The sequence below is a fragment of the Pasteurellaceae bacterium RH1A genome, from assembly GCA_012221805.1.
GTDB lineage: Bacteria > Pseudomonadota > Gammaproteobacteria > Enterobacterales > Pasteurellaceae > RH1A.
Map to the genome: position 1 here is coordinate 2,129,732 of CP015195.1, position 57,671 is coordinate 2,187,402.

Consider the following 57,671-nt stretch of genomic DNA (forward strand, 5'->3'; position numbering starts at 1 on the left):
TTCCACTTCTGCCGTGCCGCCTACATAGTTGGGGCCGTTGCTGTCCTTAATGCCTTTGAAAGTAAAAGTGTAGTCATGGATTTGGGTGCTGTCGCCCACATTCATCCGTACATCTTTTTCCACACTAAAGTTTTGGCTAAAGGCAATACCAAAGACCGTCATGGCCACGCCCAAGTGTGCCAGCACCATCCCCCAGTGGGAGCGGGAGAGCTTGAAAATACCAGCCAAGAAGCTGTGGCGGTGGGTGGCCCGTTGGTGGAGTTCATAGAGGCTGAGCAGGACGATAATCACGCTCATCATGGTCCCTAGCACTACGCTCACAGTCAGGGTATTGCTAAAGAGATAAGGCAAAGCAAAACCTGCAAGCACCATGATCAGAAGGGAAATGAGCACCGGCTTACGAATGGCAGAGACCTGATCCCGCCGCCATTTAACCAAGGGGCCGATACCCAAGATAAAGGAGAAAGGCACCATAAGGATGAGGAACATCTGATCAAAGAAAGGTGCACCAATGGAGATGGAACCCAGGCCCAACTGCTTGTGCACCAGTGGCAGGAGTGTGCCTAAAAAGACCACTGATAAAAAGGCCATGAGCATAATGTTGTTAATCAGCAACATGGTCTCACGGGAGTAACGCTCAGCATTATCCAGGCTCTTAATCTTGCTGCCCTGGTAGGCATAGAGCAGGAGGGAGCCGCCGATCACCACCACCAAGTAGGCCAAGATATAGAGGCCACGGGTTGGGTCGGAGGCGAAGGCGTGCACTGAAACCAAGATACCCGAACGCACCAAGAAGGTGCCCAGCAAGCAGAGGGAGAAGGCCATGATAGCCAAAAGCACCGTCCAGGCCTTGAAGGAGCCACGTTTTTCTGTTACCGCCAGGGAGTGAATTAAGGCTGTGCCAGCAATCCAAGGCATAAAGGAAGCGTTTTCCACCGGATCCCAGAACCACCAGCCGCCCCAGCCCAGTTCATAGTAGGCCCACCAAGAGCCTAGCACAATTCCGAGGGTTAAAAAGACCCAGGCAGCCATGGTCCAGGGGCGAGACCATCTGGCCCAGGCGGTATCTAGGCGGCCTGTCATGAGTGAAGCAATAGCAAAAGCAAAGGCCACCGAGAAGCCCACATAGCCCATATAGAGCAGGGGCGGGTGGAAGATCAGGCCCACATCTTGTAGAAGCGGGTTGAGTTCCTTGCCGTCTGCTGGGAAGTTGGGGAAGGTGCGGTCAAAGGGATTGGAGGTAAAAATAATGAAAATAAGGAAGCCAATACTGATAATCCCCATCACACTTAAGACCCGTGCCACGGACTCGGCCGGCATTTGGCGGCTAAAAGAAGCCACGGCCACACTCCAAAGGGAAAGGAGCCAGATCCACAATAAAAGCGAACCTTCGTGCGAACCCCATACGGCCGATAAGCGATATTGCAACGGCAGGGTACTGTTGGAGTTATTAACGATATATTGTACGGTAAAATCATTGACCGCAAATAAGTAGAAGAGCGTGCCGAAGGATACGCTTAAAGCCAGAAACATGGCCCAGGTCATGGGCCGGGCCAGAGCTATCAGGCTTGGATTATTTTTTTCCGCCCCAACCAAGGGAAGGATAGCCAAAAGCACGGCCAGGGCCAGGCTCAGGGCTAGGGTATAGTTACCTAATTCTGCGATCATTTGGCACCTTCTTGTTGTGGAATCTGCATACGGTCACGCTCGGATTCGCCCTTGAGATCGGCCTCAGACACGCCCATAGGCTGGTGGGCCTTTTTCATCTGCTCATCTAACTCAGGCGGCATATAGTTTTCATCATGCTTGGCCAGTACTTCAGTTGCTCGCAGGCGAGTTGGCTCAACCAGCACCCCTTGGGCCACAATGCCCTGGCCTTCACGGAAGAGATCCGGCAAGATACCCTCGTATTCCACCACAATGGCCGGGCCGATATCGTTAAGGCCAAATTCAACTTTCAGGCTCTTGTCATCACGTTTCACCGAACCTTCTACCACCATACCACCAACCCGAATCCGCTGGCCCACTTCAGGCTTGGTTTTAGGGTTGTTATCCTTGCCATAGACAATTTCAGACGGCGTATAGAAAAGGTCAATATTTTGGCTTAGGGCATAAAGGGTCAGGCCAATCGCGACAGCCAGGCCAGTAAAAATAGATAAGACCACCTTGAGGCGGGATTTACGTCTAGGATTCATGAGCTCCCCACAAATACTTCAAAAATAATCGAAATTAAATAGCATCAAACTGGTACAATTTTAACAAAAAGCTAGGCAATAATCGCCTATTAGTTTGATTTTGAGCGGCTTGTTTGCGTTGGCTCAAACTAATTAACTCAAAAGGAGTAGAGGCTCATTTCGCAAGCTAGTTTCTTGCAAATTTCAGGCAAAAAAAGACCGCTTGTCTTGCAACAAGCGGCCAGTTTTATGCGATTTTCTGCAAATTAGAGCACGTTTACGCAGTTGAGATCTTCAAAAGATTGCTCTAGGCGTTTAGACATAGACTCTTCCATTTTGCGTAACCAAACACGTGGGTCGTAGTATTTTTTGTTTGGTGAATCTGGGCCTTCTGGGTTGCCTAATTGGCCTTGGAGGTAGTCTTGGTTAGCCTTGTAGAACTGGAGGATACCGTCCCAAGATGCCCATTGGGTGTCAGTGTCGATGTTCATTTTGATGGCACCGTAGCTGATGGCTTCACGGATTTCTTCACGGGATGAACCTGAACCACCGTGGAAGACGAAGTCGATAGACTTAGCTGGAAGGCCACGTTGTTGAGATACGAACTCTTGTGAAGCACCTAAGATAGATGGTTTTAATTTCACGTTACCTGGTTTGTACACACCGTGTACGTTACCGAAGGCCGCTGCCACAGTGAAGCGTTTGCTCACAGGGCTTAATTGGTCGTAAACGTAAAGCACGTCTTCTGGTTGGGTGTAGAGTTTAGACTCTTCAACATCGCTGTTGTCCACACCATCTTCTTCACCACCGGTGATACCAATTTCGATTTCAAGGGTCATACCCATCTTGTCCATACGGGCAAGGTATTCGCGGCAGATGGCCATGTTTTCTTCCATAGATTCCTCAGAGAGGTCGATCATATGAGAAGAGAAAAGCGGTTTGCCGGTTTCGGCGAAGTGTTTTTCGTTGGCATCTAATAAGCCATCGATCCAAGGCAGTAATTTTTTAGCTGCGTGGTCGGTGTGAAGAATAACTGGCACGCCGTATTCTTTGGCTAATTCGTGAACGTGTTTAGCACCGGCTACCGCACCTAACACGTCTGCACGTGCACCAGAAGCTGGTTTAATACCCTTACCTGCGTAGAATTGGGCACCGCCATTTGAGAACTGAACGATAACAGGGGCTTTCACACGGGCTGCGGTTTCTAATACTGCGTTTACAGAGTCAGAACCTACACAGTTTACCGCTGGGATGGCGAAGTTGTGTTCTTTAGCATAAGCGAATACTTTTTGAACGTCATCACCGGTTACAACGCCTGGTTTTACGATGTCTAATAATTTGGTCATTTGAGTGTCCTCGATAGGTGTAAAAATTTGGGAGTTACTCCCTCCCCCGCCTGCGAGGGAGGGTTGGGGTGGGGGCCTAACTTACAAGCGGATTAAATTTTCCAAAAATTTGCAAATTCTGCTGATTTTTGCCCCGCTTGTATCTTGAGCTTCGCTCAATCCCCCCTCCCTAGCCCTCCCCGTAAACGGGGGAGGGGATAAGTAGAGATTAACCGTTTGCACGTTTCTCAAGAATTTCAACCGCTGGTAAAACCTTGCCTTCAACAAATTCTAAGAAGGCACCGCCGCCGGTTGAGATGTAAGAGATCTTGTCTTTAATGCCGAATAAATCAATAGCCGCTAATGTATCACCGCCACCTGCGATAGAGAAGGCTTCGCTGTTGGCAATAGCGTGAGAAATCACCTCAGTCCCCTTACGGAAGTTCGGGAACTCAAACACACCAACCGGGCCGTTCCAAAGCACAGTTTTCGCATTTTTGATGATTTCGGCTAGCTGTTCAGCAGACTTATCACCGATGTCGAAGATAGACTCATCGTCTTTCACATCAGTTACTGACTTTTCAGTGGCTGGTGCTGTTTCAGAGAATTCAGTTCCCACACGCACATCAACTGGCACAGGGATATCGGTGCTGGCGGCTAATTCTTTAGCAACTGGGATGAGGTCTTCTTCATAGAGGGATTTACCTACATTGTGGCCAGCAGCAGCGATAAAGGTATTGGCGATACCACCACCGACGATGATTTGGTCAGCGATTTTTGAAAGGCTATTTAAGACTTCTAATTTGGTGGAAACCTTAGAACCACCAACAATGGCCACCATTGGGCGGGCAGGTTCTTTTAAGGCCTTGCCAAGTGCATCTAATTCAGCAGCCAATAATGGGCCGGCACAGGCAACAGGGGCAAATTCAGCCACGCCATAGGTTGAGGCTTGGGCACGGTGGGCTGTACCGAAGGCATCCATCACGAACACATCGCAAAGGGCAGCATATTTTTTGCCCAGTTCTGGGTCATTTTTCTTCTCACCCTTGTTAACACGCACGTTTTCAAGCACAACCACTTCGTTTTCATTGACTTCAACGCCGTCTAAGTAATCACGTACTAAACGCACTGGCACATCTAAGGCCTTGTTTAAATAATCAACTACTGGTTGAAGGGAGTCTTTCTCTTCAAACACGCCTTCAGTTGGGCGACCAAGGTGGGAAGTCACCATCACTTTCGCACCTTTTTGCAGGGCTAATTTCAGTGTTGGGATGGTAGCCACGATACGTGCGTCAGATGTCACCACGCCATCTTTGACAGGCACGTTAAGATCCGCACGGATAAACACACGTTTACCTGCAAGGTCAAGGTCAGTCATTTTGATTACAGACATAGGAGTTCCTCTTTTGAGTTCAAAAATAAAAACGTTTGGATTATAACAGTTTCTCTATAAAAAGAAGCAATCTAGATCAAATTGTGGTAAAAATTTTGCACACAGCCTATAGGCCACGCCCTAACTTATCAGACATAAATTTGCAAAAAAGCGGTCAATTTTGACCGCTTTTTACGCTAATAAGAAAAACCTAGTTTACTGTCGGAGCTTCTTCTTGTTGGGCTTGTTCTTGGTTGTTGAGGTAGTCCATAAACAAGGCATCGAAGTTTACTGGTGACAGGTTAAGGGCTGGGAAGGTGCCGCGGTTCACTAGGCTTGCAATCAATTCACGGGCATAAGGGTAAAGAATGCTCGGGCATTGAGCGGCAAGGCAGTGGGCAAGTTGTACGCCTTCGATACCAGTAATGGTAAAGACGCCAGCTTGTTTGACTTCACAAATAAAGGCTACGTCGCCAGACTCTTTCATGGTGGTTTGCACGTTGATGTGGAGGCAGACTTCGTAGAGGTTTTCATCTAATTGCTTGGTTTCCGTGTCTAGCTCAAAGCCTAGTTCAGGATCCCAAGGCTGTTGGAAGATGGTTGGGAGATTAGGGGCTTCAAAAGACACATCTTTAACATAGACACGTTGAATGTGAAGCTCAAAAGGCACTTTTTCTTCACTTGCTGCAACTTGATTTTCTTCAGACATAATCGTTCCTTAGTGAGAGTTAATTATTTATGTTTTTTAACCAGCGGCAAATTGCCTGTCCGCCAGGCGCTGATGCCATCTTTTAGCACAAAGACCTTGCTAAAGCCAGCCTTAACCAATAAGTTTGCATTCGATCCCGCTGTTAAGCCGTTGAGATCAACCAAGATAACAGGGCGATCCTTAAACTTATCAATAGGCTGGGTATTGTTAGACTTGATTTGGCTTGGCAGGAGGTGGTGGCTGTCGATGATATGGCCTGCACGGAACTCATCATCAGAACGGAGATCGACCACGACACCTTCTTCTTTGTTGATTAAGCGAACGGCTTCGTTGTTGTCAATCACCTTGAATTTGCTGGTCGCCCCCTTGTAGAACATCACAACCACAGCCACAAATAAACCCACCCAGGCGGCAATCATAATGGGGTGGTTGGCTGCAAATTGTTGGACTTGTTGAGTAAAGGTTAGATCCATTGGGTTTCCTTAATAGATGCAAAAATGGTGGGGTAAAAACCCCACCCTACAAACGATCTTATCTTAAGCTTGTGGCTGTTGAGCCATGATCTCATCAAAAGAAGAGGCTTTTTCAGTCACTTTGGCCTTGGCCAGTACTGCATCAACCGCTTGCTCTTCAAGTACCACATTACGGATGTTATCGGTTAATTGTGGGTTCTTCGCATAGTATTCCACGACTTCAGCTGGTTGCTCGTAGGCAGAAGCCAGTTCAGCAATGGTTTCTTTCACACGCTCTTCATCCACTTTTAACTCGTTTTGGCCAATAATGGCTGAGAAAAGAAGGCCAACTTGAACACGGCGTTTGGCTTGCTCTTCAAAGAGTTCCGCAGGAAGTTGGGCAGCCATTTCTGGTTTGCCGCCAAAGCGTTGTACGGCCTGGTTGCGTAAGACATCAATTTCTTCTGCAACGGCAGCTTTTGGCACTTCAACTTCATTTTGTGCGATTAAGCCATCAATTACTTGGTTTTTCACACGGGCAGTTACGGCATTTTTCAGCTCACGTTGCATATTTTTCTTGATTTCAGCACGCAATTCTTCAACAGACTTGCCAGCACCGAATTTTTGTACGAATTCTTCAGTCAGTTCTGGTAACACCATCACTTCTACTTTTTTCAGGGTAATAGCGAATTTAGCTGCCTTGCCCTTGAGGTTTTCAGCGTGGTAGTCTTCTGGGAAGGTGACATCAATGTCAAAGGCTTCGCCGGCTTTTTTACCCACGATGCCATCTTCAAAACCTGGGATCATACGGCCTTGGCCCATAAATAACACGAAGTCTTGAGCCTTGCCGCCTTCAAATTCTTCGCCATCTACAGAGCCTGAGAAGTCGATGGTTACACGGTCTTCGGCTTGAGCCGCTTCTTGGCTTTCAGACCAAGTGGCTTGTTGTTTGCGAAGCACGTCTAACATCTTGTCTAGGTCAGCGTCAGTGATTTCAACCACTGGTTTTTCCACTTCAATGTTTTCTAAGCCCTTTAATTCCACTTCTGGGAAGACTTCAAAAGTAGCAGAGAAAGTGAAATCTTGGCCTGGTTGGTATTGTTCTGGGGTAAAGGTTGGGCGGCCTGCTAGGTTGATCTTGTTACCAATTACCGCATCAAAGAAGGCACGTTGCATTTCATCTGAAAGCACATCTTGGCGTACGCCTAAACCAAAGCGTTGCTCTAAAATAGTGTGTGGCACTTTACCCTTACGGAAACCATCAACACGAGCCTGTTTGGCGACTTTTTTCATTTCTTCACGATAGGCCGCTTCGATTTTGTCAGCTGGCACAGTAAGAGAGACACGGCGTTCTAAGCCTTGAGTTGTTTCAATAGAAATTGACATTTAATTAACCTCAATAGGGATTTTTTGATAGAAAAATAGACCTGAATTTTAACCAGCCAAAGGCCTTCTGTCTAGAAATAAAAAGGATTTGAACGTTTTTTCAGGCTCAAATCCACTTTTTCTACGCTTTCCCCGCTACAAGCGGTGCCAAAATCTCACTTTTTTACACCGCTTGCACAAAACTACATGGCCTGAGAAGTTGGTCTAAACACAATCTCGTTGATGTCCACATTCTCTGGCTGGCTGATGCCAAAGAGTGCAGCACGGGCGTAGCTGTCGGCGGACATGGCGTGTTCTTTGGTAAAGTCTTCCACCCATTTGGCCAGATCTGGGTTGCTGATGGAGTTACCCAGTTCGGTTGCTACAGAGCCAGGGGAAAGCACGGTGGTGCGGATGTTGTAAGGTTTAACTTCTTGGCGTAGGCCTTCCATTACAATGCGTACAGCGTGTTTGGTGGCAGAATAAACCGCCATTGATGGGCCGACGATGTGGGCCGCCAGTGATGCAGTGGTCACAAATTGGCCGAATTTTTGTTCCTTCATGACAGGAAGAGCAGCGGCAATGCCGTGTAATACGCCACGGAAGTTGATGTCAACCATCTGGTTCCATTCGTCAATTTTCAGTTCTTCTAGGTTAGACAGTGGCATCACACCGGCGTTGGAAAGCATCACATCCAAACGGCCATAGAGTTTTACTGCCTGATTGACCAGGGCTTGCACGTCTTCTAATTTGGTCACATCGGTGGCGACACAGTGATCGTGAGAAATGCCCAGTTCATCAGCCAGTTGGTGCAGGCGATCTAGGCGGCGAGCGCCTAAAATCACTTTCGCCCCAGCCTTAACCAAATGACGAGCCACTTCTTGACCCATACCGCTGCTTGCGCCTGTCACTACCACGATTTTATTTTCTACGTTTTGCATAAGATTTTCCTTTTTGTTTGTTGATTGAAAGTGCGGTTATGATAGCGACTATTTTTATTGAGAAAAATAGGCTTTTGGTTTACAGTCTGTTGAGAAATTTAGAACAAAGGAAAACTTATGCCCAACTTTAACGACCTCCACACCTTTATCCAAATCGCCCAAGCTGGCTCTTTCACCCTGGCCGCCGAGAGATTGGGCGTGTCCAAATCCGCCCTGTCCCACAGCATTCGCAACCTTGAAACTGAGCTGGCCATTCGGCTCTTTAACCGCAACACCCGCCGCATTTCGCTGACCGACGCAGGTTTGCAATTATTCCAACACATTCAACCGCTCTTTACCGGCATTGTGCAGGAAGTCAATGCCTTGGGCGATTTCCACGACAATCCCAAGGGCTTGGTGCGGATCAACTGCAGCGATTTTGTCGCCCAAACCCTGCTTTACCCCAAACTCCGCCCCTTCTTGCTGGCCAATCGGCAGATTCGGGTGGATATTTTCTGTGATAACAGTCTCAGCGACATCATCGGGCAAGGCTTTGATTTTGGGGTGAGAATGGGGGAGAGTTTGAATGATGAGATGATTGCGGTGAAGATTTCCGAGCCCTTTGAAATGATAACCGTCGCCAGCCCCGACTATCTGAGCCAATTCGGCAAACCCGAAACCCTAGCAGAACTAAACAGCCACATCACGCTGGCAATGCGGTTCACGGCTGATCAAGGCAACCCCGTGGCTTGGGAATTTCAGCAGGGGGACAAGGTAGCAAGCTACCGCCCCACCCCCCAGTTTAGCCATAATTTAAATAACGATCTCTACCAAGCCGCCCTAGACGGCATCGGCATCGCCTGGCTACCAAGACTCACCGCCCAAACCGCCTTGGCAGACGGCAGCCTAGTCGAACTATTTCCCGACTGGGCAATGACCTACGAGCCTTTTTATCTCTATTACCCAAGTAGAAAGGGGAATTCAGCGGTATTTAGGTTGGTGGTGGATGCATTAAAGGTGTAGGCAAGCGGTTAGAATTTGCAAGTTTTTTGCAAAAACCAACCGCTTGTTAGTCAAGGAAAATCTAAAACTCTTGCTTCCTGCTAGTCCAATTCAATCCGCATTTTGACTGCACTTTTGAGTGCAGAGGCGACATCTTGGTCAAATTTCCCCAAATAAATCAATCCCTTGGCAGGCGCGCCTGGCTCAAAAAGAAGGCGACATCGCCCCAAGGGGCGTAGTAGGTAATATCGCCTGCCTTGGCCTGGTAGGCGGCTGGAGCTTGGGCGGTGTCTAGCTTTTGGGCGGGGTAGAAAATCTTTTCATTGTGGGAATAATCTTCTAGGTCGATTTCCAAGGGCAGGAGCTGGACAAGGCTGCGGCTGGTGGGGTTGTCTGCCAGGGTGGCTGGGTAGGTTTGGCTGTCGTTTAGAGTAATCTTGAGTTTCATGGAGTCCGCCTGTACATAAACACTGCCTAGGGCTAGGCAAAGGGCTAAAAGTCTTTTCATTCTATAAATCGCTCAACTAACTGGGGATATTGGATAATCGGTTAGGCTTATCTAACCATCTCCAAACACCCTACAAAATGGCATAACCTCAATAGTTTTTCCATCCACTATCATTTTATCTTCCTGATCAAGGCTAATGATCAGCCCCTTATCCAGTTTAAAATATGCCATTGCATCTAACAAACCATCTCGTTCACGAGCCATATTTTCGGCATTGAGTTGCCAGCACACTTGGATAAGTTGCACAGGTTGATTGTTTTGACAGACCACAAAATCACATTCTTTATTATTTTCGTTGTAATAATAAAGCTCTGAAAATTGCCGTCTAAGTTCCCAAAATACCGCATTTTCCAGTTTTCTGCCCCGATCTTGATTGAAAGAAGGGCTAATCACACGTTGTAAACCGTTGTCGATAAAATAGACCTTGCGTGGATTGGCCAATTGGGTTTTGTAGGAATAGGAAAATTTGGGTAACAGCTGAATCACATAGGCTTGTTCCAAATGGGACAGATATTCCAACACGGTGGAGGTACTTTTCACTTCAATACTCTGTTTAAGCTTGCCAGCCGTAATCAAGTTACCCACATTGCCAGCCAAAAAAAGCAGGAGACGTTTCATCGAGCGTTCATCACGAATACCGAAACGCACGATAATATCCCGATACAAAATATCGTTAATGAGACTGGTTAAAATTTCATCTTCTTGAAGTTGCAGGTATTGTGGAAAACCGCCTAGATGTAAATAGTCCGTCACAGTATCGGCATTTTTTTCCTTGTGGAGAAACTCGCAAAATTCAACAAAAGAGAAGGGGAAAAGCTCACGGCTGATGTGTCGCCCTGTTAATTTTGTGCCCAGTTCACGGCTGAGCAAAGACGCATTTGAGCCTGTCACTACCACTTGATAGCCCTGATCCAGCTTACCCCGCACATAAACTTCCCAACCTTCAATAATCTGAATTTCATCAAAGTACAGGATTTGGATTTGTGGGTTTTCTTCAATAATTTCGTCTAACAAAACAAAATCATCAAACTCAAAATTAAACAGCTGTGGGGTATCAAAGTTAAGAAAGAGGTAGGTATTTTCTGATTGTTTATCAATCAGTTGGCTTAATAAGGTGCTTTTGCCACTGCGACGAATACCTGAAACAACCAAAGCAAAATTAGGCAAGATCCTGATCTTTTCTAGCATTTTACGAGGATAGGTTTGCTGGGTAAGCAAATGTTCACCTTGGTTTAAAATCGTTTTGGCAAGGTCTGTTTTTAGGAGCATAGGTTCAACCTCTTAAAGTATTTGATAGTATCGAATGGTTTCGTTTGATACTAATGAACACTATTCTACACCTAAAAACAAAAACCGTCCATTACTAACCAACAAAACCCTTCGATACCATCAAACACTTTGCAGGCAAGCCCATGATCTGCTTCCCGCCCCTTGCAAATTTTTGTAAAATACTGCCCGCTTGTTCCCCCACCAAAGGCTTTTTATGCACAATCTCCAACTGACTGCCCAATCTTGTTCCCTTTTCGATCTGCCCTTCTTTCAATTCGCCCAGCTCAAGAAATACCAGCCTGAGGCCATTCCCCAAATCAAGGCGGATTACAAGCAGGCCTGGGAGCAGTGGAAGGCCATTCAGCTTGAGGTTTCCCGCCAACTGGGCATTCCCTTTGCCTCGCCCCATATCGAAAAATGGTGCAATGGCTGGCAGGTGCGGGCGCATTTTTTTGCCTATTTTAAGTATGAATTTAACCAAAATTCGGCTGCTATCTTATCGGTTATCCTCAACCGCCGTCGCCTGTCAGTCAGCCTAGACTGGCACTGCTATCGGGCTGACCGTTCACAATTCAAGCTTTCCCACTACAACCAATGGCTAGACAGCCTAGACCGAGAAGAATATGCCGATTTTGACATCTGGAAGGGCAGCGAAAGTGAATATGCCGACTTCCGCACTGTCCAAGAAATGGGCCAACAAGCCCTGCTCTTGGAAAATGAGGAAGACTATTGGTGCATTGGCCGAAACCTAGAAAAAGATGAGCTGGATCAAGTAGATGCGGTGGAATTTATCTACCAAACCATCCGCTCATTGCTGCCCTTATATGAAGCCTGCCATAGATTATAACTTTTTGTTATATCAAGAAGCTGCTAAACCGTTTGACCAACTCCAAAAGAAGCAATAAACTTGCGCCACTTTTTTATTTTTTCTTACTCGGAGCAAACTTATGAAAAAAACACTCGTGGCCTTAGCCCTTGTTGCAGCAACGTCTGCGCAAGCCTACACCTTTGATATCGAAGAAACTGGCACCAAAATTGACTTCTCTGGTTCAGTACGTCTTAAATGGGAAAGCACTTCAAATAAAACCACCAATCTTCAAAATGGCAATGTGACCCGCCGACACGTCAACGAAGCCGTAGATAACAACGGCTCCCGTTTTGGCTTCCGCATCACCCAAAATCTGGCCAACGATTTCTACGCCCTAGGCCGTGTGGAATGGCGTTTCCGTGGTAAAGATAATCGTGGTGTAGATGCTCGTTCTCAGCATAATTTTGATCACCTTTACACCCACCAACTTTTTGCCGGTATCGGCCATAAGCAATACGGTGAACTGACCTACGGTAACATGACCGTGATTACCGATGAGGTCAAACAAACCGACCTACCAAACACCTACAGCCTCAGCGATGGCCTCTTGGAATTTGCTGCCCGCCGTGCCGTGCAATATGTGTACAGAGGTGTTGAAGGCTTGAAAGTGGGTGGTTACTACGCTGGCGCCAGCAAGCGTGGCGACAATGGCTTAGATTTAAGCAACAAACGTAAAGACGTATGGGGTTTAGCTGCCATTTATAACTGGAAGTTAGACGATCTCCAACGTATTAAGCTTGCTTCAGGTATCAGCCGTGAACGCTTTGAGCAGCCTAACAGCACCTACAGCATCACAGCCTACGGCCTTGGCACTGCCTACACCTTCGATAAAACCACCCTAGGCTTAGACCTTGAGCGCCGTGTGACCAAGGATCAGGGTGCGGTGGGTAACAAACGCACTGAACACGAGGTGCGTACAGTGGTTTATCAAAAACTGACCAAGGACTGGAATGCCTACACTATGTATGCCTACAAGGTGAACAAGTTTGATGGCGTGACAGCAGATGATACCAAACGCACCAGACACCAATTTATGCTGGGTACGGAATACTTCGTTTATAACCGAGGCTCGCTCAAGCTCAAACCATTCGTAGAATGGCAGGCCACCCGCACCAAAGACGAAACCAATGGCGTAAAAACCAGCAAATCTCGTGACTACAAAACCCTCGTAGGCTTGCGTGCCTACTGGTAGGGCTTAATTTCCTATAGAAACGCAATCAAGCGGTGCAATTCTTGCAAAAATTTGCGAAAATTGCACCGCTTGTTTTTTTAAGATGATCCCCTATGATATCCTACCCTTGGCACCAACCAACCTACCAGCAACTGACCGCCTCTTTTAAGGCAGGCCATGGCCACCATGCCCAGCTTTTTAAAACGGAAGCGGGCTTGGGGACTTCTCTGCTTATTCAGGCCTTTGCCAACTGGCTGCTCTGCCAGGATAAACAGGGCAATCAGCCCTGCGGCCAGTGTAAGAGCTGTTTGCTGCAAGCGGCCGGCAACCACCCTGATTTTCATCTGCTGGAATCAGTGGAAGGTAAGGACATCGGCATTGACCAGATCCGTGACACCACGGCCAAGCTGCAACAATTTGCCCAGCAGGGCGGCAACAGCGTGGTTTATATCCGCCATGCCGAAAAACTCAATGAGGCCAGCAGCAATGCCCTGCTCAAGAGTTTAGAAGAACCCAAGCCCAATACCTACTTCTTGCTGGAAGTGCCCCTGCAAACCCCCATGATGGCCACCATTCAAAGCCGCTGCCAAACCTGGCTCTTGCAGGCGCCCTACCCGCTCCAGGCCCTAGAATGGCTGGAGACAGAATTTCCGCAAACCAGCTTTGAAGATCTCTCCACTGCCCTGCGTTTAAGCCGCAACCGCCCGCTTATTTGCAAGGATTGGCTGGAAAAAGACCGCTTACAGGCCCGCAAAACCTTCCTGCAAACCTTTTGGCGTTTTTATAAAAGCCGTGATCTGCTCCTCCTGTTCAAGGCCTTTGACAGCGAAAAAGAGCAGATTTTTCAACAACTTGAATGGCTGCAATCCTTTTTTGCCGATGCCCTTAAGGCCCAACTCGGCATTGGCCAAGATCACTGGCTCAACCCTGACTTAGCCAAGGGAATTATCCCCTTTAGCCAAGGCCTGAGCGCTCAAGCCCTGCTCAAGGGGCAAAACCTCTTACAGCAAACCGCAAGCCATCTCGCCCAGATCAATGCCGTCAATAGCGAGTTGATGCTGCTAGACTGCCTGAGCAAACTGATTTTTATTTTTGAAGGACAAGATGAACCAAGATAAGCACCAAATCGAAGACCTGATGGCCATTTTTAACCGCTGCTTTGGCGAAAGCCACAACACTCGGCTGGAGCGAGGCGGCGACTACCCCATCTACTTACCCGCCTTTATAGACGAAGGCAACCAGCCCAGCGCCCGGCCTTATAACGTAATTCTTTTCGCCCACGGCTACTACAGCAGCGCCCTGCACGAAATCGCCCACTGGCTGGTGGCCGGCGAAGCCCGCCGCAAGCTGGAGGATTTTGGCTACTGGTATGAACCCGACGGCCGCTCGGCTGAACGCCAGCGGGAATTTGAAAGCGTGGAAGTTAAGCCCCAAGCCCTTGAATGGGTGCTGGCCACAGCCGCCAACTTCCGCTACTTTGCCAGTGCGGATAACTTAACAGGTGATGCAGGCGATAATTCCGCCTTTAAGGCGGCTGTGTATGACCAGGTTAAGATCTATGCCGAGCGTGGCTATCTGCCCAAGCGGGCTGAACAACTCCGCCAGGCCCTGTGTGAATTTTATGGCACGGAAAATAAGATTGATTTAGAGAAGTTTGATTTAGGGAAGATATAGGAATGTGGGGCAGTTGCTCTTCATAAATGTGTCTTAAATTGACAATTTTCGTTCGCTAAAATCGCCCCCCTCCGCCTTCGGCACCTCCCCCGCAAGCGGGTGGAGGGAAGTTTTCATCACACATTATGTAGATTTCGCTCCACCCGCTTGCGGGGGACAAAACGCTTTGCGTTTTGAGCGTTGCTTGCAACGACCCGAAGGGTGAGCAAGTGAGTGAACGAGCTTGCGAATAACCTGCCCGAAGGGCTGAGGGGGGGATTTATCAACATCCCCTAAAGCCTAATAATTTCTATCCACCGACAAATAAGCCAGTGAAATCAAGGCCTGTTTATAGTCGGATTCAGGCAGAATAGCAATGGCGTCCACCGCTTTTTGAGCCTCCGCCTTGGCCATTTGCATGGCGTAATCCAGCGACTTATGCTGGGCCATAATGGCTAAAATTTCCTCCAAGGCCTCACGTTTTCCACCTTGTTCAATGGCTTCACGAATGAGTTTGGCTTGAACTTCATCTCCCTCCCGCATGGCGTGCAGGAGTGGCAGGGTTGGCTTGCCTTCAGCCAGGTCATCACCTGGGTTCTTGCCCAATTTTTCGGCTTCGGCACTGTAGTCCAAAATATCATCAATAAGCTGGAAGGCTGTGCCCAAGTAGCGGCCGTAGTCTTTCAGGGCTTCAATTTGTGCCGCATTTCCGCCTGCTAGAATGGCTGAACACTGGGTCGCCGCTTCAAAGAGGCGGGCCGTCTTGCTGTAGATAACCATCATATAAGAGGCTTCAGTGGTATTTGGGTCGTTACAGTTAATGAGCTGCTGAACCTCGCCCTCGGCCAAGACATTGGTGGCCGCCGACATGATTTTCAGCACCTCAAGATTGTTGGTGTTGGTCATCATCTGGAAGGAGCGGGTGTAGATAAAGTCTCCCACCAAAACACTGGCCGCATTACCAAAGACCGCATTGGCCGTGTCCCGCCCACGGCGTTTGTCGGACTCGTCCACCACATCATCATGCAAAAGAGTGGCTGTATGCACAAACTCAATAAAGGCCGCACAGTTGATGTGGGCTGAACCCGTGTAGCCCAAGGCTCGGGCGGCCAGCACCGCAATCATAGGCCGAATACGTTTGCCGCCACCGCTGATGATGTAATAACCCAGTTGGTTAATGAGCGGCACTTCGGAATTGAGTTGAGCCAGGATTTCTTGATTGACTGCCTGCATATCGTCTGCCGACAGGGCTTGAATTTGGTCGATGGTCAGTTGTGTTGTCATAGTTTGCGTGCTTGAAAAAAATTAGGCTGATTTTACCCTTAAATGGGCTTGGGTGCAAAATTATCCCCCTTCCCCACTTGCTGACCACCTAGCACGATCCGTGCTAGGTTTCTTATCTGAGCCACTCTGTGGCTCTAAGCCCTGGAGGGGCTTAGATTGAGAAACCCCATACGGCTCGTATGGGGTGGGATTTATTTCTCCCGCAAGCGGGCAAGATAAAGGAAATTCTTGCAAATTTACGCCGAAATCCGCCCGCTTGTTACGGTTAAAATACGGTTAAACAGCCCCTTGGTTTCTTCAATTTGGTGGGTGACCATTAAGAGGGTGAGGTTGCGGGCCTGGCAGATTTGCTCAACCAAGTCCAGTAATTCTGCCCTTCTGTCGGGATCAAGCGCCGAAAAAGGCTCATCTAGCAGCAAAATGGGCTTATCTTGCAAGAGGGTGCGGGCCAGGGCTGCCCGTTGTTTTTGTCCGCCTGAAAGCTGGTGGGCTGGGCGTTTGAGCAGATCGGCAATGCCCATCTGCTGGGCAATTTGTGCCACTTGTGCTTTTTGAGCGGTATTGAGCCTTAAACTGGAGGCTAGAGCCAGGCCGATGTTCTGCTCCACTGTTAAATGAGGAAAGAGATTATTGTCTTGAAAAAGCATGGCCACAGGCCGCTCATGGGGCTGGGTGCGGAAGTGATCCTGGCCATTGAGGAGAAGGCTGCCTCGGTTGGCCTCCTCAAAGCCAGCAATCAGGTTGAGCAGGGTACTCTTGCCCGCTCCACTTTCACCAATCACACCTATTCTTTCGCCCTGCTTGACCTGTAAATCAAAGAACATGGGCATTTCAGGGTAGTCAAATTCAAGCTTGAGGTCGATCATTTCAGGTTCTCTTTTTGTTCAATAAATAGGAAGGGCAGTAGGGCGAAGGCCATAAGCACCAGGGCCGTGACCGCCGCATCTTCGGTGCGGTAGGATCCTAGCTGCTGATAAAGCAGGTAAGGCAGGGAGCTAAAATCAGGGCTGCCGAAAAAGGCAATCACCGCAAAGCTGCCCAGGCTAAAGGACATGGCCAGGGCAAAGGCGTTGGCAAGCGGGCGAATCAGGGCCTTTTTTTCCACAATCCACCAGCGCTTGAAGCCTGTCAGCCCCAGGCTCTTGGCTAACTTATCGTGACTGACTAGGCTGTTCCACATGGCTGAGAAAATCAGGCGGTAGATAAAGGGCAACAGCGTGATGCCATTGCAGATGCCTACCAAAAAGAGGAGTTGGACCGTGGAAAGTTCAACCTCCATCAAGAGCATAAAAAGCCCCACAGCCAAGAGGAAGATGGGCAAGATGAGCGGGTAAGTGACCACGCCAGCCAAGATACTCTGCTTGAGTTTCTGCCCCTTAAAGGCTAATTGGCGGGCCTCAAGGGCGATGAGATAGACCATTAAAATAACGCTAAAAGAGGCGATTAAGCTCAGAAGTAGCGAGAAAAGGGCGGCTTTCCACAATTCAGGGTTTTGCAGCCGCTCGCCTAAGTGCGACACGCTCAAGCCCTCCCAAAGGACACTGGCAAGCGGCAATAAAATTGCAAAAATATGCAAAATTAGCACCGCTTGTAGGCCCCATTTACCCCAGCCTGTGGGCTTGGCCGTCCAGATTTCCTGATTGGCGCTGGTTTGCTGTTTGGAAAAGGCATAGCGGGTGGTCAAGTCCATCACGATTTGCAAGACAAGGCCGATTAAAACCTGCAAACCAATCAACATCACTGCCTTGTGTAGGTCAAACTCAAAGGTCACAGCCTGATAAATGGCTACTTCTAAAGTGCTGTATTTGGGCCCACCGCCTAGCATAAGGACAATAGGGAAACTGGTAAAACAAATGAGGAAAACCGTGGCAAAGGCGTAGGGCAATATGCCCTTGAGGGCAGGCAGTTCCACCTGCTTGAAGTAGTGCCAGTGCCTTAAATTGAGCTGGGCCGCCAGGCGGTGGTGGTTGCTCGGGATCAGCCTGAGCCCAGTCAAGCAATACTTGGCCACTAGAGGGATATTAAGGAAGAAATGGGCAATCAGAATGCCCTGGAGGCCATAGAGCTGAAAGTGCCAGTCTAGGCCGAAAAATTGAAAAGTCTTGGCCAGCCAGCCCGCATTGCCCCAAACCCCAATTACCGCAAAAATGGCCACCAGAGAAGGCAGGGCGCAGGCAAAGCTCATAACCTTATAGAGCCAGTCCTTACCCCAAAAGTGAAGATAGAAAAAAGCACGGGCCAGCAGCAGGCCACAAACCGTTGAACCCAGGGCCGACAAGCCTGCCTGCCAGAGGCTATGCTCAATAATAAAGAGGCTATCAGCCAAACGCCAAGGGCTGGCCTGACTTTGGTCAAAAAGCGCCCAAAGGCTAAAGACATAGAGCAGGACGATAATGGAATAGACCGCCCAGGCGGAGGTTTGTGTCAGTTTTCTAAGCATAGGATTGGCAGGTGGTAACAAGCGGGGCCATTCTAACCAAAATTTGCAAGGGGCAAAATGGATTTTTGAGCAATTGGGCCATTCGTTGGGCCTAAAATCGGCTCATCCAATATAAAAAGAGAGCCTTGCTCCACGATTCCCCTCCCCCAGTTTAGTTACAAACGTTTCTTTTTTGTTCAAAAGAATGTAAATTTTGTGACGAACATCATAATTCTAAACATTCCCCCTACTCTATTTGATAAATCTTCTTTAAAATCGCCAAACTTTTTTACGCTTGTAAATTTTATGTGACGAAATTTACAAAATATCAACAATAAAAACGAGGTGTGCTATGGCACTATTTTTAAGTATCTTCCCCATCGTTTTACTAATTTATTTGATGGTAAAACGCAACGCAATGCCTTCCTACATTGCGCTTCCTTTGATTGCAGCACTGGTCTATGTGATTCAGCTGACCTACTTCGGTGGCGAGTTTGTCTTACTTAACGCCAACGTGGTGTCAGGCATTATTTCCGTGCTTACCCCAATTACCGTTATCTTCGGTGCGATTTTATTCAACCGTATGATGGAAGTATCGGGTGCCATGAACGTCTTACGTGCCTGGTTGGGTAACATTAACCCGAATCCAGTGGCTCAAATTATGATCATCTCCTGGGCCTTTGCCTTTATGATTGAAGGTGCCAGTGGTTTTGGTACACCAGCGGCTATCGCTGCCCCAATCTTGGTTGGTCTCGGCTTCCACCCACTTAAGGTGGCCATGGTTGCCCTGGTGATGAACTCTGTGCCGGTTTCCTTCGGTGCGGTGGGTACGCCAACCTGGTTCGGTTTCGGCCCGCTCTTACAAGACGGCTCTTTAACCGATGGTCAAATCCTTGAGATCGGTTCTATGACCGCCCTTATCCACGCCTTTGCCGCCCTCCTGGTGCCTGTGATGGCCCTACGCTTCTTGGTTAGCTGGGAAGATATTCGTAAAAACATCGTCTTTATCTACATCAGTATCTTCTCTTGCGTGATTCCATACATCTTACTTGCCCAAGTAAACTATGAGTTCCCGTCCCTCGTGGGTGGTGCGATTGGTCTTTTCATCTCTGTTGGTGTGGCCAATAAAGGAATTGGTTTAGCGACCGCTCACGGCGATTTACAGGGCGAGAAAGTCACCAATGCTCAAATCACCAAGGCCTTATTACCAACGGGTATCTTAATTGGTCTTTTGATCATCACCCGTATCCAACAGTTGCCATTCAAGGCTATGATGAACGATGCGACCCCGATGATCCAGGCTTCTCTAGGTTATTTAGGTTCATTTGAAATCAGTAAAGGCTTGGTCTTCAGCCTCAAGGGCATTTTTGAAACGGGTGTCGGCTCAAGCTATAAACTCCTTTATGTGCCAGCCCTCATCCCATTCGTGGTAACGGTCTTAATTTCTGTGCCCCTCTTCGCCCTTTCAGGTGCCAAAACAGCGGACATCTTCGGTACCAGCTTGAAACAGGTGAAAAAACCCTTCTTCGCCTTGGTCGGTGCCTTGATTATGGTGAACGTGATGTTAATCGGCGGTGCAGACTCTATGGTACAAACCATCGGCCGTGGCCTAGCCTCTGCCACAGGTGAATACTGGACACTGTTCTCATCGCTCCTAGGTGCAATCGGTGCCTTCTTCTCAGGCTCTAACACCGTATCTAACCTAACCTTCGGTGCAGTACAATACTCTGCGGCCACTGCAACAGGCTTATCTGTAACCCTCATTCTTGCCCTCCAATCTGTGGGTGGTGCAATGGGTAACATGGTTTGTATCAACAACATCATTGCGGTAAGCACTGTATTAGGCATTGAGAACAAAGAAGGTGAAATCATCAAGAAAACCATCGTACCGATGACGGTTTACGCTATCATCGCTGCCTTAGTTGCCTTGTTCATCATCCCATTGTTCTACTAAAATACCTCTAACAAGCGGTAGGAATTTTGCAAAAATTTGCTAGAATTGAGCCGCTTGTAGTTTGAATGATTGATGGCGCAAGCGTCCTCGCTTGTGCCTTATCAAAGGCACCAGCCTAGAGGCTGGCGCCAGCAGTAAATAACTTTTCCAACCCAACTCCCTGAGTTGGGTTTTCTAGTCTTTAGGGGCTAGTTTTTTTGAATAATTCTTATTTGAGTGGGAGTTCCTATGAAGAACGTCAATTTTTACGTCACCTGTATTGCCGATATGGCCAAATCCAACGTGGCGAAAAGCTCGGTTTTGTTGCTGGAAAAACTCGGCTGCCAAATCACCTTTTTAGAAAAGCAGGGTTGCTGTGGGCAGCCTGCCATTAACAGCGGTTACACCAAACAGGCCCTAGAGGGCATGAAAAATCTGGTGGAAACCTTTGAAGTGAACGATTACCCCATCGTCGCCCCAGCTGGCTCTTGCGTGTCTGCCATCAAACACTATCCTGAATATTTTGAGCATCAAGGCCTGCCTGATTGGGCGGCTCGTTCACAAAAAGTGGCTGACCGCTTTTTTGACCTGACCGATTTCATCGTCAATCAATTAGGCGTTACCGATGTGGGCGCCTCCCTCCACGGCAAGGCCGTTTACCACCCATCATGCAGCCTCTTCCGCAAATTGGGCGTGAAGGATGAGCCTCTTGCCCTGCTCCGCAATGTCAAGGGCCTAGAGCTTGAACCGATTGCCAACCAAGAAACCTGCTGCGGCTTCGGTGGCACCTTCTCGGTCAAGATGGCCGAAATTTCGGGTGAAATGGTCAAGGAAAAGGTGATGAACATTATGTCTGTTCGCCCAACTTATTTGATCGGAGCGGATGTCAGCTGCCTGATGAACATCGGCGGCCGTTTAAGCCGTGAAAATCAGAATGTGAAAGTGATGCACATTGCTGAAGTCTTATTATCGCAAGAAGCTGCCTAGGAGGGGATCATGTCTTTAAAAACCAGTGATTTAGCCTTTAAGGCACGTGTCGAGAAATCGGTTCACAATGAAATTATGCGTAAGGCGGTGGTTAAGGCCCAAGAAACCATCGGGGCCAACCGCCAAAGAATGGTGGATGAATTAGGCAACTGGGAAGAATGGCGGGATCTGGCCAAGCAGATCCGCAACCATGTGATTGCCAACTTAGATGCCTACCTCTACCAACTCAGCGAGAAAGTCACCCAAAACGGGGGCAAGGTCTTTTTTGCAGAAACAGCCGAAGAAGCGACCGCTTACATTCGTCAAGTAGCCCTTGAGAAAAAGGCCAAAACCATCGTCAAATCCAAGTCCATGGTGACCGAAGAAATCGGCCTCAACCACGTTTTAGAAGCCGAAGGCATGAAGGTGGTGGAAACCGACTTGGGCGAATACCTGCTCCAAATCGTGGGCGATAAGCCATCCCATATCGTAGTACCTGCTATTCACAAAGACCGCCACCAGATCCGCAAGGAGCTGGCTCAAGTTCTGGGCTATCAAGGCTCTGAACAGCCTGAAGAAATGAACGCCTTTGTCCGTCAAACCCTGCGTAAGGATTTCTTAGAAGCCGACATCGGTATTTCAGGCTGTAACTTTGCCGTGCCAGAAACCGGTTCGGTCTGCCTAGTGACCAACGAGGGCAACCTGCGTTTGGCCACCACTGTGCCCAAAACCCACATTGCCGTGATGGGGATGGAACGTATGGCCCCAACCTTTGAACAGGTTGATCCGCTTATCACTATGCTTTGCCGTAGTGCCGTAGGGGCAAAATTAACCGCCTACAACACCTGGCTGACCGGCCCTCGCCTTCCAGGCGAAACAGATGGCCCTGAAGAGTTCCATCTCGTGATTGTGGACAACGGCCGCAGCGAAATTTTAGAGAGCGAATTCCAAGAGGTCTTGCGTTGTATCCGTTGCGGGGCTTGCTTGAATACCTGCCCTGCCTACCGCCAAATCGGCGGCCACGGTTACGGTTCCATCTATCCAGGCCCAATCGGGGCGGTCATTTCTCCACTCTTGGGGGCTATGATGAGTTTAAAGAGTTGCCTTATGCCTGCTCCCTCTGTACGGCCTGTAACTCGGTTTGCCCAGTGAAAATTCCATTGGCTGACCTCATCCTCAAACACCGTGAGAAGATTGCAGACCAAGGTTTAACCCCTGTGTCTGAACGCTTGGCTATCAAGGCCTTCACCTTTGCCAACAGCAATCCAAGTGTCTGGAAGGTGGGCATGAAGGTGGGTGCCAAGGTGGCAAGCATGACCATTAAAAACGGTAAGGCCCCTGTGTCTATCGGTGCCTTGGGAGAATGGACCAAAGCCCGTGATCTACCTGAAATGAGTGGTGAGAGCTTCCGCTCTTGGTTTGCAAATAGGGAGAAAAACTAATGACAGCACAAAATTTTGAGCAAAACCGCAGCCAGTTCCTAGAAAAATTGGCCAAGAAAATGGGCCGCCCCTTGCAAACTGTGCCGGCTGCCTTTGACAATCCAGTTAATAACCACCCCCAAACCCGCCTAACCGACCGCACGCCTGAGCGTTTGGTCGAGGAGTTTATGGAAACCGCCAAAACTATGTTGGTGGATGTGAATGTAGCTTCTGAAGCCGAGGCCGCAGCCAAAATGGTCGAACTCTGTGAAAAATACGGCGGCGGTGCCATCGTGCTTAACAAGGACGAACGTTTAGAAGCCCTGGGCATTACCCAGGCCGTCACGGCCAAATTCGACAGCCACGTTTGGTCGCCAGAGACAGCAGAGGAAAATCTGGCTAAATCTGAAAAGGCCAATATCGGGATTGTCTTTGCCGAATATGGTTTAACAGAAACGGGCGGGATTGCCCTCTTTTCTGATAAGGATCGGGGCCGTTCGGTCAGTCTTCTGCCTGAAAAATCCATTGTCGTGGTACGCAAAAGCACGGTACTACCACGGGTAGCCCAGCTGGCAACGGTTTTACACCAAAAGGCCCAGGCTGGTGAGCGGATGCCATCTTGTGTCAATATCATCTCCGGCCCAAGTGCCACAGCCGATATTGAGCTGATTAAGGTGGTGGGCGTACACGGCCCGGTGCAGAAGATCTATTTGGTGATTGATGATCTAGCCTAGTACCTAAGAAAAAAGAAAGGTTGCACTGCAAAACAGGCAACCTTTCTTTTTGGGAATTTGGTCCCCCTTGCCGGACTTGAACCAGCGACCAAGCGATTATGAGTCGCCTGCTCTAACCACTGAGCTAAAAGGGGTTGGAAATGAGGGCGATTATAGCGATTAAGCCACCCAAAATCCAGTTAGATTTGTTTGTTAGTCTATCTTTTGGACATCATATTCCGCTTAAGTATTTTGATTTCGGCCTAAATCCGTATAGAATTTCAAACTTTAAACAAGTAAAGATACTTTAGGAAAAGCATGACAACTGAAAACGATTACGCAAAACTCAAAGAATTGATGGAATTTCCAGCCAAGATGACCTTCAAGGTGGCAGGCACCAACCGTGAAGGCCTGGCTGATGACTTGGTGCAGGTGGTGCAACAATACATCAAGGGCGATTACAGCCCCAAGGAAACCCTAAGCTCCAAAGGGACTTATAAATCCGTTTCCATCGATATTGTGGCCGAGAACTTTGAACAGGTGGAAAGCCTTTATAAGGAACTGGCCAAGGTGGATGGGGTGAGGATGGTGATCTAATGCAAACCCAACAAGCACTAGTACAATTAGCACAAGATTCCTTTGCCCTTGAATCCTTACAACTTGATTCACAAACCTTGAGTGAGCTAAATTTATGGGCAAAGGGGCAAATCAGCGATGAAAAATTGATGGAATCTGCTTATGAAATATGGCGTAGGAAAAGATCCTTATCTTGATGAAAACGGTGTTTTAACCAATAAACTGGGAGCAAAAACCTGGGAAGCATTGGACTTTGCAGAATCTCTTTTTGCTTCTCGTAAGATGGTTTTACTCTTAAACAATCCTATTGAGGGGAGCTTCGATCTTGAACACTTGTGCTACATTCATCGCTATCTTTTTGAAGATATTTACCCTTGGGCAGGGGAAATCCGCCAGATTTCAATCTCTAAAGGTACATCATATTTTGCTATGCCAGATCGAATTGAAGCAGAAGCTCAAAAGCTCTTTGCAAAGCTAAGCGGTGAAAACTATTTAAAAGGTTTAAGTAAAGAGGTTTTGGCTGAACGTTTAGCTTTCTATCTAGGTGAGATTAATGTGCTACACCCTTTTCGGGAAGGTAATGGCAGAACACAACGCATATTTATTGTACAACTTGCTCAACAAGCAGGGTATGTTCTACATTTCCAAGATATTTCAGCAGAAGAAATGATTGAAGCCTCCATTGCTGCAAATTTTGTGAACTATCAACCACTACAAGCAATGATTTTAGCAAGGTTAGAAAAATTATGACCCAACTTATTATCCGCCAACTGGGCCTGCGGGACTACCAAGAAACCTTCGATGCCATGCACAGCTTTACCGACAGCCGCACAGCAGACACGGCTGATGAAATCTGGCTGGTGCAGCATCCGCCTGTCTTTACTCAAGGCCAGGCCGGCAAGCCAGAACATCTGCTTAACCCGACCAAGATCCCAGTGGTGCAGTCTGATCGGGGCGGGCAGATTACCTACCACGGGCCGGGCCAGCAGGTGATGTATGTGATGATTGATATCAAACGCCTCAAGGCTGAGGGCAAGGAGGTCAATGTTCGCCAGTTGGTGACGGCTCTTGAGCAATGTGTGGTCAAGACCCTGGCCGATTATGGCATTGAGGCCTACCCTAAGCCAGATGCCCCAGGTGTTTATATTGACGGCAAGAAAATTTGCTCCCTGGGCTTACGCATTCGCCAGGGTTGCTCCTTCCATGGGCTGGCCCTCAACATCAATATGGATCTGACCCCCTTCCGCAATATCAACCCCTGCGGTTATGCGGGGTTGGAAATGTGCCAGCTCAAGGACTTTGTGGCAGAGGATGAGGCCGATTGCGATAAGATCTCACCGAAATTAGTCAATTACTTTACCCAAATTCTCGGTTACAATAGTAACCAAATTGTGATGAAATAGGATAGATTGTTAATGGGAACACCTTTTAAGATGGAACGGGGCGTCAAATACCGTGACGCCGCCAAAACCTCCATTATTCCAGTAAAAAATATCGACCCCGATCAGGAGCTACTCAAAAAGCCTGAATGGATGAAAATCAAGCTGCCAGCCAGTGGGGCCAGAATTGAGAGCATTAAGAATGGTATGCGCCGCCACGGCCTGCATTCAGTTTGTGAAGAAGCCTCCTGCCCGAATCTGCACGAATGCTTCAACCACGGCACGGCCACCTTTATGATTTTGGGTGCCATTTGTACCCGCCGTTGCCCGTTTTGTGATGTGGCCCACGGCAAACCGCTCCCGCCAGACCCAGACGAACCACGCAAATTGGCTGAAACCATTCAGGATATGAAGCTTAAATATGTGGTCATTACCTCGGTGGACAGGGACGATCTGCCAGACCGTGGAGCCGGCCACTTCTCGGATTGTGTGCGTGAAATCCGTGCCCTCAATCCACACATCAAGATTGAGATCCTCGTGCCAGACTTCCGTGGCCGGATTGACCAGGCCCTTGAAAAACTCAAGGACAACCCGCCTGATGTCTTCAACCACAACATGGAAAACGTGCCACGCCTCTACCGCCAAATTCGCCCTGGGGCAGATTATGAGTGGTCGCTCAAGCTGCTCAAGGACTTCAAAACCATGTTCCCTGACATCCCAACCAAGTCAGGCCTGATGGTGGGTTTGGGCGAAACCAACGAGGAAATCTTGGAAGTCATGCAAGACCTGCGTGATCACGGTGTGACCATGCTGACCCTGGGCCAATACCTCCAGCCAAGCCGCCATCACCTGCCGGTGGCCCGCTATGTGCCACCAGCCGAGTTTGACGAGTTTAGGGACAAGGCCAACGCCATGGGCTTTGAACACGCTGCCTGCGGGCCTTTCGTGCGTTCTTCCTACCACGCCGACCTCCAGGCCAAGGGCGAAATCGTCAAGTAAATTGCCCCAATGCCAAGGCAGACCAAGTGTCTGCCTTTTGTTTTTGTAGTAGAATGTACAAACGATGGCGCAAGCGTCCACGCTTGTGCCTTATATATCAATGCCTTATAAGCACCAGCGAGGACGCTGGCGCTATCGAAGCAAGAAGCGGTATAAAATTCACCAAAATTTGCAAATTTCTTAAAAAAACCTACCGCTTATTTTAGATAGTCCCCCCACCCTAACCCTCCCCCGCAAGCAGGGGAGGGGATTTTTGAGGGCGAGGGTAACATAGAGAACCAACATGAAAGACACCATCGTAGCCCAGGCCACTCCCATCGGGCGTGGCGGCGTGGGTATTCTGCGGGTATCAGGCCCGCTGGCAAGCCAGGTTGCCCAAGAAGTCCTGGGCCGTGAACTCAAGCCACGGCTGGCCAACTACCTGCCCTTCAAGGATGTGGACGGCACCGTCCTAGACCAGGGTATCGCCCTCTTTTTCAAGGGCCCCAATTCCTTTACCGGCGAAGATGTACTCGAGCTACAAGGCCATGGCGGCCAGGTAATTTTGGACATCCTGCTCAAGCGGATCTTGCAGATCAAGGGTATCCGCATTGCCCGAGCCGGCGAGTTTTCCGAACAGGCCTTCTTAAACGACAAGTTAGATCTGGCCCAGGCCGAGGCCATTGCCGATTTGATTGATGCCACCAGCGAACAGGCCGCCCGTTCGGCTCTCAAATCCCTACAAGGAGAATTCTCCAATAAAATCAATGCCTTGGTGGATAATGTTATCTACCTGCGTACCTATGTGGAAGCGGCCATTGACTTCCCAGATGAGGAGATCGACTTCCTGGCCGATGGCAAGATTGAGGCCAAGCTCAATGAGATTATTGCCCAGTTGGACGGCGTTCGCCGTGAGGCCAAGCAGGGGACGATTTTGCGGGAGGGCATGAAGGTCGTTATCGCCGGCCGGCCTAATGCGGGCAAGTCCAGCCTGCTCAATGCCCTGGCAGGAAGGGAGGCTGCCATTGTAACCGACATCGCCGGCACAACCCGTGATGTGCTGCGGGAGCATATCCATATTGACGGTATGCCCCTGCATATTATCGACACGGCCGGCCTGCGGGAGGCCAGTGACGAGGTAGAGCGGATTGGGATCAAGCGGGCCTGGGATGAGATCGCCCAGGCTGATCATGTCTTGCTGATGATCGACAGCACCCAGCAAGCAGCTGATGCCTTTCAAAGCGAGTGGGCCGATTTCCTGGCCAAGTTGCCTGCCAAGATGCCAGTAACCGTTATTCGTAATAAGGTGGATTTAAGTGGCGAACCAGAAGGCCTAAGCCAAGAGGGCAACTTTAGCCTTATTCGCCTGTCTGCCCAAACCAAGGTGGGCGTGGATTTGTTGCGTGATCACCTTAAAACCTCCATGGGCTACCAAAGCTCGACCGAAGGCGGCTTCCTGGCTCGCCGCCGCCACTTGCAGGCTTTGGAAGTGGCCGCTGAGCATTTGGAGCGGGGCCATGTCCAGCTAACCCAGTTCCTGGCTGGTGAATTGTTGGCCGAGGAATTACGCATGGTGCAAAATGCCTTAAGCGAAATCACTGGGCAGTTTACCTCGGACGATCTGCTGGGCAATATTTTCAGTTCTTTCTGTATAGGAAAATAAGATGAAGCAATTTGTAATGTTAGGCCTGATTCTGGCCGCTTGCACCAGCCAGGCCCAAACCTTCCCCAAGGAATGCCAAGAGTTTTTGGCCAAGGCCGAAAAGATGTTTCAGGTGGTGGAGTTGGACGAAGCCTCCATTACCAACGAGCTGGATAACTACCAGCTGGCCCTGCAAGACATGGACGAGGCCAAGCAGGTTAGAATGTGTAGCGAGGTCTTGGAAAGCATTGACGAGACCATTAAAGATCTGGAAAAACAGATGAAGGAAGTCAAGCAACTACACGAAAAACAAAAGGAGAACCAAAAGTGAAACTGACCAAAATCCTAAGCCTGACCGCCCTGTCGGCCTGTTTAGCGGCTTGTGCGGGAAAAACCTACCAAAGCACGCTAACAGAAGGCCTGGACAGCAGAGTTGCCCCACAAGAGGACTTCTATCGCTATGTAAACGGCAAGTGGCTGGAAACCGCCCAAATCCCGGCTGACCGTGCCTCTTGGGGAACCCTGGCCGAGCTGAATGAGCTTAACGACAAACGATCCATCGCCCTCCTACAAGCGGTCATTTCCGACCCAAAACTTGCAAACGACCCACGTGCCCAACGCCTCAAGGCCCTCTATGAAACCTATATGGACTTAGAGGCCCGTGAGCAACAGGGGCTGGCCCCAATTCAGGCGGATTTGGCCAAGATCCAGGCCATTCAAACCCTCTCCGATCTACAAGCCTACTTGGTCAGCGAAACGAGGCTTGGCGGCGGCGCCCTCTTTGGTTGGTTTGTTTTTGGCCACCTCAAGGACTCCCGCCAAAATGCGGTTTATTTGAGCAGCGAAAGCCTAGGCCTCAGCAAGGACTACTACCAAAAAGACACGCCTGAAAACCGCAAGACCCTAGCCGCCTACCAGGCCTATGTGGCCCAAATCCTAGCCTATGCCAAGGTTAAAAATCCACAAGCGGTGGCCAAGCAAATCCTGGCCTTTGAGAAAAGCATTGCCCAAACCCTCTTTACCAACGAGGAAGCCCGTAAGATTGAAAAACGCTACAATCCAGTTTCCATGGCTCAACTTAAGGGCATGAGCAAGCACTTGGATTTAAACGCCTACCTCAAGGACGTGGGCGTGCAAACCGAGGAGGTCATTCTTTGGGAGCCCCGCTATTTCCAGGCCCTGGATAAGATCATCAACCCGCAGAATTTGGCCCTTATCAAGCATTATTTGACCTTCCAGGCCCTTTCTGGTGCGGCACCTTACTTAAACAAGGAGCTGGATGAAGCCCGCTTTGCCTTCTATGGCAAAACCCTAACCGGCCAAAAACAACAGCGCGCCATGGAAAAACGGGGGCTTGCCATGATCAACACCAGCCTGGGCCAGGAATTTGCCCAGTTCTATGTGGAAAAATTCTTCCCTAAAGCAGCCAAAACAGAACTCTTGGATATTGCAGGCTACCTGGTCAAGGCCTACCACAAGCGAATTGAGCAGTTAGACTGGATGTCGGCTGAAACCAAGCAAAAGGCCAAGGTCAAGCTGGATAAATTTATCACCGAGGTGGGCTACCCCAATAAATGGAAGGATTACAGCCAGCTGACCCTCAAAACCCAGGCCCAGGGTGGTTCCCTCTACGATAACATTCGCTCCATTGCCGCCTGGAATTATCAAGAGCAGTTGGGCAAGGTGGGCAAGCCAGTCGATCTGAATGAATGGGGTATGCTGCCACAGGTGGTCAATGCCTCCTACAGCCCACTCATGAACCGCATTGTCTTCCCAGCTGGCATCTTGCAGGCCCCGCTCTTTGATGCCAAGGCCGATCCTGCCGTGAATTTCGGGGCCATCGGGGCCATTATCGGCCATGAAATCACCCACGGCTTTGACGACAGCGGCTCTAAATTTGACGGCGACGGCAACCTAACTAACTGGTGGACGGCTGACGACCGCAAACGCTTTGAGGCCCTGGCCGACAAGCTGGTAGCCCAGTTCGACAAGTTCGAAGTGGCCCCTCAAGTCTTTGTTAATGGCCGCTTCACCCTAGGCGAAAACATTGCAGACCTAGGCGGCCTTAGCATTGCCTATGATGCCCTTAAGCTCTATGAACAAGAAAAAGGCCCAAGCCCTGCCTTAGAAGGCCTAAGCTCAGATCAACGCTTCTTTATGAGCTGGACCCGCTCCTGGCGAGCCAAGGCCACCGTCCAGGCCCTGACCCATCAGGTCAAGAGCGACCCTCACGCCCCTGGCCAGTTCCGAGCCTTTGCCCCCGTGCTCAATATTGACGGCTTCCATGAAGCCTTCGGCACCAAGTTGGGCGACAAGATGTTTGTCCGCCCAGAGGATCGGATTAAGATTTGGTAATTGAGGACACGCCCTAGCTCTACAAGCGGTTGAGATTTTGCAAAAACCTGCAAATTTTCAACCGCTTGTTTGTGATAAGCTCTAGGCGAGCCTCGCCTTTACAAAAAGCAAGACTGGTCGGTGGGCCAAGTCCTTAAATTCATCATGCCATTCGGGCTGATTGGCCAGCATGGGTTCTTCAACTTGCTCAATCACAAAGCCTGCGGCAATCAGCTGATTTAAGAGGGTGGCTGTGGTGCGGTGGTAGGTTTTAAAGCCTTGTTGGAACCAGTTGCGGCGGCGTTCTCCCTCCTCTCGATAAGAGCGTAACCGATAGGCTCTTTGTGCCTTATTCACACCCTTTTCCCAACGATCTCCATCCTCTTCTTTATGGCAGGTGACAATGGGGTGTTCTTGGGAAAAAATCAGCCAACCTTGGGGCTTGAGCTTGGCCTTGATGTCGGCCAGGAGTTTGGGGAAATCAGCCACATAATGAAAGGCAAAGGAGCTGGTAATCACATCAAATTCACTGTGAGGCAACTCAAGCAGGGCTTCCATAGGCAGTTGATGGAGGCTGTAAGCGGTTGGATTGAAGCCTAAATTTGCAAATTCCCGTTCTGCTTCTTGCAGCATTTGAGCCGACAGATCAAGGCCTGCCACAAAGCTAGCACCTTGTTTTAGATAGGTTTGCAAATGCCCTCCTGCCCCACAGCCCAAATCCAGTAAGCGTTTGCCCTCAAGAGAGGGCAGGAGGGAAAACATGGTTGGCTTTTCCACGATTTCGTTCAGGCTAATGGGGTTGGTGCGAAGCTTAAGATAACTCTCAAAAAAGATAGGGTTGTCGTAAATGCTGGTTTTCATAATCTATTTTCCAAAAAACAAGGGAAACCTAGGCTGCCCTTGTTTGTTCACTTATCTAAAATAACTCATGGGTGCCGCCCATGCTTGGGGGCAGGCCGTAGCCCTTCGGCAGTTCATAGCGAGGGGCGGTGATGGCTTTTTCCACAATGTATTTCTTGGTCGGCTCGGTGCCCTTGATGAAGTATTCCTTCTTGCCCTTGCCTAGGAGGCCATTGGTGGTTTCGATTTCCACTTCAATAATATTGGGCGGCAGGGCCAGCTTACGTTCTTCCTTGTCAGACAGAGCCACCTTCATATAGCGGATCCAGGCCGGCAGGGCGGCCGTTGCGCCAGCTTCGCCCACTACCCGTTTGTTATCATCAAAGCCAACATAAACCGTGGTAACCAAGTTAGCACCATAGCCTGCATACCAGGCCACCTTGGATTTATTGGTGGTGCCGGTTTTGCCGCCAATGTCGCTGCGTTTGATTTCATTGGCCACTCGCCAGCTGGTGCCCTTCCAGCCCTGGCCCTTTTCGCCGGTAATGGCCGTGTTAAGGGCGCTGCGCATTAAGAAAGCCAATTCGCCACTGATGACCCGAGGGGCATAGTGGATCTGCTGGGTTTGCTCGGTGGAGCTGGCCATCAGGCTTGGGGCTTCAGCCTTGTTGGTGGTGCTGATTTCAGGCAGTTGATCGTCCACCTCATCTTCGGTGACGGTCACGGTTTCCACCTTGTCTTCAGGCTTTTTCTGGGCCTTGATGAAGTCAAATTGTTCAGGTTCTGGGTAGATGACGGGAATGTTATGGCACTCAATACAGGCCATGGCTGGGTTGGCCTTAAAGACCTCCTGGCCGTTGCCATCCACAATACGTTCGATAATGTAAGGCTCAATCAGGAAGCCGCCATTATCAAAAACCGCATAGCCCCGAGCCATTTCAAGTGGGGTAAAGGAGGCCGCGCCTAGGGCCAGGGCCTCGGTGGCGATATATTGTTTGCGGTCGAAACCAAAGCGTTGTAGGTAGTCAGCGATGTAGTCAATGCCGGCCATTTGCACGGTGCGAACCATCATGACGTTTTTAGACTTACCAATACCCACCCGCAGGCGAAGGTTGCCTTCATAGACACCTGGCGAGTTTTTCGGCGACCAAGGTTTTTGGCCGGCCTTTTTGATGGTAATGGGCTGGTCGCTAACTGTGGTGGCCAAACTTAGGCCCTTGTTCATGGCGGCGGCATAAATAAAGGGCTTGATGGAAGACCCTACCTGGACCATAGACTGGGTAGCACGGTTAAAGCGGCTTTGTTCAAAGCTAAAGCCGCCCACGATGGCCTCAATGGCGCCGTTGTCGCTGTTAAGGGAAACGAGGGCTGAATTGACCTCTGGGATCTGGCCCAGCTCCCATTCAGGATTTTTGCCGGCTCGTTCACGCACCCAAATTTGCTGACCAACGGCCACACTCTTACCGCCCTTGCCTGTCCAGGCCATACGGTTGAACTTGACCACGGCACTTTCGCCATTTTGCAGCAGAATATCGGCTCGATCCCGTTGCATTTTCATGACCACGGCTGGAGTAAAAGGCTCTGAATGGGGGAGCTTGCTTAAGTGCTCGATGATTTTTTCCTCATCCCAAGGATCTTCCTTGGGCTTCCAAAGGGCTTCTGCTCCCCGCCAGCCGTGGCGGCGGTCGTAATCAATCAGGTTTTCCCGCAGGGCATTTTGGGCCTCGTGTTGGTCGTGGGACAGGACGGTGGCATAAACCTTGAAGCCCTTGGTGTAGGCCTCTTTTTCGCCATAGCGTTTGACCATTTCCTGACGCACCATTTCGGTCACATAGTCAGCACGAAATTCCAGTTGAGAGCCGTGATACTTGGCCACAATAGGCTCGGCCTTGGCCGCTTCATACTGGGCCTGGTCGATTTTGCCCACCTGCAACATCCGCCATAAAACTGTGTTACGGCGGTTTTCAGCCCGCTTGAGGGAAAAGAGCGGGTTCATGGTGGAAGGCGCCTTTGGCAGGCCGGCAATAATGGCGATTTCAGACAGGGTTAGGTCTTTTAAGTCCTTGCCGAAATAGGTTTTGGCGGCCGCTGCCACCCCGTAGGAACGGTAGCCCAGGTAGATTTTGTTGAGATAAAGCTCAAGGATTTCCTCCTTGCTCATGATCTTTTCGATTTCGGTGGCTAACACAATTTCCCGCAATTTGCGGATCATCTTACGTTCAGGGGTTAAGAAGAAGTTACGGGCCAGCTGCTGGGTGATGGTGCTGGCGCCCTCGGTGTCGCCCTTCATGGAATTTACCAAGGCACGCGCCATGCCCCGAGGGTCAAAGCCGTGGTGTTGGTAAAAACGCACATCTTCGGTGGCGATAATGGCATCAATGAGTTGAGTGGGAATATCAGCTAACTTGACTGGAATGCGGCGCTCTTCCCCCACCTCGCCAATGAGCTTGCCATCGGAGGTAAAAATCTGCATGGGCTTTTGTAGCTCAACCGTGGCCAGCCCCTTCACATCAGGTAGATCAGATTTCAAATGGGTGTAAAACAGGCCACCTGCAATGGCAAGCACAATTACCAGCGTGAGTAAAGTGCTAAATATAAATTTTACGATCTTCATCGAAAAATACTCTTTTGGTGAATGACGAAATCAAAATAAGAGATCAAAATCCCTTGCGAAATGAGGGCGATTATACTGCAAAACGCCCCTAATGAGGGAAAAAATGGGGACTTCTATGAGCATCTTTACGCAAATTTTCAGTCAAAAACCACCGCTTGTTCAAATTGGTTTGAGCGAGGACAAGGATCAGTTCTGCCTGGTCAAACAAGAAGGCGGCCTAACCAAAACCCAGTGGTTCGAGAAAAAGAAGGTCTCGGCCGACAAGCTTCTCCAAAAGATGGAGGGCTTTAAGCATGGCTCGGTGGTGGTGCGAGCCATCCCCCACCAGTACATCTGGCGTAAGTATCTGCTTCTGCCCGCCAGCCAAAATCACAACCTCATCTATCGCCAAGTGATTCAGCAGCTCAAGCAGGACTTGCCCCTCAAACTGGAGGATATTTATTTCGACTACCAGATAACTCCCCTTAAAAACCAGGGCTTGCAGGTTATTATTTATGCCCTGGCCAAGGGCTTTGCCAATCAATTTCTAACCCAGCCCAAGCTGCATTTAGACTGCGAATGGCATTGCCTGCAAAGGGCCTATCATTTTTTGGCCCAAGAAAAACCCAAAAAGCCCTTTGCAACGGGTTACTTATTTAAAAACCAAATTCTGGAATTTAAAACCGAACAGGCCGGCCTTATGCCGCTTAAAAAAGAAGCCTATTTTGAGCGTTTTTATACCTATCAAAAATCAGGCTTTGCCAATGAAATTCAAATAGACATTATGCCGGATATAACAAAACCTGAACTTTATTTAACGGCACTGGGAGCCAGCTTATGGAATATGCCATCAGCCTAACCAATTATCGCCAAAAGGCCTGGGTTAATAAATCTTTGGGCCTGCTGATAAAATTAGGTTTATTTGTGCTTTTGCTTATTTTGGTTATTTTATTTTTGCTTAACCTTAATCAAGCGAAAAAAGCAAAATTAAATAAGCTAAAACAAGACAACCATGCTCAAGAAAATAAATTAATAAGCCTTAAACAACAAGTGGAAAGCCTAAAACAGAGCCTAATGGCCAACCCACATCAGGCCTTAGATCGCCATAAGGTGATGGCCTTTTTGGCCTATTTAAGCCAAGTCCCGCTGAAGGGCGGGCTTGAAAGCCTGCACATTGTTGATGATCAGCTAAAAATCAGCGGAAAACTCAGTATCACCGCCTTTGACGGCTTAGAAGACAACCTTAAGGCTCAAGGTTTTGCCTATAAGGTGGTTCATTTTCAGCTGATTCAACAGGGCCAGGTGGAATTTTCCCTGCAAGTTGAGGAGGGGGCAGAATGAGAAACTGGCTAAGCTCCTATTATTTGGCCCCCTATCACCCGATTTTTATGGGGCTGACCTTCTTGCAGCAGCGTTTTTACCTGATTTTGCTGGCCTTAAGTTTAAGCCTTCTGCTTCCGCTTAGTCAGTATTGGCAGCATGTGCAGGAGGAGCAACGACTGAGTTTAACAGGGGAGCAGTTAGCCCAAGACATCCATCAACAAACCAGCCTCCTAGCCAGCCTAAGTCAGAATAAACAGGCTCTGCAACAGGCCAACCTCAGGGCCATAAACCAGGATCTAAACCAAATTTTAGACCAAGGCCAGGCCAGGTTAGATAATATCCACTGGCAGCTGGGCAACCAAAAATCGGCCAGTTTGGTTTTTAGCCAAGACAGCCAAAAAAGTTTTGAGATTATCAGGCAGCTTAATCAGCTGGAAAAGATTGCTTTGAAGGAAATTTACCTTTTTAAACTCAATGAAAACCGCCAAATTCAAAATGAAATTACCCTTTCTGTTAAGGATTCACCATGAAAAAATACCTTTTATGTTCTTTAATTAGCCTACCCCTTTGGGCCGATCCTTTTTATGCCGAAGAAATAAGCCAAGGCCAAACCCAACAAGCGGATCAAAATAGCCCAGAATCTGCAAAAATAGCTTGTCAGCCGTTGGGGAAAATTAATGCTTTGGATATTCAAACGGCCTTTAGTGAATTACGTTTAATTGGTATTTTAAAAAGGGAAGATAACTTCAAGGCCATTTTTATGGACAAGCAGGAAAATTTATTGGGTTTTCAAGCCAATGATTATTTAAGGGAGCAGGGCATTCAATTTAGCCAGATTGACTTCGGCGGCCTCAAATATATTGATTGGCATAAAACTCAAGCCTGCGACCAGCCCCACCAGGTTAACCTTAAATTATAGGAGTTTTTATGAGACGACTTGTTATTTTGCTGAGCCTGATCAGTGCCAGCCTGCTTGCCCAGCCCCTTTCTTTAGCCCTTAAAGAGGCGCCAACGGAAAAGATCATCGCCTTTTTGGCCGAAGAAATGGATAAAAACCTAGTTATTCAGGGCAGCCTTGAGCAGAAGCCCATTACCCTGCGCTTGCAAAACAGCAGCTTTGAACAGGCCCTCAACCATATAGCCAAGGCCAAAAATTTGACCATTAAAAAGGAGGAGGATATTTTCTATGTGGCACAAAAAAGCCAGACAGAAAACCCGCCTCTTTTGCAAGAAATACCCGATTTTGCCCCGCTTGTTAGCCCGCAAGTAACACCTATTAACAGCCCACCCAAGCTGGTGACCAAGACCGTCCAGCTCCACTATGCCAAGGCCTCGGAGGTGATTGAGTCCCTGACCAAGGGCAGTGGCAATTTCCTAAGCGAGAATGGCTACCTCCACTTTGATGATCGCTCCAACCAGTTGATTATTAAGGACTCGGCCGCCTCCCTTAAGCAGATCCTGCCCCTGATAGAGAAGCTGGATCAGCCCACCCAACAGATCGCTATTGAAGCCCGCATTGTCACCATCAGCAGCGAAAACCTTAAAGAATTGGGCGTGCGTTGGGGGCTATTCAATCCCACCGAAGGGGCGCATAGGCTGGCGGGCAGCTTTGAGGGCAATGGGCTAGCAACCAATAATCTCAATGTCAATTTCCCCATCAACAATGCGGCCTCGGTTGCCCTGCAAGTGGCCACCATCAACAGCCGTATGCTGGACTTGGAGCTAACGGCCTTGGAGCGGGAAAATTCAGTGGAAATCATCGCCAGCCCCAAACTTCTGACCACCAACAAGCAGCGGGCCAGCATCAAGCAGGGAACGGAAATCCCCTATGCCTACTACAACAGCAAGGATGAGCTGTCCGAGCTGGAATTTCGGGAGGCCGTTCTGGGCCTAGAGGTCACGCCGCACCTGTCTAAGAACAACCAGATCCTGCTGGACTTGATTGTCAGCCAAAACTCGCCCAACAATTCTAGCCAAAACAGCAACCAGATGGTGACCATCGACAAGCAGGAAATCAATACTCAGGTCTTTGCTCAACATGGTCAGACCATCGTCTTGGGCGGCATTTTCCAACACCTGATTTCAAGGGGCGAGGACAGGGTGCCGGTTTTGGGGTCTATTCCGGTTATCAAGCACCTTTTTAGCAAAAGCCGAGATCAGATTTCCAAGCGGGAGCTGGTGATCTTTGTAACCCCTTACATTATAAAATCTGAACCGCTGGTGCCGATGAAAAAGAAATCCAAGCAAAAATAGGGGAAGTTATGGTAGAATTTGCGGTCTTTTGCTTACTCCCTCCCCCGCTTGCGGGGGAGGGCGGGGGTGGGGGATTGAGCGAAGCTCAAGATTCAAACGGGCCAAAGCATCTAAACTATTTGATCGCCCCATACGAGCCGTATGGGGTTACTCAAACTAAGCCGTTCCACGGCTTAAAGCCACAGCGTGGCTTAGCTAAGTAAGCCTGCACGGCTCGTGCTAGGTTATGTTAGTCCCCCACCCTAACCCTCCCCCGCAAGCAGGGGAGGGGATTTTATTTCTAGTGTACAACAGAGGTTATATGAAAATTTCTCCCCGTCGCCGTGCCAGAGAATGTGCGGTGCAAGCCATTTATTCTTGGTATATCTCCCAAAACAATATCGAAGAGGTTGAATTAGCCTTTGTCACCGATCAGGACATGAAGGGCGTGGATATGCCCTACTTCCGCAAGCTCCTGCGAGGCGTAGTGGACAATGTGGAAAGCATCGACCATGCCCTGCGTCCCTACTTAGACCGTGGCGAAGACGAGGTCGATCCGATTGAACGCTCCATCCTCCGCCTGTCTGCCTATGAGCTGCTTTATGAAGCCGATGTGCCTTATAAGGTGGTGATTAACGAGGGCATCGAGGTGGCCAAGGTCTTTGGTTCAGACGACAGCCACAAGTACATCAACGGCATTTTAGACAAGCTGGCTCCGGCACTCGGACGTAAATAGACATGGGCGAGTTCGACCTGATTGAGCGCTATTTCAAGCGTAGCCCGCACATCGGTGACGATTGTGCGGTTTTGAGCCTTCCTCCAGGTCAGCAACTTGCCATTAGCACCGACACGCTTGCCGTCAATACCCATTTCCTGCCGGATATTGACCCTGCTCATCTGGCCCATAAGGCCGTGGCGGTCAATTTAAGCGACTTAGCTGCCATGGGGGCCAACCCTAAATGGGTTTCCCTGGCCCTGACCCTGCCCAATCTTGATGAAGCCTGGCTGGCCGCCTTTAGCCAGTCGCTTTTTGCTATCTTGGATCGCTATCAGGTCGATCTGATTGGGGGCGACACCACCAAGGGGGCCTTGTCTATTACGCTTACCGCCCAGGGCTGGCTGCCGGAAGGCTTAGGGCTTTTTCGGCATCAGGCTCAAGTGGGGGATTGGATCTATGTATCGGGCTTTCTAGGCGACAGTGCTGCTGGCTTGAAACTTCTACTTGAGGGCAAAAAAGCTGACAATCCAGCTCAACAATATTTATTCGCCCGCCACCTCCGCCCTACCCCTCGGGTGGAACTGGGGCAGATCTTACGGGCTTATTGTGCCTGTGCCATCGATATTTCAGATGGTCTTTTAGCAGACCTAAGCCATATTCTTAAAAGAAGTCAGGTGGGCGCAGCACTTTCTGTGGAAAACCTGCCGATTTCGCCCCAACTTCAAGCTCTTTTCCCACAAGAGGCCGAGACCTTGGCCCTCACTGGTGGGGAAAACTACGAGCTTTGTTTTACCGTCAGTGAAGAAAATCGCCAGGCTCTGGAAGAAGCCCTTGCCGGCCTTGATGTGGCCTGCACCTGTATCGGGCGGGTAACCACAAGCGGTCTCGTTTTGCAAAAAAATGGCAAATCTTACCCGCTTCCAGATCAAAAGGGCTTTGATCATTTTGGTGAGTAACATGAATAAACAACCCAACCTTAAAAACCCTATTCACTTCCTGGCCTTGGGCTTTGGCTCTGGCCTACTCAAACCCGCTCCAGGCACCTGGGGCAGTTTGGCAGGCCTGATCTTGGCCATTTGCCTCTGGCAACTGATCCCATCCAGCTTCTTTTTTATGTTGCTAACTCTGGTCAGTTTTGTGGCAGGTTGTCATATTTGTAGCCGAGCCAGTGAAGACTTTGGTCTGCATGATGATGGGCGGATTGTCTGGGACGAAATTGTCGCCATCTTCCTTATGTTTGCCTTTTTGCCCCACTATAATTTGACCTATTATCTGCTGGCCTTCGCCAGCTTCCGCCTCTTTGATATTCTCAAGCCCTACCCCATCAAGCACCTAGATGAAAGGTTGGAAAGCGGCCTGGGCATTATGGTGGACGATATTTTGGCGGCAGTTTATGCCCTGCTTTCCCTCTACTTGATTGACTGGATTTTCTAAGATGCTCTGGACCATTTTTCTTGTGCAACTGGTCGGCCTGCTCAGCCCTGGCCCCGATTTCTTTTATGTCAGCCGCAAGGCAGCCAGCTCCACCACCCGCAATGCCTTGTTGGGCTCGCTGGGCATTTGTATTGGTGTCGGGGTTTGGGCGGTGGTGGCCCTGTTTGGCCTGGCTTTTTTAAGTAAGAGTGCGGATCTTGTCCAATATATCATTATGGTCTTGGGTGGTGGCTTCTTAGTCCGAATGGGCATTAAGATGGTGCAGGTTCGGGAAAATGCCCAGTTTAAGGTCAGTCAGGAAAAAATCCAACCGACTTCAGCTTGGACAGAAATCAAAAACGGCCTGATGGTCAATATTTCCAATGCCAAAATTGCGGTCTTTTTCAGCAGCGTGATGTCGGGCTATGTGTCCCAGCTCAATCAACTCAGCGATCTCTTGGCCGTGCTGGCCATTTTGGTCTTTAGTGCCTTGGTTTACTTTATCCTCTTGGTCTTCCTCTTTTCCAGAAGCAAGGTGCGCCAGTTCTATTCCAAGTACAGCCGTTATATTGATAATGGCGCAGGTCTGATCTTTATCCTCTTTGGCGGCGAACTCATTTACCACGGCTTGGTTGGTATTTTTGCTTCGTATTAAGGGCTTTCAATATTAGCGGTTATCGTGATCGTCTAATGTACGGAAATATAGTTCCCCTCTTTAGCAAAGAGGGGTTAGGGGAGATTTGGCAGGAGTGATAACGGAGTGAGAGAATGATTAGTCAGAAATTATCTTGTTTGTTTCTTCTCCAAAAATAGCCCTCTCGTTGCTATTTCTTCTGCCAAATCTCCCCCTGCCCCTCTTTGCTAAAGAGGGGAGTTGTTCAAAGGTTCTTCATCCCCTATCATTCTTTATCAATAACTCTTCCCTAAGCTGCCTCAATTTCCTGAATGGATTTGAGGTAGTTTTCGTATTGTTGCAGGATATCAGCGATAAGCTGGTTCTTGTTGAAATATTCCACATCATAACTCTTTTCTTGGTGATTGAAGAAGGTCATGGGCACCAAGATTTCTGTCCTTTCCTCCTGCTCATCAAGGGTTTCCTGTAGGCTTAAATGAATGCCGTAAATAAAGGGATGCACGCTGCCGCTGTCAATCTGGAAGACCAACTTGGGTTGGGGCAGTTCCCACTGGGCTTCAATGTGGACGTTTAATTCATAGCGGCCGATCAGTTCTTGGCGTAATTCCCGCATGGCTGGCAGGGCGATGTGCTTGAGGAAGGTGAACATATCCTGCTCATCAGTTTGGTTGATCATCTGATCGAGGCGGGTTTTCCAGTTTTCAGGCGTCCAAGACAGGCTGGTTTGGTTGAATTTTTGGTGGAAGTAGGCATAGTCCATCCGCACCCCCTTGAGCAGGCTAACTCCCATGCCCAGCATCAGCACCACAAAGGGCAGGGAGAAGATGAGCATGGTGGCCTGTAGGGCATCAATGCCGCCAATTTCCAATAACACCAGGGTGGTTATGGCCATAATCCCGCCCCACATCATAGCCTGCCAGCGGGGGGAAACCAGGCTTTTATCACGGGAGGCAATGTTGTTGAGAATGTAGATCCCAAAATCGATGGTGGTGATAAAAAAGAGCACGATAATCACAAAGGCCATGAGCTGGGTAAGTGAGGTCAAGGGCAGGTATTCCAAGAAGGTAAAGAGCAGCTTACCCACATCATTGACCAAGCTGTCTAGGCCCTCAGGGGCCAGGTATTGATTGACCCAAATAACCCCGTTGCCGAAAACCGTAAACCAGAGGATAAAAAAGAGGCTGGGGACAATCAGCACGCCTAGGATAAATTCCCGAATGGTGCGGCCCCGAGAAATACGGGCGATAAAGATGCCAAAGGCTGGTGCCCAGGAAAACCACCAGGCCCAATACAGCACTGTCCAGTCAGAAAACCAGGCGGCATTATGTGGCTCATAAACATAGGTCTTAAAGCCGCTGCCAATGAGGCTGCTTAGGTAAAAGCCGATGTTTTCAGTAAAGGCATTGAGCAGGTAGGCGGTTGGCGCTAGGGCCAAGATCAGAAGCATAAAGGCAATGGTCAGCACCAGGTTAAATTCACTGATGATACGAAAGCCCTTGGCAATGCCTTGCAGGGAAATGAGGACAGCAATCACAAACACGCCGATGAGAATAAAGGACACGCCAGACTGATTGGGCGAAAGTAAGCCAATGCTCTCTAGGGCAGAAGAAACCCGAATGGCGCTGTAGGCTAGGGTGGTGACCACGCCAAAGAGGGTGGTGCAAAGGCCTAGAATGTCGATTAGATCGCCCAGTTTACCGTCAATTTTCTGCTTAAAAAGTGGGTAAAAACAGGAGCGTAGGGACAGGGGTAGCTTATAGCGGAAGCCGAAATAGGCAATGGCCAGGGCAATCAGGCCATAAATGGCCCAGGCGCTGACACTCCAGTGGAAAATACTATGAAAGAGGGCCGAGCGGGTGACCTCTTCAGGGGCCAAGGGGGAAAGAAAATGGGCCAAGGGTTCGGCTACGCCCAAGAAGATGATCCCGATCCCCATACCTGCGGTAAAGAGCAGGGCAAACCAGGATCCGAAGCCAAATTCGGCCTCTTCATCGTCCTGGCCCAGCTTGATGTCACCATAGCGGCTTAGGGCCAGGAAGATGAGAAAAAAGAGAAAAAGGGCGCTACTTAACACATAAAACCAGCTAAAGCGGCTGAAAATATAGGCCTTGGCCTGATTAAGGGCGGCTAGGGCTTGTTGGGTGTCGAACAAGACCAAGGCCAGGATCAGGGCGCAAAAGAGCAGGCTGGTCAGCACAACGGGGAGGTTGAAGGTGGTGTTAAGTTTCATATTGGTCTATTTGGTCTATAACCTATTTCCGATGGCGCCAGCCTCCAGGCTGGTGCCGATATTTGCCTTCAAAACGATATTATATAGCAAAAGCTAAAAGACGGTTGCGGAGACGGTCAGTGAGCTTGTCGAACTGTTATCGAAGCATTAGTTCAACCATAAGTCTTTTAGCATTTTTCTGCACAAACAGGAAGCACCAGCGAGGGCGCTGGCGCTATCTTTCATGGGTTTTGCGGGAAAAACTTGCAAATTTTTGCCCAATTTCCCCCGCTTGTTGGCTACTCGGCCAGTTCGGTTTGTTCGTGGGCCATAAGTTCTTGGCCGACGTTATCCAAGAGGCTGAGGTAGCGTTCATATTGCTTGAGAATATCGGCAATCAGCTCGTTGTGGGACATATATTGCACATCGTAACCCGTACGGCCATCGAAGAAGTAGGTCATCGGCTCGTAGGTGGTGCTGTGCTGGATATGCGGCAGGTTTTCATCGTTAATGAGCTGCTCAGACACCTCACGGCTGACCGATTTAATTCCATACATAAAGTCACGCATGGACTCCTTCTTGATAACAATTTCCACCGCTGGTTCGTCCTGCTCAAAGAAGGTGTTGATTTCCACGTTGAGGCTGTGTACGCCAATCAGTTCCTGACGCAGCTCACGCATGGCCGGCAGGGCCTGGTGTTTCAAGAATTTGACAATGTCTTTTTCCTGGGTCTGGCTCATCATTTGGCCTAGGCGTTCCTTCCAGCGGTCGCCCGTCCAGAAAATACTGGTTGGGGTGACCTTGGTTTCAAAGTATTTCTTATCGGCCAACAAGCCCTTCCAGAGGCTAAAGCACATAACCGCCATCAACATGGCAAAAGGCAGGGCCACAATCAGGGTCAGGGTTTGCAGGGTGGCCAAGCCGCCTGAGTTGAGCAGGGTAATGGCCACGATTGCCATTAAGATTCCCCACATAGCCGTTTGCCAGCGAGGGGCAGACAGGCTTTTATCACGGGAGGCGATGTTGTTTAACACATAAATGCCCGAGTCTGCCGAGGTGATGAAAAAGAGGGCAATCACCATTAAAGCCACAATGCTGGTTAAACTAGGCAGAGGCAGGTATTCAAAGAACTTAAAGAGCAGTTTTTCAGGGCTAGAAACCATCTCACCCAGGCCGCTGGCCACACCGCTGGCCTCTAGCCAAATGGCTGAGTTGCCGAAAATGGTAAACCATAAAACGCTGAACAGGGTTGGAATGGCTAACACGCCGAAGATAAATTCACGGATGGTGCGGCCACGGGAAATACGGGCAATAAAGAGGCCGACAAAAGGCGCCCAAGAACACCACCAGGCCCAGTAAAGCACCGTCCAGCCTGTAAACCAAGGGGTATGCTCACTTTCATAAACGTATGTTTTGAAGCTCAGCTGAACCAGGTTGCTTAAATAAGCCCCCAAGTTGTCGCTAAAGGCCGATAGGAGATAGAGGGTTGGGCCGGCAATCAAGACAAAGAGCATGAGGCAGAAGGCTAAACCCAGGTTAATTTCACTGAGCATTTTAACCCCCTTGCCCACGCCAGAAATGGCGGAGAAGACGGCCAAGCCCATGACAACCACGATAATGCCGACTTTGACTTCAAAGGTATTTTCCGATAAGAAACCGATTTGCTCCAGGCCTGCACCCAGCTGGGAGGCGCCGAAACCTAGGGTAGTAATGATACCAAAGAGGGTGGCGACCAGGGCCATAATATCAATAAGATCACCCAAACGGCCGTTAATGCGGTCTTTTAAGAGCGGATAAAAGCAAGAACGCAGGGCAAGGGGCAGCTTGTAGCGGAAGGCAAAATAGGCCAGGGCCAAGGCAATCACCGCATAAACCGCCCAGGCATGGATGCCCCAGTGGAAGAAGGTGTGGAGCAGGGCCAGTTGTTGCTGGGTTTCTTGCGTGCCGGTGGTAATGGGCGACAGGTAGTGGCTAAGAGGTTCGGCCACACCGAAGAACATGAGCCCCACCCCCATACCGGCGGCAAAGAGCATGGCCAGCCAAGAGAGGAAACTAAATTCGGGTTCTTCTTCGTTGGTTCCCAACTTGATATTGCCCAGGCTACTGACCGATAGGATCATCAAAAAGGCCAGAAAAACTGAGAAAATCAGAATATAAAACCAGCTGAAGTTTTTAAAGATGCTGGCCTTGGCAAGGTCTAGGCCTGTTTGAATGGCCTGTGGAAAGATTAGCGTGGCAGCAACCAGGCCCATAACCATTCCGAGGGTGACAAAAATCACGAAAGGGTTAAAGGACGATCGTTGTTTAATTGCAGTGATTAAACTCAAAATTCCTCCTAAAAATATTAAAAAACCATTAAAAATTTACAAAACTGCTACAAATTATAGCAAAAAATGCTGACTTTGTAAAATTAGTGGTTTTTTATCTTGACAAAACCTCCAAAATCAGCATTAAAATTCGAGGTTTATTTGCTCAAGGTAACAGGCAGGAGGAGGGTATCCAGTGCAAAGCTCAAGGGCAGGTCGAGGGCGGCCAGCACGGCGGTGACGCCGCCTGCTTGCAGGGCCTGAAAATCCCGCTGGGTGCCTGAGTAAATGGAAAGCCCCTGCTCGCTGGTGGCACTTAAAATGGTGCCGCAAGCGGTCAGATTTAGGCAAAAACCTGCAAGCAGGGTCAGTTTGAGTAATGGTTTACGCATAGGATCCTTTGAGTCTAAGATAGTCTATTTTAGCCTAAAAAAGACCATTTGGTTAGTTCGCTATTTGGTCCGATTTCTTTTACAATATTGAAACAGCACCAAGCACACAAGGGCAAGTCTTTTATTTATGGCAACAGTTCGCATCCTACCCAAGGCCTCCTGGTCTTCCCAACACTTTTGGCGGCCCAGCGCCCGCACGCTTTTTGTCCTCTTTACCTCGCTGGCCCTGATGGGCGTGGGCGATGGCCTCTTGGTTCAGGCCCAACTGGGCTCCCTGCCTTGGACGGTGCTGGCCCAGGGCATCAGCCTGCAAACCAATATTACCCTCGGTTTAGTTTCTGGCTTAATTAGCTTGGTGGTTATGTTGCTTTGGATTCCCCTTAAACTCCGCTTTGGTCTGGGCACGGTGCTCAATATTATCGTTATCGCCTGTTTTTTAGGTTTTACCGCCCACTACCTGCCCGCCCCCCAAAGCCTGACGGGGCAGCTTGTCTATCTCTTGGTCGGCATTCTGCTCTTTGGCTTTGGCACTGGCTTTTATTTGACCTGTTATATGGGGGCCGGCCCCCGAGATGGCCTGATGGTGGGTATGTGTGAACGCTTTGGCTGGCGGGTTTCCTATGTGCGTACGGGCATTGAAGTGGCGGTCTGCACCGCAGGCTATTTTTTAGGCGGCATTGTGGGCCTGGGCACGCTGGCCTTTGCACTCAGTATTGGCTGGGTGGCACAACTTTCCCTCAACCTTATCCAGCGTTATGCAGCCAAGCCATAATTTTTCACAACAGGGCAAAAATTTTTGCTATATTTAGGCCTTTCATAACAATTTGAAAGGATAAACTATGCAAACCTACAATATCGCAGTCTTAGCTGGTGACGGCATCGGCCCTGAAATTATGGCCCAGGCCATTAAGGTCTTAGACGCAACGCAAGCCAAGTTTGGCTTCAAACTCAACTATAACCATTTCGACATTGGCGGGGCAGCCATCGACAATCATGGTAAGGCCCTGCCTGATGTAACCCTCCAAGGCTGTGAAGCGGCTGATGCCATCCTCTTTGGCTCGGTTGGTGGCCCAAAATGGGAGCACCTACCGCCAAATGAACAGCCAGAACGTGGGGCCCTGCTCCCCCTTCGCAAACACTTTGCCCTCTTCTGCAACCTCCGCCCGGCCACCCTCTACAAGGGCCTAGAACAGTTCTGCCCACTCAGAGCCGACATTGCCGCTCGTGGCTTTGATATGGTCACCGTGCGGGAGCTCACCGGCGGCATCTACTTCGGCCAACCTAAGGGCCGTGAAGGGGAGGGGGCCCATGAAAAGGCCTTTGACACCGAGGTCTACCACCGTTTTGAAATCGAACGCATTGCCCGCGTGGCCTTTGAAACGGCCATGAAACGGGGCAAACACGTCACTTCTGTGGACAAGGCCAACGTGCTGGCCAGCTCTATTCTCTGGCGGGAAGTAGTCAGCCAGGTGGCCAAGGACTATCCAGAAGTCAAATTAGATCACATCTATATCGACAACGCCACCATGCAGCTTATCAAGCAGCCAGACTTCTTTGATGTCCTGCTCTGCTCCAACATTTTCGGTGATATTATTTCAGACGAATGTGCCATGATCACAGGTTCTATGGGCATGCTGCCATCGGCCAGCCTCAACGAAAAGGGCTTTGGCCTCTATGAGCCTGCTGGCGGTTCTGCCCCAGATATTGCCGGCAAGAATATTGCCAACCCGATTGCTCAAATCTTATCTGCGGCCATGATGTTACGTTACAGCTTCGGCCTGGAAGATGCCGCCCGAGCCATTGAAGCCGCCGTGCAAAAAGCCCTGGCAGATGGCCACCGCACCGCCGATTTAGCCGACCAATCCCAGCCGCTTTCCACCAGCCAAATGGGCGATGTGATTGCAAAAAATCTGTGATTTTTAACCGCTTGTAAAGGCGTATGTAGGGTGCGTGTAAACGCACCAACAAGAAACTTATATTGTTTTGAACGGTGCGTTTACACGCACCCTACCCCTGATAGCGCCAGCCTCCAGGCTGGTGCTGATCCAGGCTTAAGAGATCAGGCACAAGCGAGGACGCTTGCGCCATCAAGCTCTTGCCCTATCAATGTAATTATCTTCTTTTTGATCATTCCAAAGCCCTAGAGAGTGTGATATATTTGCACATCTTTATAATTAGCTTCTCATTCTCATTGAGAAAAGGAAGCAGATGCCCCACATTAGTTAATATGGCAAAACAAGATGCAGATTGCATTACATTAGATCTGTTTGCGAATATGCCAAAAGTCGGGCGGCCTCGTAGCAATCCGCTTAGCCGAGAACAACAAATCCGAATCAACAAACGCAACCAGCTTAGGCGAGATCGCTCTTCTGGCCTCAAGCGTGTGGAATTGAAACTGCATTCGGACTTGATTAAGGTGCTTGAGGACAGGGCCTTTGAGGCGGGCATAACCCGTGGACAGTTAATCGAATCAATTTTAAACGACTATATCAATAAAGGTGAATAGAAAATGGCAGTTGTTGGTTTATTCTACGGTAGCGATACTGGAAATACTGAAAACATCTCAAAAATGATCCAAAAGCAATTAGGTGAAAACTTAATTGACATTCGTGACATCGCAAAAAGCACAAAAGAAGACATCGAAGCCTACGATTTCCTCTTGCTGGGCATTCCAACCTGGTACTATGGCGAGTCACAGGCTGACTGGGACGATTTTATGCCAACCTTAAAAGAAATTGATTTCAGTGGCAAAATCGTTGGCATTTTCGGCTGTGGTGACCAAGAAGACTACGCCGAATACTTCTGCGATGCCATGGGCACAGTGCGGGATATTGTCGAGCCAAACGGCGGAATTATTGTCGGCCACTGGCCAACCGAGGGCTACAGCTTTGAGGTGTCTCAAGCCTTAGTTGATGAAAACACCTTTGTAGGCCTTTGTATTGATGAAGACCGCCAGCCAGAATTGACCAACGATCGGGTCAATCAATGGTGTAAACAAATTTTTGATGAAATGTGCTTGGCAGAACTGGCCTAGCCCGTGACAGAAGGAGAAGAATATGTCTGAACAAAATGCCAAACTACTGAAAGATGTCGGTTTGAAGGTGACTGAGCCTCGTTTAACCATCCTGGCCCTTATGCAGGATATTCGTGAGCAAATGCAGCACTTTTCCGCAGAAGATATTTATAAGCTCTTACTGGAACAGCAGTCTGAAATCGGCCTGGCCACGGTTTATCGTGTACTCAATCAGTTTGAAGAGGTGGGCATTCTCACCCGCCACAACTTTGATGCCAACAAGGCCGTCTTTGAGCTTAACTTCAACCACGAACACGACCACATCATCTGTATGGACTGCGGCAAGGTCTTTGAATTTAAGGACTCCGAAATTGAACGCCGCCAGCGTGAAATCAGCCAACAGCACGGCATTGAGCTGGCCAACCACAGTCTCTATTTATACGGCAAGTGCAGCAACCTCAAAGCCTGTGATGAAAAAGAGAAGAAATAGGTTTCCCTGCTTTTCCAGCTAACTTGACAAGCGGTGGGTTTTTGTAAATTTTTTGCAAAAACCTACCGCTTGCCTGTTTTTAGAAATTGACTTGCTGACGGAATTTTGTATAGTTATTGTTCAGCTGTAATCGTAAAAATAAAACACTATGACCGACACCCAAAACCCAGCCCAGCCTGCCAAGGTTCGCCCACCTCGTAAGATTTCCCCTTTTTGGATCTTGCCCATTGTGGCTTTTGCCATTGGCTGTTTGATGTTCTTTCAAATTCTCAAGGAACGAGGCCAAACCATCACCATTCGTTTTCAAGACGGGGCGGGCATTACCGCTGGCAAAACAGCCATTCGTTATCAGGGCCTGCAAATTGGCCAGGTCAAAAAGGTTAATTTTGCTGAAGGCTTGCGAGAAGTCGAAGTCACGGCTGAAATCAATTCTGAGGCCAAATCGGTTCTGCGTAAGGACACCAAGTTTTGGCTGGTCACCCCAAGTGCTTCTTTGGCCGGTGTGTCTGGTCTTGATGCCCTGGTATCAGGCGACTACATCACCCTTTTGCCAGGCGAGGGCGAAAGTGAAGATGAGTTTATTGCCGAAAGTGAACCACCTGCTGTGCCGGTCAATGATGGGGACTTATTGGTGAAATTAGTTGCTGATGATCTGGGTTCTATTTCCGTTGGGGCAGGCGTTTACTTCCGCAAGGTTCCGGTGGGATCCATTGCCGAATACCGTTTCACCCCAGACCACCAAAAGGTGGAAATTGATGTGGTTATCAGCAAACGCTATGCCAATTTGGTTAAAAAAAGCAGCCACTTTTGGAACATCAGCGGGATTAGCGCAAAGCTAGACTGGCGGGGGCTAGATCTTTCTGTGGACAGCCTCATGTCCGTGGTGCAAGGGGCCGTTGCCTTCGATTCACCAGCTGATGCGGAAACTGCCGATCAGGGGCAGAGTTTCCAGCTCTTTAGCGATCTCAAATCTGCCCGCCGAGGCACCGAGGTTAAGGTCTATCTGCCCATGACGCCCAATATTCAAGCCAATGAAACAGGGGTCTTCTACCAGGGGGTACAGGTGGGTATGCTGTCTAAAATTGAGGCAGACCAGGATAAGGACGGCAAGGTCGCCGGCCAACTCCTGATCGACCCAAGTTACAGCGATCTGCTGCGAAAAGACAGTAAAATCTTGCTAAAAGAGCCTAAATTTGCCTTTGATAAGGAACAGGTCAGTAAGCTGGGCGAACTCTTTAGAGGCCATTATTTTGATATCATCCCAGGCAAGGGTGAGAAGGCCACAGAATTTATGGTGGAAACCGAAAATGCCTACCTACTTAGTCAGCCCAATGTGCTGGCACTGACCCTAACCGCCCCGCAGTCTTACAGCGTGGCCAAGGGCCAGGGGATTTATTATAACGATGTCAAGATCGGCGAGGTATTGGAACGCCGGCTGACCGTGGATAATGTGACCTTCCGAGCCATTATTTTCCCCCAATATCGCAACCTTATCGGGGCCAATAGCAAGTTTGTGGCCATCTCTAACTTAGATGTCCAGCTAGGCCTAGATGGCATGCGGGTGCAGGCTGGTTCGCCAAGCGATTGGCTGGCAGGCGGGGTTCGGGTTCTGCCTGAAAAAAGCCAGGGCCAGGCCAAAAATGACTACCCGCTTTATAAGGACATTGAAAGCGCTGAACAGGGCATTGTGTCGGACATCAAACAACCTAGCCTGACCCTGTCTGCCAGCCAGCTTGAGGGGATTGGCCCAGGTTCGGTCTTGCTCTATCGGGATTTCCAAGTGGGTGAGGTGCTGAACGTGGTGCCGCATAAGAACAAATTTGATGTGGAGCTTTATGTTATCCCTAAATACCGCCACCTGGTTAGCGACAAGAGTCGCTTCTGGGTCAAGCCCTCTGTGGCGGTGGAAGCCTCGCTTCAAGGGGTCAAGCTGCAAACCACGCCACTCATGGGCATGCTCAAGGGGGCGATTAGCTTTGACAATCATGGCACTAAGTCCGATAAAACCCTTTATGCCAGCCTAGACAAGGCCAGCTCAGGCAATACCTACATTACCCTAATTGCCAAGGATGCCTCCAAACTCAGCCAGGGCATGCCGCTCAAATACATGGGCTTGACCGTGGGCCAGGTGGAAAAATTGGAACTGCAATCTGCAAAAAAACAGATAAAAGTCACCGCTTACCTCGAGGGCCGCTACTACAACCTGATTGCCAAGGCTGGCTCGACCTTCAAGGCCATTTCGCCTGAAATTTCGACCGCTGGCGTGAAGAACCTGGATGCCGCCCTGCAAAATTATATTGATGTGAGCTTAGGCTCAGGCAAGGCCCAAACCCAGTTTAGCCTGGGGGATACCGACACCAGTAAAACCCAATTTGCTGGCGGCTTCCCTGTGATTCTGGAAACCAGCGATGCCAACGGCATTAGCCCTGAAGCCCCGGTTTACTACCGAGGTATGCAGGTGGGCCAGGTTCAAGGTTTGAGCTTGAGCGAGCTGGGCGATCGGGTGCTTATCCACCTGGCCATTCAGAACAAGTACAAGCACTTGGTGCGGAAGAACAGCCAGTTCTGGGAATCCTCAGGCTACACCATGGATGTAAGCTTAAGTGGGGCCAGCATCAGCTCCGGCACCATGAGCCAGTTACTCAATGGCGGCATTGCCTTCTCAACCCCATCGGGTTCTGTGGTACAGCCCCAGGCCGAAGCCAACCGCCGCTTCTTGCTCAGACGTAAAATTCCCGATGAGGCCAGAGGCTGGGATCAGGGGATTGCAGAATAAGCCTAAATACTCTATTTGATAGCGCCAGCCTCCAGGCTGGTGCTGATAAAAATAGGCACCAGCCTGGAGGCTGGCGCCATCAATACATAAACTAACAATTAACCTATTAGATTGGAGAACCTATGCCTTTATTAGACAGTTTCAAAGTCGATCACACTCGTATGAATGCTCCTGCTGTGCGGGTGGCCAAAACCATGACCACGCCAAAGGGCGACACCATCACCGTGTTTGACCTCCGCTTCTGCCGCCCAAATATTGAGATCTTACCTGTGCGTGGCATTCACACCATGGAACACCTTTTTGCTGGCTTTATGCGGGATCACCTCAATTCTGAAAAGGTTGAAATCATCGACATCTCGCCAATGGGCTGCCGCACGGGCTTTTATATGTCCCTCATTGGGGCGCCAAGCGAGCAAGAAGTGGTCACGGCTTGGACAAAAGCTATGGAAGATGCGCTTAATAAGATCCCAGATGTATCCAAGATCCCAGAACTCAACGAATACCAGTGCGGTTCTTTTAAAGAGCATTCCTTGGAAGAAGCGCATGAAATTGCTCGCAATGTTCTCAAACAAGGCATTGGCATCAACCGCAATGAAGACTTGGTCTTGGACGACAAGCTGCTCAACCCTTAATCTTGTCCTTAACAAGCGGCTAGAAATCCCCTAAAATTTGCAAATTTTGAGGGCATTTAACCCGTTTGTACTTTGATTTTTTTACCCTCCCCGAAACGGGAGGGCTTTGTGCTTTTTCGAGGATCATAAAACTGAATGTTACAAAAACTCTTTGAATGGTTTGAAAACCGTATTAACCCCTACCCCGATAGCAGCCCCATCACCCCTAAAAAAGGCCTCTTACCCTTTATTTGGGATGCCACCCAGGGCATGCGCCCTTACATTTTGGTGATGGCACTGATGACCGTCTGTTTGGGCGTGATTGAAGGCATGCTCTTTCAGTTTATCGGCGACTTGGTAAACTGGGTCACCGAACTCAAGCCTGCCCAACTTTGGCGGGAAAAGGGCGGCAGCATTGCTTTTATGCTCTTTATCGTGGTCTTGGGCTTTGTTATCAACTACCTCTACACCAGCATCCGCTTCCAGAGCCTGCAAGGGGTTTTCCCTATGCGCCTGCGTTGGAACTTCCACCGCCTTATGCTGGGCCAAAGCATGTCCTTCTACCAAGATGAATTTGCTGGCCGAGTGTCAGCCAAGGTTATGCAAACTGCCCTGTCGGTGCGGGATGTGGTTATGACCTTCACCGAAATGGTGGTCTATATTGTTATCTATTTCATCACATCGGGCGTGATTTTGGTGCAGTTCGACAGCTGGCTCCTCCTGCCTTTTGCGGTGTGGCTGGTTTTCTTCTTTATTATTGCGGCCGTTTTTGTGCCTCGCCTTTCCTTGGCAGCTCAAGAACAGTCCGATGCTCGTAGCCTTATGACCGGCCGGGTGACCGATGCCTATTCCAATATTGCCACGGTGAAACTCTTTTCCCATGGCAAGCGGGAGTCTAGCTATGTGAAAGAATCCATGCAGGAATTTATGGTCACGGTGCACAAGCAAATGCGTTTGGTCACCCTGATTGAATCCTGCCACTATTTCAACAGCATTGTGCTGATTATTTCCACCACTGCCATGGGTCTCTGGCTTTGGTCGCTGGATATGGTCAGCGTGGGTGCCATTGCTGCCTCAACGGCCTTGACCCTGCGTATCAAGGGCCTGGCCCAATGGGTTATGTGGGAGCTGGCCAGCCTCTTTGAAAACCTGGGTACCGTGCAAGATGGCATGGAAACCCTGTCCAAGCCGCATACCATTGTGGATGAAGAGGATGCCAAGCCGCTGGAAGTGACCCAGGGGGAAATTCAATTTGAGGGCGTGGACTTTGCCTACAGCCCTGAAAAACCGCTTCTGAAAAAATTCGACCTGACCATCAAGGCCGGCGAAAAGGTTGGCCTGGTTGGCCGCAGCGGGGCGGGCAAATCTACCCTAACCAACCTGCTCTTACGCTTCTATGATGTGCAAAATGGGGCAGTGAAAATAGATGGCCAGGATGTTCGCAGCATCACCCAAGAAAGCCTACGGGCGCAAATTGGTTTGGTGACCCAGGACACTTCTCTGCTTCATCGTTCCGTGCGGGACAACCTGCTCTACGGGCGGCCAAGTGCCTCTGAAGAAGAAATGTATGAAGCAGCCCGTAAGGCGGCCGCAGCCGAGTTCATCCCTAACCTATATGATGCCAAGGGCAGAACGGGCTACGATGCCCATGTGGGCGAACGGGGTGTTAAACTCTCTGGCGGCCAGCGCCAGCGGATCGCCATCGCCCGGGTTATGCTCAAAGATGCACCAATTCTCTTGCTAGACGAGGCCACCAGTGCGCTGGATTCAGAAGTTGAAGTGGCCATTCAAGAAAACCTGACCGAACTCATGCAGGGTAAGACCGTCCTGGCCATCGCCCACCGCTTGTCCACCATCATGGCCATGGACAGACTGATTGTGCTAGATAAGGGTGAAATCATCGAACAGGGCACCCACGAGGAACTCCTGGCCCAAAACGGCGTTTACGCCAAACTTTGGTCCCATCAAAGTGGTGGATTTTTAGCAGAGTAAATGGAATAATAAGAGGGCTTTTGGCCCTCTTTTTTTATAAAAAGAACAGATCAAAAATGATTGATAGAGAAGATAAAAGGAAGAAAATGAAGCCTACGCTTAGTTTGGTAATGATCGTCAAAAATGAAGAACAAGATTTGGCACAATGCTTAGACACCGTCAAAGATTGGGTGGATGAAATCATTATTGTCGATTCAGGCAGCAGCGATCAAACCTTGGAAATTGCCAAAAAATATCAGGCTAAGGTTTATCAACATAATGATTGGCAGGGCTTTGGCAAACAACGCCAAACTGCCCAAGGTTATGCCACATCAGATTATATCTTATGGCTAGATGCGGATGAACGGGTCAGCCCAGAATTACAACAATCCATTAAACAAGCCTTATTAGAAAACAAAACAAACACCCTTTATCAAATAAACCGATTAAGTAGCTTTCTAGGGCGGAAAATTTATCATTCAGGATGGTATCCTGAATATATTGTCCGCCTTTATCCTCGCCAACTTGCTCAATATAATGATGCTCTTGTACATGAAAAGGTTATTTACGACCCAAGCCTGAAGGTGATAAACCTGTCGGGTGATTTACTCCATTACCCTTATAAGAGCCTGAAACATTATCTCACCAAATCCGCCTCTTATGCCGAGGCTTGGGCTGAACAAAGAATAAAGCAAAATAAAAAAACAAGTGTATTTCAGGCGCTTTCTCACGCCTTTTCAGCCTTTATAAAAATGTACTTATTTAAGAAAGGTTTTTTAGATGGCAAGCAAGGTTTTCTTCTCGCCATCTTATCAGCAAATTCTGTTTTTAATAAATATGCTACTTTATGGTCTAAGCAGGTAGCCTCTCAGCTTGGGGAATAAAATGAAAGCAGATAACAAGCACAATATTTTATTTATTAATATGGCCAAGGGCTTTGGTGGCGGAGAAGTGCAAACAGAGCAACTCATGCTCAACCTTGATGGCTATACCCTCTATTTCCTAGGCAAAAAACACAGTAAGTTAGCAGAAAAATTAGCACAAGCAGGTAAAAATATTCGCATCATTACCTTTATGCAGGCCCTTAAATTAGCCCTGTGTACAAAACAATTAATTATTCACGCCCAAGATGGCCGTGGGGCGCATATTGCAGGTTTATTAAAATTAATTTCCAGAAAACCTATCGTTATTACCCGGCATGTGAGCTTCCCTCTCAAGCGGAAAATATCCTCTTTTGCCTATAAAATTGCCGATCAGCTTGTTGGTGTAAGCTCTCAGGTTTCCGAGGTTTTAGCCAAAATAAACCCAAACACTCAAACCATTCATGGGTGTTTAAAACCCTTACAAGAAGATCTGGCCTTTGAGGAACACTATTTTAAACCTAAAAAAGGCCTCTTAAGAATAGGGCATATTGGGAATTTACAGGAAGTCAAAAACTTCCCCTTAACCATTAAACTGGCTAAAATTTTCCCACAGCTTGAATTTTATATTGTTGGTTCTGGCCCCTTGGAACAAGTCTTAAAAGAAGAGGCAAAAGGATTAAGCAATCTAACCTTTATTCCTTTTACACCCTATATAGGCAGCGTATTAAAGCATTTAGACCTACAAATTATTCCTTCTCATTTAGAAGGATTATCAATGGTTATTTTAGAGGGCTACCAATATCAAGTTCCTGTAATTGCCCACGCAACAGGTGGCATACCTGATATTGTCGAGCAAGGGAAAACAGGCTTTTTAATTAAGAAAAATGATGCTTCGGCCTATCAAGAAATAATTGAAGATTTATTACAAAATCCAGAGCAGCTTCACAAACTAAAAGCACATATCCATCATTATCAAAGTATTAAGGATTTTTCAGCTCAAAGAATGGCTAAGGAATATAAGGAAATTTATTTATCTATTGTAAAATAATCCTTAATTAAATCCATAGGGAATGGCTGGGATTTAGCCCTAGCCAAACCCCTCTAATCGGAGTAAAATAACCGACAATTTCAGTCAAGTTTTATAGGCCAAACCAATGAACATTACTATTTCGGAAGCAGCACAAGCCCATTTTCGTAAACTTCTTGATCAGCAAGAAGAAGGCACCAATATTCGGATTTTTGTGGTTAATCCAGGCACACCAAGTGCTGAGTGTGGGGTGTCTTACTGCCCACCAAATGCGGTGGAAGATACGGACACCGAGTACAAATTCGACCTTTTCTCTGCCTTTGTAGATGAAATCAGCCTGCCTTTTTTAGAAGAGGCCGAGATTGATTATGTGACCGATCAGATGGGCGCCCAGCTAACCATGAAGGCCCCTAACGCTAAAATGCGTAAGGTAGCGGACGATGCCCCTCTCATTGAGCGGGTGGAATATGTTATTCAAACCCAGGTCAATCCGCAACTGGCCAGCCATGGAGGCAAGGCCACTCTGATTGATTTAACCGAAGAGGGCATCGTGATTCTTCAATTCGGCGGCGGCTGTAACGGCTGTTCCATGATTGATGTGACCCTCAAAGAAGGCATTGAAAAACAATTGGTTGCCTACTTTGGTGATGAAATCAAGGGCGTGCGTGACGTCACAGAACACCAGCACGGCGAGCACTCCTACTACTAAATCCCCTTCTACAAGCGGCCTAAATTTGTAAAAAATTCGCAAATTTAGGCCGCTTTCGTTATACAATAGGCCAACTTTTCCCTCTTTTTCTGGCTATGTTAGACATCGTTTTATTTGAACCTGAAATTCCGCAAAACAGCGGCAATATCATCCGCCTTTGTGCCAACTGTGGCTTCCGCCTGCATATGATTGAGCCACTGGGCTACACCTGGGACGACAAACGCCTACGCCGTTCGGGCCTGGATTACCATGAATTTGTGGATATCAAAAAGCACAAGTCCTTTGATGCCTTTTTGGCAAGCGAACAGCCCAAACGCCTCTTTGCTCTTACCACCAAGGGCGAACCCAACCATAGCGAGGTGAAGTATGAGCTGGGTGACTATCTTATGTTTGGCCCAGAAAGCCGGGGCATTCCCAAAGAGATTTTAGACAGCCTGCCCATGGCACAGAAAATCCGCATTCCCATGTGTAAGGACAGCCGCAGTATGAACCTGTCCAACTCAGTGGCCGTGGTGGTCTATGAGGCCTGGCGGCAGTTTGGTTATCAAAATTCTGTGCCAAGGCAGGCCATTTAATGCAGGCCTTTGACGCAATTATTATCGGGGCAGGGGCGGCCGGCCTCTTTTGTGCCGCCCAGCTGGGCCAGGCGGGTAAATCCGTCTTGGTGCTGGATAATGGCAAGAAAATTGGACGCAAGATCCTCATGTCTGGCGGGGGCTTTTGCAACTTCACCAATCTGGATGTCACTCCCCAGCACTATATCAGCCGCAACCGCCATTTTGTCAAATCGGCCCTGGCCCGCTACACCCAGTGGGACTTTATCGCCCTGGTCGCCAGCTACGGCATTGCCTACCACGAAAAGGAATTAGGCCAGCTTTTTACCGATGAAGGTTCTGATCAAATTGTCGCCCTGCTCAAGGCCGAATGCGACAAGGGAGGCGTGGATATTCGCCTGAAACAAGCGGTGCTTTCTGTTGAAAAATTTGCAAATTCCTTCCAAATTGAGACCGCTTGTGACCGCTTTCAAACGGAAAATCTAGTGGTGGCCACAGGCGGCCTTTCCATGCCGGGCTTGGGGGCTTCCCCTTTTGGCTATAAGCTGGCTGAACAGTTCGGTT

Annotated in this window: 55 protein-coding genes, 1 tRNA gene and 2 pseudogenes (2 of these 58 running past the window's edge); 39 read left to right on the top strand and 19 right to left on the bottom strand. The window is 49.1% G+C overall.

Going from position 1 to position 57,671, the window contains the following annotated elements; translation table 11 throughout:
* The 8 genes from A4G20_10060 to A4G20_10095 form a co-directional block, all read right to left on the bottom strand.
* A protein-coding gene (locus tag A4G20_10060) for a c-type cytochrome biogenesis protein CcmF (GenBank protein QIW16645.1) crosses the window boundary here: on the bottom strand, nt 1-1,668 show its 5' portion. It extends 291 nt beyond the left edge of the window; 1,668 of the gene's 1,959 nt are visible here — the first part of the coding sequence; the start codon lies at nt 1,666-1,668; its stop codon lies beyond the left edge, outside the window.
* The gene (locus A4G20_10065) at nt 1,665-2,195 is read right to left on the bottom strand and encodes a cytochrome c biogenesis protein CcmE (GenBank protein QIW16646.1); all 531 of its coding nucleotides are present in this window, start codon (nt 2,193-2,195) and stop codon (nt 1,665-1,667) included. Before A4G20_10065 ends, A4G20_10060 begins: the two co-directional genes overlap by 4 nt.
* 245 nt (nt 2,196-2,440) lie before the next feature.
* Nucleotides 2,441-3,520, bottom strand: coding sequence for a class II fructose-bisphosphate aldolase (locus tag A4G20_10070; GenBank protein QIW16647.1), 1,080 nt, complete (start codon nt 3,518-3,520; stop codon nt 2,441-2,443).
* 208 nt (nt 3,521-3,728) lie between these two features.
* Nucleotides 3,729-4,892 (bottom strand): phosphoglycerate kinase, encoded by a 1,164-nt coding sequence (locus A4G20_10075; protein QIW16648.1) that lies wholly within the window; start codon nt 4,890-4,892, stop codon nt 3,729-3,731.
* Between the two features lie 190 nt (nt 4,893-5,082).
* On the bottom strand, nt 5,083-5,580 hold the full coding sequence (locus A4G20_10080) for a protein-export chaperone SecB (GenBank protein ID QIW16649.1): 498 nt from the start codon (nt 5,578-5,580) through the stop codon (nt 5,083-5,085).
* Nucleotides 5,581-5,603: 23 nt separating this feature from the next.
* Entirely contained in the window at nt 5,604-6,053 is a 450-nt protein-coding gene (locus tag A4G20_10085; protein ID QIW16650.1) for a rhodanese-like domain-containing protein, read from the bottom strand.
* Nucleotides 6,054-6,116: 63 nt separating this feature from the next.
* Nucleotides 6,117-7,418, bottom strand: coding sequence for a trigger factor (locus A4G20_10090; protein ID QIW16651.1), 1,302 nt, complete (start codon nt 7,416-7,418; stop codon nt 6,117-6,119).
* Nucleotides 7,419-7,600: 182 nt separating this feature from the next.
* Nucleotides 7,601-8,338, bottom strand: a complete 738-nt coding sequence (locus tag A4G20_10095; protein ID QIW16652.1) for an oxidoreductase — start codon at nt 8,336-8,338, stop codon at nt 7,601-7,603.
* A gap of 117 nt (nt 8,339-8,455) precedes the next feature.
* Here A4G20_10095 and A4G20_10100 point away from each other — a divergent pair, with 117 nt between their 5' ends.
* On the top strand, nt 8,456-9,340 hold the full coding sequence (locus A4G20_10100) for a LysR family transcriptional regulator (GenBank protein ID QIW16653.1): 885 nt from the start codon (nt 8,456-8,458) through the stop codon (nt 9,338-9,340).
* An 80-nt stretch (nt 9,341-9,420) separates the two neighbouring features.
* On the opposite strand, the pseudogene A4G20_10105 reads toward A4G20_10100, so the two are convergent.
* A pseudogene (locus tag A4G20_10105) lies at nt 9,421-9,767 on the bottom strand (hypothetical protein).
* 111 nt (nt 9,768-9,878) lie between these two features.
* Entirely contained in the window at nt 9,879-11,096 is a 1,218-nt protein-coding gene (locus A4G20_10110; protein QIW16654.1) for an AAA family ATPase, read from the bottom strand.
* A 214-nt stretch (nt 11,097-11,310) separates the two neighbouring features.
* Between A4G20_10110 and A4G20_10115 the strand changes: the two genes are divergently transcribed.
* The 4 genes from A4G20_10115 to A4G20_10130 all read left to right on the top strand — a co-directional run bounded on the left by A4G20_10115 (nt 11,311) and on the right by A4G20_10130 (nt 14,809).
* Nucleotides 11,311-11,943, top strand: a complete 633-nt coding sequence (locus tag A4G20_10115; GenBank protein QIW16655.1) for a hypothetical protein — start codon at nt 11,311-11,313, stop codon at nt 11,941-11,943.
* 100 nt (nt 11,944-12,043) lie between these two features.
* Nucleotides 12,044-13,156, top strand: coding sequence for a porin (locus A4G20_10120; GenBank protein ID QIW16656.1), 1,113 nt, complete (start codon nt 12,044-12,046; stop codon nt 13,154-13,156).
* 92 nt (nt 13,157-13,248) lie between these two features.
* Nucleotides 13,249-14,253 carry a DNA polymerase III subunit delta' gene (locus tag A4G20_10125; protein QIW16657.1) on the top strand — a complete coding sequence of 335 codons (1,005 nt, stop codon included), beginning with the start codon at nt 13,249-13,251 and terminating at the stop codon, nt 14,251-14,253.
* On the top strand, nt 14,240-14,809 hold the full coding sequence (locus tag A4G20_10130; protein ID QIW16658.1) for an ATPase: 570 nt from the start codon (nt 14,240-14,242) through the stop codon (nt 14,807-14,809). Before A4G20_10125 ends, A4G20_10130 begins: the two co-directional genes overlap by 14 nt.
* A gap of 279 nt (nt 14,810-15,088) precedes the next feature.
* Here the strand turns inward: A4G20_10130 and A4G20_10135 are convergent, their stop codons facing one another.
* The 3 genes from A4G20_10135 to A4G20_10145 all read right to left on the bottom strand — a co-directional run bounded on the left by A4G20_10135 (nt 15,089) and on the right by A4G20_10145 (nt 18,512).
* Complete coding sequence (locus A4G20_10135; GenBank protein QIW16659.1) at nt 15,089-16,072, bottom strand: octaprenyl diphosphate synthase; 984 nt, start codon at nt 16,070-16,072, stop codon at nt 15,089-15,091.
* 236 nt (nt 16,073-16,308) lie between these two features.
* Complete coding sequence (locus tag A4G20_10140; protein QIW16660.1) at nt 16,309-16,938, bottom strand: thiamine ABC transporter, ATP-binding protein; 630 nt, start codon at nt 16,936-16,938, stop codon at nt 16,309-16,311.
* Nucleotides 16,935-18,512 carry a thiamine/thiamine pyrophosphate ABC transporter permease ThiP gene (locus tag A4G20_10145; GenBank protein QIW16661.1) on the bottom strand — a complete coding sequence of 526 codons (1,578 nt, stop codon included), beginning with the start codon at nt 18,510-18,512 and terminating at the stop codon, nt 16,935-16,937. The genes A4G20_10140 and A4G20_10145 overlap by 4 nt, the downstream gene beginning before the upstream one ends.
* Before the next feature lie 331 nt (nt 18,513-18,843).
* On the opposite strand from A4G20_10145, the gene A4G20_10150 reads away from it, so the two are divergent.
* The 4 genes and pseudogenes from A4G20_10150 to A4G20_10165 all read left to right on the top strand — a co-directional run bounded on the left by A4G20_10150 (nt 18,844) and on the right by A4G20_10165 (nt 23,545).
* On the top strand, nt 18,844-20,445 hold the full coding sequence (locus A4G20_10150; protein ID QIW16662.1) for a lactate permease: 1,602 nt from the start codon (nt 18,844-18,846) through the stop codon (nt 20,443-20,445).
* A gap of 228 nt (nt 20,446-20,673) precedes the next feature.
* Nucleotides 20,674-21,411 (top strand): hypothetical protein, encoded by a 738-nt coding sequence (locus A4G20_10155; protein QIW16663.1) that lies wholly within the window; start codon nt 20,674-20,676, stop codon nt 21,409-21,411.
* A gap of 9 nt (nt 21,412-21,420) precedes the next feature.
* Nucleotides 21,421-22,832, top strand: a pseudogene (locus A4G20_10160) (iron-sulfur cluster-binding protein).
* A complete protein-coding gene (locus A4G20_10165) occupies nt 22,832-23,545 on the top strand; it encodes a lactate utilization protein B/C (protein ID QIW16664.1) in 714 nt (237 codons plus the stop codon). The pseudogene A4G20_10160 and the gene A4G20_10165 overlap by 1 nt, the downstream one beginning before the upstream one ends.
* Nucleotides 23,546-23,603: 58 nt before the next feature.
* Here A4G20_10165 and A4G20_10170 read toward each other — a convergent pair.
* Nucleotides 23,604-23,679, bottom strand: a tRNA-Met gene (locus A4G20_10170).
* Between the two features lie 163 nt (nt 23,680-23,842).
* Between A4G20_10170 and A4G20_10175 the strand changes: the two genes are divergently transcribed.
* The 7 genes from A4G20_10175 to A4G20_10205 all read left to right on the top strand — a co-directional run bounded on the left by A4G20_10175 (nt 23,843) and on the right by A4G20_10205 (nt 30,454).
* Complete coding sequence (locus tag A4G20_10175) at nt 23,843-24,121, top strand: hypothetical protein (protein QIW16665.1); 279 nt, start codon at nt 23,843-23,845, stop codon at nt 24,119-24,121.
* Between the two features lie 141 nt (nt 24,122-24,262).
* Nucleotides 24,263-24,850, top strand: a complete 588-nt coding sequence (locus tag A4G20_10180) for a cell filamentation protein Fic (GenBank protein ID QIW16666.1) — start codon at nt 24,263-24,265, stop codon at nt 24,848-24,850.
* Complete coding sequence (locus tag A4G20_10185) at nt 24,847-25,503, top strand: octanoyltransferase (GenBank protein QIW16667.1); 657 nt, start codon at nt 24,847-24,849, stop codon at nt 25,501-25,503. The genes A4G20_10180 and A4G20_10185 overlap by 4 nt, the downstream gene beginning before the upstream one ends.
* Before the next feature lie 12 nt (nt 25,504-25,515).
* Nucleotides 25,516-26,478: a lipoyl synthase gene (locus A4G20_10190; protein QIW16668.1), complete on the top strand. Its 963-nt coding sequence runs from the start codon at nt 25,516-25,518 to the stop codon at nt 26,476-26,478.
* Nucleotides 26,479-26,761: 283 nt separating this feature from the next.
* Entirely contained in the window at nt 26,762-28,120 is a 1,359-nt protein-coding gene (locus A4G20_10195) for a tRNA uridine(34) 5-carboxymethylaminomethyl synthesis GTPase MnmE (protein QIW16669.1), read from the top strand.
* A gap of 1 nt (nt 28,121) precedes the next feature.
* On the top strand, nt 28,122-28,430 hold the full coding sequence (locus A4G20_10200; GenBank protein ID QIW16670.1) for a hypothetical protein: 309 nt from the start codon (nt 28,122-28,124) through the stop codon (nt 28,428-28,430).
* Entirely contained in the window at nt 28,427-30,454 is a 2,028-nt protein-coding gene (locus A4G20_10205; protein ID QIW16671.1) for an endothelin-converting protein, read from the top strand. Before A4G20_10200 ends, A4G20_10205 begins: the two co-directional genes overlap by 4 nt.
* Nucleotides 30,455-30,535: 81 nt before the next feature.
* Here A4G20_10205 and A4G20_10210 read toward each other — a convergent pair whose 3' ends face one another.
* The gene (locus A4G20_10210; GenBank protein ID QIW16672.1) at nt 30,536-31,294 is read right to left on the bottom strand and encodes a hypothetical protein; all 759 of its coding nucleotides are present in this window, start codon (nt 31,292-31,294) and stop codon (nt 30,536-30,538) included.
* A gap of 55 nt (nt 31,295-31,349) precedes the next feature.
* Complete coding sequence (locus A4G20_10215; GenBank protein ID QIW16673.1) at nt 31,350-33,887, bottom strand: penicillin-binding protein; 2,538 nt, start codon at nt 33,885-33,887, stop codon at nt 31,350-31,352.
* Nucleotides 33,888-34,002: 115 nt separating this feature from the next.
* On the opposite strand from A4G20_10215, the gene A4G20_10220 reads away from it, so the two are divergent.
* From A4G20_10220 to A4G20_10265, 10 genes are all read left to right on the top strand, one after another.
* Complete coding sequence (locus tag A4G20_10220; protein QIW16674.1) at nt 34,003-34,725, top strand: hypothetical protein; 723 nt, start codon at nt 34,003-34,005, stop codon at nt 34,723-34,725.
* Entirely contained in the window at nt 34,704-35,207 is a 504-nt protein-coding gene (locus tag A4G20_10225) for a hypothetical protein (protein ID QIW16675.1), read from the top strand. The genes A4G20_10220 and A4G20_10225 overlap by 22 nt, the downstream gene beginning before the upstream one ends.
* Complete coding sequence (locus A4G20_10230; GenBank protein ID QIW16676.1) at nt 35,204-35,719, top strand: hypothetical protein; 516 nt, start codon at nt 35,204-35,206, stop codon at nt 35,717-35,719. The genes A4G20_10225 and A4G20_10230 overlap by 4 nt, the downstream gene beginning before the upstream one ends.
* Nucleotides 35,716-36,108, top strand: a complete 393-nt coding sequence (locus A4G20_10235) for a hypothetical protein (protein QIW16677.1) — start codon at nt 35,716-35,718, stop codon at nt 36,106-36,108. Before A4G20_10230 ends, A4G20_10235 begins: the two co-directional genes overlap by 4 nt.
* 8 nt (nt 36,109-36,116) lie before the next feature.
* Nucleotides 36,117-37,442: a secretin gene (locus A4G20_10240; protein QIW16678.1), complete on the top strand. Its 1,326-nt coding sequence runs from the start codon at nt 36,117-36,119 to the stop codon at nt 37,440-37,442.
* 8 nt (nt 37,443-37,450) lie between these two features.
* On the top strand, nt 37,451-37,645 hold the full coding sequence (locus A4G20_10245; protein QIW16679.1) for a hypothetical protein: 195 nt from the start codon (nt 37,451-37,453) through the stop codon (nt 37,643-37,645).
* Between the two features lie 98 nt (nt 37,646-37,743).
* The gene (locus A4G20_10250; protein ID QIW16680.1) at nt 37,744-38,157 is read left to right on the top strand and encodes a N utilization substance protein B; all 414 of its coding nucleotides are present in this window, start codon (nt 37,744-37,746) and stop codon (nt 38,155-38,157) included.
* A 2-nt stretch (nt 38,158-38,159) separates the two neighbouring features.
* A complete protein-coding gene (locus tag A4G20_10255; protein QIW16681.1) occupies nt 38,160-39,095 on the top strand; it encodes a thiamine-phosphate kinase in 936 nt (311 codons plus the stop codon).
* 1 nt (nt 39,096) lies between these two features.
* The gene (locus tag A4G20_10260) at nt 39,097-39,573 is read left to right on the top strand and encodes a phosphatidylglycerophosphatase (GenBank protein ID QIW16682.1); all 477 of its coding nucleotides are present in this window, start codon (nt 39,097-39,099) and stop codon (nt 39,571-39,573) included.
* Nucleotide 39,574: 1 nt separating this feature from the next.
* Entirely contained in the window at nt 39,575-40,207 is a 633-nt protein-coding gene (locus tag A4G20_10265) for a hypothetical protein (protein ID QIW16683.1), read from the top strand.
* A 268-nt stretch (nt 40,208-40,475) separates the two neighbouring features.
* On the opposite strand, the gene A4G20_10270 is transcribed toward A4G20_10265, so the two are convergent.
* The 3 genes from A4G20_10270 to A4G20_10280 form a co-directional block, all read right to left on the bottom strand.
* Nucleotides 40,476-42,416, bottom strand: a complete 1,941-nt coding sequence (locus A4G20_10270; GenBank protein QIW16684.1) for a choline transporter — start codon at nt 42,414-42,416, stop codon at nt 40,476-40,478.
* Between the two features lie 278 nt (nt 42,417-42,694).
* Nucleotides 42,695-44,722, bottom strand: coding sequence for a transporter (locus A4G20_10275; protein QIW16685.1), 2,028 nt, complete (start codon nt 44,720-44,722; stop codon nt 42,695-42,697).
* Nucleotides 44,723-44,859: 137 nt separating this feature from the next.
* Complete coding sequence (locus A4G20_10280) at nt 44,860-45,093, bottom strand: hypothetical protein (GenBank protein ID QIW16686.1); 234 nt, start codon at nt 45,091-45,093, stop codon at nt 44,860-44,862.
* A gap of 127 nt (nt 45,094-45,220) precedes the next feature.
* Between A4G20_10280 and A4G20_10285 the strand changes: the two genes are divergently transcribed.
* From A4G20_10285 to A4G20_10345, 13 genes are all read left to right on the top strand, one after another.
* Nucleotides 45,221-45,865, top strand: coding sequence for a hypothetical protein (locus A4G20_10285; protein QIW16687.1), 645 nt, complete (start codon nt 45,221-45,223; stop codon nt 45,863-45,865).
* A 67-nt stretch (nt 45,866-45,932) separates the two neighbouring features.
* On the top strand, nt 45,933-47,009 hold the full coding sequence (locus tag A4G20_10290) for a 3-isopropylmalate dehydrogenase (protein QIW16688.1): 1,077 nt from the start codon (nt 45,933-45,935) through the stop codon (nt 47,007-47,009).
* 311 nt (nt 47,010-47,320) lie between these two features.
* A complete protein-coding gene (locus A4G20_10295; protein QIW16689.1) occupies nt 47,321-47,599 on the top strand; it encodes a LexA family transcriptional regulator in 279 nt (92 codons plus the stop codon).
* 3 nt (nt 47,600-47,602) lie between these two features.
* Nucleotides 47,603-48,127 carry a flavodoxin gene (locus A4G20_10300; protein ID QIW16690.1) on the top strand — a complete coding sequence of 175 codons (525 nt, stop codon included), beginning with the start codon at nt 47,603-47,605 and terminating at the stop codon, nt 48,125-48,127.
* Nucleotides 48,128-48,149: 22 nt separating this feature from the next.
* Nucleotides 48,150-48,596, top strand: a complete 447-nt coding sequence (locus tag A4G20_10305) for a transcriptional repressor (GenBank protein ID QIW16691.1) — start codon at nt 48,150-48,152, stop codon at nt 48,594-48,596.
* 148 nt (nt 48,597-48,744) lie between these two features.
* A complete protein-coding gene (locus A4G20_10310) occupies nt 48,745-51,372 on the top strand; it encodes a hypothetical protein (GenBank protein QIW16692.1) in 2,628 nt (875 codons plus the stop codon).
* Nucleotides 51,373-51,494: 122 nt separating this feature from the next.
* On the top strand, nt 51,495-52,004 hold the full coding sequence (locus A4G20_10315) for an S-ribosylhomocysteine lyase (protein QIW16693.1): 510 nt from the start codon (nt 51,495-51,497) through the stop codon (nt 52,002-52,004).
* 135 nt (nt 52,005-52,139) lie between these two features.
* Nucleotides 52,140-53,975: a multidrug ABC transporter ATP-binding protein gene (locus A4G20_10320; protein ID QIW16694.1), complete on the top strand. Its 1,836-nt coding sequence runs from the start codon at nt 52,140-52,142 to the stop codon at nt 53,973-53,975.
* Nucleotides 53,976-54,061: 86 nt separating this feature from the next.
* On the top strand, nt 54,062-54,838 hold the full coding sequence (locus A4G20_10325) for a glycosyltransferase (protein QIW16695.1): 777 nt from the start codon (nt 54,062-54,064) through the stop codon (nt 54,836-54,838).
* A 1-nt stretch (nt 54,839) separates the two neighbouring features.
* Nucleotides 54,840-55,865 carry a glycosyl transferase gene (locus tag A4G20_10330; GenBank protein ID QIW16696.1) on the top strand — a complete coding sequence of 342 codons (1,026 nt, stop codon included), beginning with the start codon at nt 54,840-54,842 and terminating at the stop codon, nt 55,863-55,865.
* Between the two features lie 106 nt (nt 55,866-55,971).
* Nucleotides 55,972-56,553 carry a Fe-S biogenesis protein NfuA gene (locus A4G20_10335; GenBank protein QIW16697.1) on the top strand — a complete coding sequence of 194 codons (582 nt, stop codon included), beginning with the start codon at nt 55,972-55,974 and terminating at the stop codon, nt 56,551-56,553.
* Between the two features lie 95 nt (nt 56,554-56,648).
* Nucleotides 56,649-57,128, top strand: coding sequence for a tRNA (cytosine(34)-2'-O)-methyltransferase TrmL (locus A4G20_10340; protein ID QIW16698.1), 480 nt, complete (start codon nt 56,649-56,651; stop codon nt 57,126-57,128).
* Nucleotides 57,128-57,671 carry the 5' end (the start) of a hypothetical protein gene (locus tag A4G20_10345; GenBank protein QIW16699.1) on the top strand. The gene runs 647 nt beyond the window's last position, so 544 of the gene's 1,191 nt are visible here — the first part of the coding sequence; it begins with the start codon at nt 57,128-57,130; its stop codon lies off the right edge, out of view. The genes A4G20_10340 and A4G20_10345 overlap by 1 nt, the downstream gene beginning before the upstream one ends.

Coding starts and splice junctions, on each gene's coding strand:
- A4G20_10230 (QIW16676.1), top strand. CDS start 35,204: ATGAGAAACTGGCTAAGCTCCTATTATTTGGCCCCCTATCACCCGATT.
- A4G20_10325 (QIW16695.1), top strand. CDS start 54,062: ATGAAGCCTACGCTTAGTTTGGTAATGATCGTCAAAAATGAAGAACAA.
- A4G20_10235 (QIW16677.1), top strand. CDS start 35,716: ATGAAAAAATACCTTTTATGTTCTTTAATTAGCCTACCCCTTTGGGCC.
- A4G20_10225 (QIW16675.1), top strand. CDS start 34,704: ATGGAATATGCCATCAGCCTAACCAATTATCGCCAAAAGGCCTGGGTT.
- A4G20_10210 (QIW16672.1), bottom strand. CDS start 31,294: ATGAAAACCAGCATTTACGACAACCCTATCTTTTTTGAGAGTTATCTT.
- A4G20_10265 (QIW16683.1), top strand. CDS start 39,575: ATGCTCTGGACCATTTTTCTTGTGCAACTGGTCGGCCTGCTCAGCCCT.
- A4G20_10255 (QIW16681.1), top strand. CDS start 38,160: ATGGGCGAGTTCGACCTGATTGAGCGCTATTTCAAGCGTAGCCCGCAC.
- A4G20_10245 (QIW16679.1), top strand. CDS start 37,451: ATGGTAGAATTTGCGGTCTTTTGCTTACTCCCTCCCCCGCTTGCGGGG.
- A4G20_10150 (QIW16662.1), top strand. CDS start 18,844: ATGGCACTATTTTTAAGTATCTTCCCCATCGTTTTACTAATTTATTTG.
- A4G20_10175 (QIW16665.1), top strand. CDS start 23,843: ATGACAACTGAAAACGATTACGCAAAACTCAAAGAATTGATGGAATTT.
- A4G20_10115 (QIW16655.1), top strand. CDS start 11,311: ATGCACAATCTCCAACTGACTGCCCAATCTTGTTCCCTTTTCGATCTG.
- A4G20_10145 (QIW16661.1), bottom strand. CDS start 18,512: ATGCTTAGAAAACTGACACAAACCTCCGCCTGGGCGGTCTATTCCATT.
- A4G20_10320 (QIW16694.1), top strand. CDS start 52,140: ATGTTACAAAAACTCTTTGAATGGTTTGAAAACCGTATTAACCCCTAC.
- A4G20_10280 (QIW16686.1), bottom strand. CDS start 45,093: ATGCGTAAACCATTACTCAAACTGACCCTGCTTGCAGGTTTTTGCCTA.
- A4G20_10295 (QIW16689.1), top strand. CDS start 47,321: ATGGCAAAACAAGATGCAGATTGCATTACATTAGATCTGTTTGCGAAT.
- A4G20_10220 (QIW16674.1), top strand. CDS start 34,003: ATGAGCATCTTTACGCAAATTTTCAGTCAAAAACCACCGCTTGTTCAA.
- A4G20_10155 (QIW16663.1), top strand. CDS start 20,674: ATGAAGAACGTCAATTTTTACGTCACCTGTATTGCCGATATGGCCAAA.
- A4G20_10075 (QIW16648.1), bottom strand. CDS start 4,892: ATGTCTGTAATCAAAATGACTGACCTTGACCTTGCAGGTAAACGTGTG.
- A4G20_10095 (QIW16652.1), bottom strand. CDS start 8,338: ATGCAAAACGTAGAAAATAAAATCGTGGTAGTGACAGGCGCAAGCAGC.
- A4G20_10305 (QIW16691.1), top strand. CDS start 48,150: ATGTCTGAACAAAATGCCAAACTACTGAAAGATGTCGGTTTGAAGGTG.
- A4G20_10310 (QIW16692.1), top strand. CDS start 48,745: ATGACCGACACCCAAAACCCAGCCCAGCCTGCCAAGGTTCGCCCACCT.
- A4G20_10135 (QIW16659.1), bottom strand. CDS start 16,072: ATGACAACACAACTGACCATCGACCAAATTCAAGCCCTGTCGGCAGAC.
- A4G20_10335 (QIW16697.1), top strand. CDS start 55,972: ATGAACATTACTATTTCGGAAGCAGCACAAGCCCATTTTCGTAAACTT.
- A4G20_10215 (QIW16673.1), bottom strand. CDS start 33,887: ATGAAGATCGTAAAATTTATATTTAGCACTTTACTCACGCTGGTAATT.
- A4G20_10090 (QIW16651.1), bottom strand. CDS start 7,418: ATGTCAATTTCTATTGAAACAACTCAAGGCTTAGAACGCCGTGTCTCT.
- A4G20_10130 (QIW16658.1), top strand. CDS start 14,240: ATGAACCAAGATAAGCACCAAATCGAAGACCTGATGGCCATTTTTAAC.
- A4G20_10190 (QIW16668.1), top strand. CDS start 25,516: ATGGGAACACCTTTTAAGATGGAACGGGGCGTCAAATACCGTGACGCC.
- A4G20_10250 (QIW16680.1), top strand. CDS start 37,744: ATGAAAATTTCTCCCCGTCGCCGTGCCAGAGAATGTGCGGTGCAAGCC.
- A4G20_10260 (QIW16682.1), top strand. CDS start 39,097: ATGAATAAACAACCCAACCTTAAAAACCCTATTCACTTCCTGGCCTTG.
- A4G20_10140 (QIW16660.1), bottom strand. CDS start 16,938: ATGATCGACCTCAAGCTTGAATTTGACTACCCTGAAATGCCCATGTTC.
- A4G20_10200 (QIW16670.1), top strand. CDS start 28,122: ATGAAGCAATTTGTAATGTTAGGCCTGATTCTGGCCGCTTGCACCAGC.
- A4G20_10315 (QIW16693.1), top strand. CDS start 51,495: ATGCCTTTATTAGACAGTTTCAAAGTCGATCACACTCGTATGAATGCT.
- A4G20_10120 (QIW16656.1), top strand. CDS start 12,044: ATGAAAAAAACACTCGTGGCCTTAGCCCTTGTTGCAGCAACGTCTGCG.
- A4G20_10290 (QIW16688.1), top strand. CDS start 45,933: ATGCAAACCTACAATATCGCAGTCTTAGCTGGTGACGGCATCGGCCCT.
- A4G20_10165 (QIW16664.1), top strand. CDS start 22,832: ATGACAGCACAAAATTTTGAGCAAAACCGCAGCCAGTTCCTAGAAAAA.
- A4G20_10125 (QIW16657.1), top strand. CDS start 13,249: ATGATATCCTACCCTTGGCACCAACCAACCTACCAGCAACTGACCGCC.
- A4G20_10300 (QIW16690.1), top strand. CDS start 47,603: ATGGCAGTTGTTGGTTTATTCTACGGTAGCGATACTGGAAATACTGAA.
- A4G20_10195 (QIW16669.1), top strand. CDS start 26,762: ATGAAAGACACCATCGTAGCCCAGGCCACTCCCATCGGGCGTGGCGGC.
- A4G20_10080 (QIW16649.1), bottom strand. CDS start 5,580: ATGTCTGAAGAAAATCAAGTTGCAGCAAGTGAAGAAAAAGTGCCTTTT.
- A4G20_10185 (QIW16667.1), top strand. CDS start 24,847: ATGACCCAACTTATTATCCGCCAACTGGGCCTGCGGGACTACCAAGAA.
- A4G20_10100 (QIW16653.1), top strand. CDS start 8,456: ATGCCCAACTTTAACGACCTCCACACCTTTATCCAAATCGCCCAAGCT.
- A4G20_10065 (QIW16646.1), bottom strand. CDS start 2,195: ATGAATCCTAGACGTAAATCCCGCCTCAAGGTGGTCTTATCTATTTTT.
- A4G20_10285 (QIW16687.1), top strand. CDS start 45,221: ATGGCAACAGTTCGCATCCTACCCAAGGCCTCCTGGTCTTCCCAACAC.
- A4G20_10270 (QIW16684.1), bottom strand. CDS start 42,416: ATGAAACTTAACACCACCTTCAACCTCCCCGTTGTGCTGACCAGCCTG.
- A4G20_10330 (QIW16696.1), top strand. CDS start 54,840: ATGAAAGCAGATAACAAGCACAATATTTTATTTATTAATATGGCCAAG.
- A4G20_10240 (QIW16678.1), top strand. CDS start 36,117: ATGAGACGACTTGTTATTTTGCTGAGCCTGATCAGTGCCAGCCTGCTT.
- A4G20_10110 (QIW16654.1), bottom strand. CDS start 11,096: ATGCTCCTAAAAACAGACCTTGCCAAAACGATTTTAAACCAAGGTGAA.
- A4G20_10180 (QIW16666.1), top strand. CDS start 24,263: ATGAAATATGGCGTAGGAAAAGATCCTTATCTTGATGAAAACGGTGTT.
- A4G20_10340 (QIW16698.1), top strand. CDS start 56,649: ATGTTAGACATCGTTTTATTTGAACCTGAAATTCCGCAAAACAGCGGC.
- A4G20_10070 (QIW16647.1), bottom strand. CDS start 3,520: ATGACCAAATTATTAGACATCGTAAAACCAGGCGTTGTAACCGGTGAT.
- A4G20_10085 (QIW16650.1), bottom strand. CDS start 6,053: ATGGATCTAACCTTTACTCAACAAGTCCAACAATTTGCAGCCAACCAC.